Origin of the sequence: Bradyrhizobium rifense, assembly GCF_008123425.1 — a bacterium.
Lineage (GTDB): Bacteria > Pseudomonadota > Alphaproteobacteria > Rhizobiales > Xanthobacteraceae > Bradyrhizobium > Bradyrhizobium rifense.
The window spans coordinates 1-56,107 of record NZ_VSSS01000021.1 but is presented as its reverse complement, the minus strand read 5'-3'; the positions used below and the strand labels follow the sequence as shown (position 1 = coordinate 56,107).

Here is a 56,107-nt window from a genome sequence, read left to right as displayed (position 1 = left end):
GAAAGCGATCAGCGCCGACAGCGCGTCGGATCTCTTCAACACCTTGGGCGGCCAATTGCTGCATCGCATGTTCATGCTGTTCTTTTCGCTGGTCGCCCTTTTTGTCCTGCTCAGCAACGGCCGCTCGGTCGCCAGCCGTTTCCTGGAAACAAGCGAAAGAATCCTTGGCCATCCCGGCGAAGGCGTGGTCGAGAAGATCGTCGATTCCATCCGCGGCACAGTGAACGGTACCGTCGTCGTCGCGGTCGGCGAGGGACTTTTGATTGGCGTCGGTTATCTCGTTGCGGGCGTACCAAACGCCGTCATGTTCACCATATTCACCACCGCTTTTGCGATGCTTCCTTTCGGTGCCTGGGCGGCCTTTTCCGCGGCGGCGCTCACCTTGATATCGAACGGAAACGAAGCCGCGGCGGCGGGCGTCTTCTGCTGGGGAGCGGTGATCATGCTCGCCGGTGATCATTTCGTGTGGCCGGTGCTGGTAGGTGGTTCAGCTCGCTTGCCCTTTCTGTTCGCTTTCGTCGGCATCTTCGGCGGCCTGGCAGCCTTCGGACTCATCGGCCTATTCCTCGGGCCGGTCGTCATGGCGGCCCTGTTGACGGTGTGGCGTGAATGGGTCTTCCGACCCGTCGCAGCGACACAGTTCGACTAGTCGGAGCGGCGGTATCTCTGCGTGGCGACGCATACGGCCGCGGCTCACGTCAACGCGGCTAGGCAAGATTGCTCAGGGGTTCTGAAGGCAAGGGAATCCCTACCGGGCAGCCTGTTCTCGGGCCGCCGACAATCTGGCGGCCCTCGACGTTGCTCATCGCTGAAGGCCGGCTCGGCATCGGTCCGCGAAGAGGTATTCCGGGTCCTTTGTGCACTCGTTCTCGCGTGACGGAACATTCCGGTCGCACACAGGTTCGCTCAGTTCCCGGCGGCGAACTTGTAGCTCCAATCAGGCGTTTGTTCACCTAGGTTCTGCTGATGTCACCGTCCGATTACTCAGTCAGGAATGCTCACGATCGACGCCAACGAAGGCTATTGATCGTGCTGGCTCTGGGATTTGTTTTTTTCGGCGCCGCTGCGGCCGCCCTCTTCTACGTGTTGCAGCCCGAGACCCTCCGGATCGCCGTCGGACCCGCAGGCAGCGACGATCATCAGGTGGTCCAAGCGATGGCCGAGGCTTTCGAAGAGGAAAGCAGGATGGTCAAGCTCTCCCCGATCACGACGCAAGGAGCAACCGAATCCCTGGCCCTGCTGGGCGCCGGCAAAGCCGACCTGGCAATCGGTCGCGGCGACCTTGGCATGCCTGGCGACGCGCAGACACTGGCCGTCCTGCGAAAGAACTACGTCGTCCTTTGGTCGCCCTCCGGGCGACCGGGCAAAGACTCCAAGAAGAAGGCCACCGGCAGGATCGGAGAGATAGCCGATCTGGCGGGTCGCAAAGTCGGCATTATAGGACGGACCGGCGCCAACCTTGCACTCCTGCGGACGATTTTGGTGGGCTCCGGAGTCGAGCCGGACAAGGTAGCGACGGTCCAATTCGGGACCGAAGATATCGAAAAACTTGCGCAAGACGCCACCCTCGATGCCTATCTCGCCGTCGGTCCGCTCGACAGCAAGATCACTGCCGCCGCGATTGCGGCGACTTCGCGATCGCGCGGAGCTCCAAAGTTCCTTCCGGTCGAAGCATCCGAGGCGATCGTGCTGAAGAACGCCCGCTACGAAGCCGAGGAAATTCCGGGCAGTGTCTTCAACGCGAAACCGGCCTGGCCCGAGGACAAGGTCGACACCATCAGCGTAAACCATCTCATCCTGGCTAGGAAAGAACTGTCCGAAGCCAAGGCGGCGGCGTTCTACCGGCAGCTTTTCGCTGTTCGCGACACGATCACGCAACGCGTTGCCGGCGCCGCGCACATCACGAAGCCCGAGACGGAGAAGGAGGCGGAGCCCTCCGTGCATCGGGGCGCCGCTGCGGTCATCAACGGTACCGAGCGAACCTTTCTGGACAAGTACAGCGACTACTTCTGGTTCGCCTTGCTTCTTCTCTCCGGCATCGGTTCGGCCGCCGCCTGGCTGCGTCGCTATCTGAACCGGGACGACCGGGACGACACCACCAGCCATCGCAACCGTATTCTGGCCGTAGTCCGGGAGGTTCGCGATGCCGGGTCCGAACAGGACCTTCTGACCTCGCAACAGGAAGTCGACGCGATCATCGGCGAAATCCTGAAGTGCTTTGATGATGGAGCGATCGAACAAGATGACCTGGCCGCATTCGGGCTGGTCCTTGAACTGTTCGATCATGCCGTCGCCGAACGACGCGCGACGCTGCAGAGCGACTCCGCCGATCAAGCAAAATCTCCGGGTCCAACCCTTGCCTCGCGTCGGTAGGCGCACCAGAGCAGGACTACCTCGAGGAACGTCTTAGCTTCGTACGCCTTGCCTTGTCAGGTGAGGATTAAATGGCGCGCGTCTGAAATACACCGATTTTCGCGCCAGTAGCATTTCCCGCCGGATCGTATCCTGCTGCCGGCGCACCTGACCCTGTCCACTGTCTGGCGTCGGTGCAGACGGTCCGCCTGGCCGCTTTTGAGGGCCCGACCGGCCTTGTGCCGCTCCTGTTCGAATCGCCTGTCCTGCTTGGCTTCTGCGTCGCCGTCTGGATCCGCTCGCCCGAACTCGAGCAAGTGCGGGCCGCGGCACGCGCAGCCTTGGCGGAGAGTTCTCGCGGCAAGACAGCCAGGCGTGGAGGCCCCACGTCACCATTCGGTGTCGGCGGACGCCGCTCGTCAATTGCACCGGGAGTCGTGCGGCCGGCGCGGTCACGGGATTGTTCGTCTCGGAATATCTGGGCGGCCCATGGAAGGTCGAGCGCCTGCCGTTCGAGCAAGCGCGTGAACGCTCGGCGCCAATCTTTTGAACGAATCGGCAGAGCAGGAGTCTTCCAACGAGGACCATGCCGTTCCCACCGCGCGAATGCGGAGCGCCACCATGTGCGAGAAGTGCGAGGAGCTCGATCAAAAGATCGCTCACGTAAGAAGGCTCGCGAAAGCCGGATTGGACGAACTCACGTTGAGCCGCTTCGCCGCTCTCATCGAGGAGTACGAAAGGCAGAAGAAGGCGCTGCACCCGGACAATTAGGGCTCCATCGCGATGTCCAACGCTTTGCCGATAGCGGTCGCCCTGAGGCCGAGCGCTCTCAGACGCCTTTCAGACGGACTGCCACTCATTCATATGCCGTCTGAAGCGCCGCTCGACCTGCACGCCAGCGGCCGTCCGCGTCCGAGCAGGCGTCCGTGACGTCTTCCACTCGGCGACCTGCTGGCAAGAGCTTGCGGGCAAGATCCTGCACGGTCGTCTCCGGATGGCTGGCGGTCGAAACTCCGGTGTTCATCATGTCGGTCTCCTAGGCTGCAGCACGGTCCACGGGCCGCAGCCGCATCGGTTTTCCGCCGGGAGGATTAGACGGCCCCTGGTCCAGCGCGCAAAGCGCCTTCAGAATTTCGTCGATGGTGACCGGCGCTTTCAGTCCATCGGGCGCCCGCAGCGACGGACAGGAAGCTATCGCGGAAGCGTCGGAAGCCCATGAAGCCAGGATGGCACGCTTCTCCGCGAGGCTGAGATCCGGGTCGGAGACCACGTCGCGAGGATGGTCGAACACGGTCCCCGGATGAAGGATGGCGTTGAGATCGACTACATTGTTGTCGTGGGCGGTCGTCGGCCGCATGGATTGCTCCGTTCGAAGACGAGATGAAGAGAGCCGCGCGGGGATCTCCCGCGCGGCCGGCGAACACGTGGCGTCGTTTTCAAGCGGCCTTGGCTTCGATCTGGGTGACGTTGCTCGGGCCGGCGCCATTGATGGCGATCCGGCGCGGCTTCATCGCTTCGGGAATCTCTCGCTGCAGGTCGATGACGAGCAGGCCGTTCTCGAAGCGGGCGCCCTTGACCTCGTCGCCCGCGGCGTGAAGGAGGATCCTGCCCCGACGACCTAGCGCTCCGCGCAGGCAAGCGGAACACGTGGACAAGCTCCAGCTCTGCCGATTGCGAATCCCTGCTAGGTGCTAACCGCCAGGAACGAGCAGGCGGGCGGAAGAATTCGTCCCGGCAGGAGCGATCTCGATGCTGATGACGAAGGAAAGACGGCCGGCGACCCGGACGCTGCGCGGCTGGGCCATGAGCGTTCTGCAGGAGGCCGGGGCCATCCACGAATGCGAGGAGCACGGCTGGGCGAAGGACCGCGCCGATCCGCATTCGCGCGAGCTCGCCTTCGATCTCGCACGTCAGGACCCGCCGATTGGCGTTTCGGCGGCGGACGCCGTGGCGGACGTCTGCGAGGTCCTGAATTCGATCGGCGATACCTGTCCCGAGTGCCCGCCGGGCGCGAACAGCGACTGTTGAATGCGACGACGGGGGCGAATAGGTCGCTACACGCGAGGACCGTCGGGGCAATACTTGACCGCGATCCTGCGGTGCTCACGAACCCAGCGGCGGTAGGGCGTTGCGGAGCGGCGCGCTGGAGATTTCCATCAATCCGGCAAATGGCTGGCCCAGCTCCAGGATCAGGTAAATCGCTCCGGCAGCCGAGAGGGCGAATATCAACAGGGAGCTGATGACGATCGCGTTGGGCCGAGCGAACAAACCGAAGCTTGCAAAGATCATGGTGAGCCAGAAGATCAGCACCACCAGGAAGGGCATGGGGATTGAATTGCTGGCTTGCGCGAACAAGAGCAAGCGCGTTTGCGCGATGTCGGTGCTGATCTGTATCGCCCGCGCTTGCAGGGAGCGTTGAGCATCATTCTGCGGCGAAAGTTGCTGGAGTTTCGCATAGAACGCTTCGCTTGCATCGGTCGCCGTGAAAGGCGCCCCCTTGGCAGAATCCGAACTGTTCTCGCGCCACATCCGATCGACCAGGAGAACGACGCCGCGCCGCAGCAGATTGCGGTTGGCGCTCGCCTCTGGCCCGTATTGCGCCAGCAGATTGTCGAGCACGATGATATTGGCGGTCAATTGCCTGATTTGAGCGCTTTGCGTGTCGTAAGAACTCTTCGCCGAGGCGATCAGCAGACCGAGGACAAGTGCGGCTATCGTCCCGATCAGGCCGGTGCCCAGCCTGACCACATCCTTGTCTTCCGTGCTCAGTTGGTGCCCTGGGAGGAACATGGCCAGCAAAGCGCCGCCTGAGACGCATACAAATGTGATGCACGACAACGCGATCGCGTTCATCAAACACCCCCTTGCCGCAAGGCAACAGCCGCTGCAGGTTCCAGCTCTCTAGTCGACCAACCCAATAACTAGCCCCTTGGCAGGCCGCCCAAATCCTTGCATGCATTCACCCGATTAGGCCTTGGTCGTCAGTCAATGCGGCTCGGCATCGCTTGGGCGACTTTGATGCTGTTTCGCTTAGGCGGCGGAGGCAATTGCGGGTCTTTTCGCGAGCATTGTCCGCCGATCATGAATCAAGCTCTCCAGTCGGTGCGCTGCCACATTCAATGTGGCGTCATCGACCGCGCTCTCGTCGCCGGCAGCCGATTTGGCGCGTTCCGCTTTGAGAATGTTGTCGATCTCCTCTTCGATATCCGACAGCTCAGCCTCTGAATCGACCTTCCGGATCCGGCGCGACAGAGCATAGAGAGAATCCAGCGGGCCTTCTGTTGCGCGATTGCCGAGCCCCAAGAATTTCCAGGCTGCGGCAAGTATGGTGGCAGCGCCACCGAGCACCATCGGCGTCAAATAGATCCAGTTGCCGTATTCATCCATGAAGCTCTGCGTCGTGGAGTTGTAAACGGCTGCCGCTCCAGGGTGTAGCGGAAGGTAGGCGTCCTGGTCGGTGCTGGGTGCGGTGATCTGCGCGAAAAGTGGTTGCTCGCGCATAAGATTCCGGCGCGCGCTCATGATCGCCTGCGTGAGGCGGGTTACCAGATCGGCGCCGAGCTTCTTCTGCGCCACCAGGTACAGCGAGGTCCTCAGGGTCGTCAGGTCATCTTCCGGAACCGGTGGCGACCCCCGTAACGTGCCTTTCGGGACGTCGAAACTTTCAAAGGCACGGTCGGCCTGTGCAATTGCTTCCGCGGACTCGATCGGGATCAGCACCGGGACCTTCTTGTGGTCGAGCTGAAAAAATCCGCGAACGAGCGAGAGGTATCTTTCGGCCAGCGGGGTCACGACAAGCAGCGCACTGATCTGTTTTGACTGAATGGCTTGCCGGACATCCGTCAAAGCGATGTCCTTGAACACGACTTTTGCGCGGACCAGATCATATTCCTTGGTCAACATCGACAATTTTTTTATTCGCTGCTCCGCCGACCACGCCAACCGTACGTCCCTTCAGGTTGTCCATGCTATCGAGGGATGATCCCGGCGGCGCGATGATCAGCACGACCATGTGGCTGACGACGACGACGGCTTGCGCCTGCGACAAGTCACCGACGTCGCCGCGAACCACCGCGAGATCGACTTTACCTGATGAAAAGGCGTTGGCAGCTTCGAGCGTAGTTCCGCTGTCGATGACCTTGAGCCGCACTGGAGCGTTTGTTGACACGAACTCGCCTGCCATTTCTGACATTGCCTTGGCAGCCTCACCATCGATCGAACCAACCGCTATCGTTAGCGTGGCCGGACGAGTAAAGTACCGATAAGCGAAGAGGCTGGCGCCTGCTGCGAGAATGACGACACCTAGGAGCAGAACGGTGCGAAGCCAGAACGGCAATTTTGCCGACATGCCCGTCCCTCCAGACGCGTCCGTCGATAGAGATCGCTGCATGCCTGCAGCGCGCACAACCGCAGAATACTACAAGAGCCCCCTACTTCCAACTAAGCGAAGCCGACAGGCTCCAATTTTGATGAGCGCAAATATCAAGTCGGAAGCGATCTCACGTCGGAAGGCCCTTTCTCTGGCGGGTTTGGCGGCTGCGTTCGGCCTCTCGGCGGCGCCTTCGGTACTGACGGTCTCCGATGCTGAGACCCAGACCATTGGCATGGAACGGCGTCAGGACCGGCGCGAAGGGCGGCATCAGCGGCGTGACGACCGTCGTATGGGGCGCACCGAACGACGTGAAGATCGGCGGACAAGCACAGCTGCTGGCGCGGCTCCAGCGGGTACAACTACCGGCTCAGCTAAGTAATTCCGGGCGGCCCGGGCGACGTCGCTGGATGGCGGCGTTGCCGCTCCTCCGCCGTGCGCGCTGTTCTGCGGGTCAGTATCGTGGCGTGGTGATGACGCGATGACGCCCGCTATCGGTCACCTGTCCGCGCCGGGACGATAAAAAAGCCGCCACCGGAACCAAGCGGAGACGGCTTCTTTCTCGCTCGCGAGACGAGCCCTTACCGCCCCGCCCCAACGCGATTGACGCCACCATTTGCATTGCCACCGGCGTTATGACGGACCGCAGCGCGCGCCACCGGACGAGGCCTAAGCACGACGCCTGCGCGGGCAACGCAGCCGGCCGGATATTCAGTGTACTGGCAGTACACGACCGCCTTGGCTGGGGCTGGGTTGAGAGTGAGACCTGCAAGCCCCAACAGGGCGCTAGCAGCAATCCCGGCAACAGTCGCTGACTTGATCGAAAGACGCTTCCTCGGATGCATGGTGGACCTCCCTCTTCGCGCTTGCGTCACTGAAAAATGACGGGAGCCGCCTCAGGTGCGGCTGATCATAGCGTGAGCGCCAAAGGATCGCTGACGTTGACCTAGATCAACGGAGGGTGTGTGCCGATGTGTCGCTCCCGTTGTGACGCTGGCGCGCTCGGCGTGCTGATGAAGCGATGACGTGGTGTCGTCCGCCATCGGTTTGCCAGTCCGCACCCGGGTTGGCGCGCTTTAAGTCAGTCGCGCTGACGATAGCGATTAGGCCGAAACGGAATGTCGTCGATGTACGGTCGCACAACCCGCTTGGTCTTGAGCATGTCGCGCCACGCATAGGCATAAAACGCGATCAAGACAGATAGAAAGGACGTCCACAACAGGATGATCCACTTCATCTGCGCCCTCCTCTCGATGTAGGCGAGCAGATAGCGTCTATGCGTATCGGAACCCAGTTTGGAGGTGCTTGCGTTAGATCAACACTTGGGCTGATTTTGGCATGGCCTATGCGACGTCACGAGCGCGATGTTCCTAGCGCGTCAGAATAGCGGAACCTGGATATCGACCCGGTGCCCGTGCTGCTCCAGAGACGCCTCTAGCGCGCCGGGAAACTTCGGACGCTTATTTGAGCGGTGCTTCGCACGCCGATCGCATGAGAAGCTCGATGTCGGTCTTCGAAATTGCGAAGCGGGCCGGGTCGATCGGCACGGCGAGCGGCGCGGTCCTGACGCGCCGGAGGAGCCAAGCGCGGAAGTCACGCCGGTTAAGCCGCAGTGCTGCCCGCAGGAACGCCTCCGCAAACCGCTGGCGCTGGCGATCATCGAGCCTTGCCCGACCCTGCATCCCGGCCTCAACCAGATCAATGCGCTGCCGCATCTCGCGAGAACCTTCGCTCAAATCAGCAAACGAAAGCACGAAAACAAAAAAACGAAATATTCTCAATAGGCGCGGTCGCGCGGTCCCCCCGGTTAGTCATGTGCCCCAAAGGACCCGGAAAATGATGGGGGCACACAAAAAGAAAGGCCGCCTGCGTTGCCACAAGCGGCCCAAGTCTAGGGAGGAAACGCCCAAGGAGGGCAACGATAGCAGGGAGCTATCGCATACCCTTAGCTAAGACGATCGCGATCAGCGGCTCAATTGAACGTAAGGGGCGATGGAACGATACAAAGGTTTATGGTCCTGTCGGGCTTACTTGCTCTGCTGCTTGAGCGCCCACAGCCGGTCTACATCGCGCACCAGCCTTTTGGATCAGATGCAGCGCCTAGAAACTTTTTCAGAAATGGGCGTCAAACAAAAAGCCGGGCAAAATGCCCGGCCCATTGTGCTGACAACAGCGTCTAAGATGAAGTCAGTATCTCGCGGCGACAGGAGGTGTTCCCAATCCGCCGAAGCGATAGTTAAAGCGCACGGTGACCATGTCCACGTCCTGCTTGACCCCGTCGCCTAAGAGGGTGACCCCACCGGGCGTGACCACGCCTGCGAAGGAGGAGTTGTCACGCCCCATCCAGAGATGGTCATATTCAACACCGACCGACCAGTTCGGTGCGAAACCATATTCCCAGCCCACACCAAGGGCGCCGCCCCAGCGCGTGTGACCTGCCGAGGCGAGGCCGACCCCGGTGATGTTGTTGAACACGTCAAAGCGATTGTGAGTGACGGCCGCGCCGCCCTTCACGTAGAGCAGCGATGCGTTCCATGCCCAACCGAGTTGGGCCGTGAAGAGGCCAATGCCATCGGTTTTCCCTGTGGTTGAAATCAGCGGATCGATCAGGCTGACGCGCGTATTCTTGATGTCAGCCCAATCGCCCTGTGCTTCCAGTCCGAACACAAACTGATTGGTTTGCCAGCGATACCCGATCTGTCCGCCAACAAGGCCTCCGGAACGATCAGCGCAACCGCCTGCGACTGTCCCTGCGAGCGTGACGAAATCCACACAGCTGTGGGTTTGGCCCCAGCCGCCGTTGGCGCCGATGTAGAAACCGGTCCAGTCATAGATCGGAGCGACCACCGGCGGCGGCGCCTTGGTGTAGGGGCGAGCCGCCAAATCGGCCGCCGACGCAGGGGCGGATAGAGCCACGGCCATCATCCCGGCCGCGACAATCAGAAGCTTTTTCATTACGAGCAATCTCCCCAGAAAGAAGTTCAAAAGGCACGACGCCCACCTAAGGAGTCGATGCTATCCCGTTCGTCCGCAGGTTGATGTAGCCAAGCCGCAACACTCGGCTCAGATGTTTGGCGGGAATTCTTTATTTATATTAAGGACTTGCAGGGAACCAAATGCCTGCCAACGTGCATTAAATCGCGAGCAGGGCTTCCGGTCGACCGTTGGCCTGCAGCATGGGAGCCCCCGCGCGAACCGGCGTCACAAGCTTGTGGCATGACCATTGCACAATTCAGGATAACTGGGATTTTAGCGCTCGGTTAGAGAATAAGCGCTGCCGGGACGCTTATTTCGAGTCCCGGCGACGCTTCACTTCCTTTCCCTTGCGCCACCGCTACGACGCATCTTGTTTCGACAGAGGGGGTATTGGCGCATGGCATACGACACGGCAACAGTACATTTGCTCCGCGACGTTCTAGACGACGTTCTTTCCAGTCCGTCATTCACTCGTCAGCAGCAGCGATCTGCTCTGGAAGTTGCCGAGCGCGTTCTCTTGCTCGCTTCCCAAGGCGAGCGTGAACCGATCAGGATCAAGCGACACCTGCTAAATGAGTTTTTGGCAAAAGAAGACCGGGCTCCTTTAGGCTGATTCGCAGTACCATCTGCCTTTGACCCAGACGGTTGTCCGGCGACTTGGTCGGAGGCAGCTTAAACCTTCCGAATTGCTCCATTCGCCGTTACCGTCTCATTTCCTGATGGGAGGATGGAAATGAGACGACGAGAGTTCATCACCCTCCTGGGCGGTGTGGCGGTCTCAGGTGAGCTTCCCGTACGCGCTCAGCCTAGGCATATCCCGCGTGTTGGCATTGTCTGGATCGCTTCCCAAACGGTGGTAGGGCCATTCCACGACGCATTCCGCGAAGGACTACGCGAACTGGGCTATGTTGAGGGCCAGACCATCTTCATCGAAGCGCGCTTTGCACAGGGAAAACTCGAGCTTCTCCCAGGAATCGCCGAAGAGCTGGTACGAGCCAAGGTCGATGTCCTCGTTGCGCCAGCCACTGCTATTGTTCAATCCCTGAAGCAGGTAACGACGGCGATCCCCATCGTGATGGCAAATGTTGCCGATCCGGTCGGGTTCGGCTTCGTCGAGAGCCTGCAACATCCCGGTGCAAACATCACCGGCTTTTCAAATTTGATGGTCGAGCAGGTGGGCAAGAACATCGAATTGTTCAGAGAGGCACTCCCGGACCTGTCCCGGCTTGCGGTGCTGGTGGATCCGGCGGCGCCGGATGCCACGCTCGTGTTGAGGGAGGCGCGGGCTTCGGCACGGGTCTTGGGCTTTTCTCTCCATCCGGTGGAAGCTCGCCAGCCTGAGGACTTTGATAGCGCGGTCAGGCAGGCAAGCGATCAAAATTGTGATGGCCTGCTGGTATCGACGGTAGAGGGACTTTTCTTCGTCAACCGAGCCCGCATTATCGAGGCCGCTGCAAAACATCGTATGCCGGCTGTCTTCGCTGCGCCGCCGTTCGGACTTGCCGAGGCGGGCGCCTTGTTGAGCTACGGCGCGAACACTCCTGACATGCTCAGGCGCTCCGCCCGATACGTCGATCGGATCATTAGGGGTGCGAAACCGGCAGAGCTTCCGGTGCAGCAGCCTATTAAGTTCGAACTCGGCGTCAACTTGAAAACGGCCAAGGCCCTTGGCCTCACCATTCCACGGCGGCAGCTCTTCACGCGGTCCGCTCACCAAGGCATGGCGGACCAGATTTGCTCACGTTGAGTTCTTCGCACTTTGACCCTTCTCAGACATGGGGCCTTTTGACGTCCGACCCGCTTTCAGCAGTTTGAGATCGCGCGCGCGCGCCGGATCGGCTATCGTACAATCAGAAACCAACCTCATAGAGCTCGGACCCGTTGACGAGGCCGTTCCGTGGTACCTGAGATTCATTATGCAAAGAGCGGCGATGTCCATATCGCCTATCAAGTCTTTGGAAATAGCCCGGTCGATCTTATCATTATTCCCGGATTTATTTCGAACATCGAGCACTATTGGGACTGGCCAGAAGCAGCTCGCTGGCTGAATCATTTGGCAAGCCGGGCTTGAGTTATCTTGTTCGACAAACGCGGCACCGGTCTTTCCGATCGCCTCGGGCAACTGCCCAATCTCGATCAGCGAATGGATGATGCGCGAGCCGTGATGGATGCCGTTGGGGTCAAAAGAGCCGGGGGTGCTAAAGACCAATAACCTTAAACCGGTGGCGAAGGGGGTGGCGCTGCGCGACATCGCTGACGAGATCATCGTTTACGAGATTCCATAAATAGCGGATTTGATCCCGAACAGCCTCGCGAACTTCGAGCTGAACACCTGGCTTCAAGACGCATGAGCCTCCCTTGCTCTCCGCATCGGGCGTGCTGACGAGGGTAGCAGCCCCGCATGTCTCTTTTGGGTCAAAATGCGAAAGACTCAACCTGCGCAAATCGAGTCCGCCATGCCTCACTGAGCGGACCTCAACGAGTGCGCACCCGAAATACGTGCCGCTCTGAGGAACAGAGCATTCCTACTTTTGTTCAATGGTTTAGGGAGTTCGCAAAGGAGAACGCTATGACTGTTGCCAATAGGCTATTGATCTGGGGTGCACTGCTCGCCTTCGGCGCAAGCACCGCTAACGCCGGTCCATGTAACACCGGGAGCCGCGATGCGGGCTCTGGGAACGTGCCGGGCTACACAGGACAAACAGTCGGTTCCACGGCGACGGACCAGCAGCATCCACCTACATCCGCCATGAACAAAGCGGCGGAGAACACGGCCACGTCGTCAGAAGATGCGAAGCGTCAGATGCAGGCTCAGCCTACCGTTGCCGAGCAATCGCAGCAGACCAAGGCCGCACCCTCTGGGCAGCCACAGAAAATGACGGCTGGCACGCCCGAGCAGACCAAGCCGGCGCCAAATGAACAGTCAGAGAAGATGACTGCTGGTGCGGCCCAGCCCGCGCCCTCTGGTAAGAAGCCGGGCGGGTCCGAGGAAGGCTGCTAAGGCGAACGGAGGTCCCGCCATCGAAGGCCGACCTCACATCGTCGCGATGGTCGTCCCATCCGCTGGCAGGCCATTAAGCGCGACAGTGACGCAGGAGGCTACGGGTCAAAAAGCGAAGAGTTCGACGTGACCAAATCCAGTCCGCTATGCCCCGTTGAACGGAACACGATCAGCCGTGCGCCACGGGTGACATTCGAAAATGAAAGAGGCCGCCAACTGAGGCGGCCTTACTTTTAGGTTGGTGGCTTTAGATCGGACGAGTTCAGCCATTCAGCAATGCGGCCGGCGACATCGGATTCGTTGGCCTTCTTCAAAAGGGCCTCTTGCTCTGGGCTCGGCGGCAGTTGTTCTGCCTTTTCTCTCGCTAACCTGGCTTCCTTGATGAGCCGCTCTCCAAGCGCTTTATCCGGTTTGAATCTGAAGCGCTTCATGACTTCCTCCTGTCACAAAGTTCGTCCTGCTTTAAACTCTCAAGCGGCACCGTAGTTCTACGGAACTCTACACCTCATGTTCGCGCAGCGAAATACCTCGGTCGCGACGTGTTCTAGCGGACCAAATTCCTTGAGCTATCTTAAGGGTCACCCGGGACCTGAATTAGGACACTGCCAAAATCACCTTAGGACGCTGAGGGTTAAATGCGGACAATACCCCGTTAGCGAAAAGGAACGATCGGTGAACGCAGAACATCGCCCGAACGAAATTGAGGGTCACAGGCTGCCCTTGGCAGGCTGCTTCACCTTGGTCGGCTCATCTCCGGGAAGCAGACATCGCGGCTCCGCGGGCGAAGGTCAGCAACGGGCCAACAGCAGAATTCGAGGTTCAAAAGTTTGCTAAGAAATGACTGTTCGGGTTTAAACCAAAGCGTCAGCAAACATCGGCGCGCGATTTTCCAGATTGGTCCTGACCGCCTCAACCTGATTGGGACTGCCGAGCAGCGCGCGTTGTTCACTGGTCTCAGCGGTGAGCGCGGACAGCGCGTCGCAGGCGACGGCCTGATTGAGCAGCCGCTTCGCGGCACGGATCGCGTCCGGACTGCGCCCCGCGATGTCGCGGGCAGTTGCCAATGCTTCAGTGAGGGGATCGGCGATCACGCGCGTGGCGAAGCCGTAACATGTCCGGATCCAGCGCGTTCATTTTGTCCGCGCGATTGAGCCGGACGTGGGCGATGCCATCCGTCATCGACAGCCGAATGCGATCTTTCATGACATGATCTTCTTTACGCTAGGCAGAAACATATTCATCGCGCCCGCCGCACGACAGCTCATGCGGCGGGCATTTGCGCCATGGATTGAGGCACGGCCTCGGAAAATCCCGAGCGCCATGAAGGATGCGCCGGTTGCCAACCAAGTTCCTTTTTGGCCTTGGCGTTTGATCCCGCGCGCACTTGCGTCATCATCGAAACCAGATGCTTCCCTGCGACTACTCGTGCGATCCACGCGGGCAGGCCATGCGGCTCCTTCGCACCTATGATCTTGGCCAGCGTCGGAAGCCAATCGCGGACCTGGGCGGGATCATCGTCTGTAATATTATAGATGCTGCCGGGCTTGCCGCGTTCGATGGCTTTGACCGTAGCCGCAGCCGCATCATCGACATGCACGAACGACCACCAGCCGGCGCCGTTACCTATCACCGGGGTGCGCCGGTTGCGCACCTGCTCCAGCATGGAGCTATCGAGTAGCCCCGTGCCGGGTCCGTAGAACGAGCCGTAACGCAGAACGATACCTTCCGGCTGCACCGAGCCGGTGACGGTTCGTTCCAGATATTGGATCGCACGCAAGGTTAAACGCTGTTTCGCGGGCGGATCGGGATCCAGCGCATCAACTTCGGTTTTGACAGCGCCGCCGACGCGCGCGTAAGGCCAGCCACAATAACTCTGGGCAACTAAGCGTTTGACGCCAGCCTCCCGCGCGGCTGTCAGGAGGATGTCGGTCCCCTTTGTCCTCAATTCGTTGCTGCTTGCGAATACGCGGTCGAAGTGCCGCAGATCGGTTGCTCCGGAGAGATCGGTCATTTCGTGAACGACGGCATCCGGCCTGATCAACGCCAGCTTCGCCCGTATCGCAGCGGCATCGAGGCCGTCGGCAATCACGGGGTCCGCGCCCATCCTTTTGATGAATTCGGCCTTCGTGGCAGTGTGCGTGAGGCCCGTCACCGAATGGCCTGCCGCGATCAGCGCGGAAACGAGCGGACGCCCGACGGCGCCGGTGGCGCCAGCAACGAATATTTTCATGGCGGGTTCCTCCAATTTTCGCTATACCTACCTAAGAGTAGGTTAGGTCAACCTAAGATTGGTTGTGCATGAAATCAAGCCCCCGAAAGCGGCTGACGTTCGACCAGCGGCGGAACACGATTCTCGCCGCAGCGACCCGCCTATTTGCTCGCAAAGGCTACGACGGCGCCTCCATGAGCGGGATAGCGGCCGCAGCCGGTATCACAAAGCCGGTTCTTTACGATCACTTTGCGTCGAAGGACGCGCTATTCGAGACGTTGCTGCGTTCGATCCGTGATGATTTGCTGGCGAAGGGACGCGCCATCGGACAATCAACCGCCAGCGAGGAGATCAAGTTCCGCTCGGCGGTCGATACCTTTTTTGCGTTCGTCGAGGCGCAGCCGGACGCGGCGAAAATCCTCCTGATCGTCCCGCAAGGCAATCCTGTCACCGTCAAGCTGTCGCGCGACGTGCAGCAAGGAGCGACGACTGCGATCTCGCAGCTCTTGAAATCCTATCTTCCAGCCGGGGGAACCTGGCAGTACGAAGCTGCCGGCGAATTTCTCAAGGAAGGTCTGCACGCTTTGGCAAAATGGTGGCTAAGTCATCCCGGTCATAGTCGTGACTCGATCGTCGATCTTGTCATGAAGGCATGCTGGACAGGATTTCAGCCAGTCAAAGCTGGTAAAGCTTGCAGGTAATATTCAGTTACCGTAACTGCCAGTGCATCAGCTCCGATGGCTATCGGGTTAGCCGCGCTGGCTTTGTCCGCTTCGGGTCTCGGCTGTGTGAAAACGCGAAGACGCTCAATCGCGACAGAAGAACTTGTTCGTCCAAGATCGTTCAGCCGCTCAACGCGCAAACGAACTCAACTTAAAAGTCGAACCTGAAAAATATCATTCTCGCCGCGTTTCGATTTTTTGGGTTTTTACACAGCCAGGGTCAATCGCGTCGGTTTGCCCCCGATGTGATGACTTCCGGTCTGACCGGATAAGCCGACATCGTCAGATCGGACCTGCATGTCTCGAACGGGCCAACAGGCGACATGGCACACCACAGCAAAAAAATCCCGGCACTTGGCCGGGATCGATACTTCACGCCTTGTTCGTAAACCAAATCGTTGGAGCTCCCGCCACTCCCGCATTCTGCATGGCGATCTTCAATTCAGCACTCTCCGCGAAGGCTTGCGCAGCTTCAATCGTGGCAAACTCGTGAGTTACTGTGATGTCATTGGGATTTTCGACTGCTCGGTAGACAGCCTCGGCTGTTACGCCCTTCGCCTTTTGAACCGGAGCAAAATCGTCGTAAGCCTTCCGCCAGATCTTGTAGTCGGAAACCGTGTGTCTAACAAACATAGTCGTCATCAGATGTTCCTCCCTGACTGGTCGTAACAATCTTTCCACGAACGCTTGAAACAGCACTTCCAGTAGCACCAGTATAATACCGGCCACCGCTTGGAGCTATTTCATTTCCGGGTTGCACTGAGGCCATCGGACGTTTGCCCTTTGTCCGATAGAACGGCCTCATCAGTCGGATGTCCGCTGGGGCGGTCAGAAGCTGACGAAAGTCTGCGCAAATGCCCGCGTCCACTTTGGGTCCCAACAGGCGACATCGCGAGAACGGCCGCGGACTGAGGCGGCGGTCGCGTCGCTTACGATCGTTTGCGTATACGCATGCCCTCTGGGTAATTTGCCCGCGATGCACAATTTTTGTGTGCTCATCGTTCTCACAGAGTGCTCAAGAATTTGACCACCGTATTTGGATGAACGGTGGTGCCGCGATCGCCGTGAAAAACAATGGTCGGGACAGGCGGACGGTCTCCCCTGCAACGGTGATTACCCGCAAGGAGTACATCCCTTGCGCTATGGCGCGGGGAGCTGGCTTGCGCGCATGTTCGTATGGCCGGGCAACTGTGGTACCGCGTTCCCAGCATGCTCTGGCCCCGGCTCCGCTCCAGCCTCGGAGTTGGGGCCGAGTATTGGCGCGTCGAGCGACCGCGACGAGGAACTGGCTCCGGAGAGCGGCTCCGTCGGGACGAAAGCCGGTACTGCGGGTTGCGATCTCACAGTCCCGGGAACGGACGTGGTGAACAACGGCCTCGGCAGTGCCGGACGATTTCTTCGGTTTGGCCGCGCCTCTCCTGAGATTACAAGGGGAGTTCAAGCATGGAGCTCACCGACTTGGAGCGGGACTTCCTGAAAGCCCTTCTCGACGGGCCATGGCTCAGCCCCGCGACCTTCGATCACGAGATCGTCGCACGCATCGTCGAACTCGGCCTGGTCGAGAGCGGGCCGCTTCAGTCGGGAGAGATCGAGTACCGCATCACCGAGGCGGGTCGGGCGGCGCTTCGCTGAACCGACGGAGCTCGGCCCTACCCTTCCTTCAGCGTCCTCTTGACGTGGCCCACGGGCCAGCTTTCGCTTTCGGCGATCACGCGCACCTTGGCGCCGCCGCAGACCAGCACGTGCGAACCGAGGTCATCCTCGGCGTGAGCGACGGTGATTTCGGTCTCGGGTTTCCAGTTCAGCGTCAGGTCGAGATCGCCGGGGAAGATCCGCCAGCGCGAGCCATCGTCGAGCTCGACGATGTGGCTCTCGGAATGATATCTGATCTTCATGGCGCGGCCGCAGTGCCCGTGCTACTTCCGCGCCGACGGGGCCTGGGCGTTCGAGTTGTTCGGGTTCTGCTTGTTGGCTTCGTGATGTCCGATCACGCATCCCGCCGCGGCGCCGAGCTTGCCGTGTCCGGCCATGTGGCCAGCGACCCCGCCGACGATGGCGCCCTTGATGCATCCTTGGCTTCCACCGGCGAGGCCAAGGCGAGTGCGGACAGGCAAACAATGACCAAGATCGTTTTCATGATCCTTCTCCGAATTGACGACGCTTCGGGGGATCAAGTCGCCTGGAGAATGGCCGTTCCGCTCGATATCGCGGATGCTCGCGGAATACACGGTTCGCACAAGCGTAGCCCCCCTTTTGGAGGCTTGGGGCGGGGCCACGCAGGCCGCGCTTGCGCGCGAACCTGCTAGACCAATCCGGGCCGACCGGGCTCGTTCCCTTTGGTGCACCTCGGAAGGTTCTTCGTGCGCGAATATTGAAGACTCCGGCTGCGGACGGCGTATGATCGGCCGCGGGGATTTCAGGGATGGCTGCCTCGACCAACGAGCGTCCGATGTGTCCTGTGTGCAAGCACCGGATGGCGTTGGCGCGCATCTCTCCCGGTCCCCGCGGATTCGATGAGCGCACCTTCGAATGCTCGACTTGCGAGCGTACCGAAGTGGTCCGCTTCGCCGTGGATCCGATGCAGACGGACGCGGTCGGCTGGCTCGCCGGTGAACTGAAGCCGCCAAACTGAAATTCGGTGTGAGTGGGGGTGGCGTGATGGACGAGGACTTCTGCAAAGAACAGACGCAACGCATTCGCGCTTTGGCCGAACGGGCCGATCCCTTCACCAGGCGCCGTCTGTTGGTGCTGGTCGGCCGATACGCCCCCAGGGTGGCCGGTCCCTTGAAGGCCGCCGAGCGGCCGCTGCCGGTGCGCGCCACGCCGCCGGCGTCGATTCCTCTCGGGGTCGGGCGAGGCGTGACCAAGGGCGCCATCGAAGTCCGGTGCGACGCTTGCGGCGGCGTGGGATCCCTGCCCGCGCGGGAGTCCGAACCCGGCCGCAGGACTTATCCGGGCCGCTGCGTGAAGTGCGGAGGCAAGGGCCGTATGCCGGCGAAGTCCAGGTGAGGTGCGGCTGTCCGGATGGACCTTCGCGTCGACGTACGCTTTTCGTGCCTTCGACAAACCCTTGGATAAGGGTTCCCGGAACGAATCACACCTCCCGGCGCTTGAATCCTGACTCGTTGTACATGGCAACTATGAATTGAGGAGGCGAGAATGGTCCTGATAGGACTTGGCGCTCTGCTCGTTCTTGGCGGAATCTTGTACATGGTACGCGCTACTATTTGGCGGGGATCGCTTAGTCGGCCCGCTGGCGATACACTGGAGCCGACGCGGCGCGGTGTGGGATTCTTGGGGGTCGGAGCGAACTGGCCAGGCATTCTCCTTGTGGCAATCGGTGCCGTTCTATTGGTGTTGGGGCCGGCCTCTAGCCTCAGCCACCCGCCGAGCAACGGTAAAGTCGTTGTCCAGCCAAATCGACCAAAGGCCGGAATTCCGCAAGAGCAGCCCTTGGTCCGCTCAGGGTAAAAGCGTCGTTCTAGTCGCCGCTAGTCACTTCCGGTCCGCCCGGATTGACGGACGATTGGGGATCCGCCCATGGGCATCGCGTGGGGGTGATCCTTAGGGGCGGTCCAATCACGTACCGCCCAGCACCTTTGCGAGCAATTGCACTTGGCGCTCCGATTGAAGGACAGCGAGGCACATCCACCAAACGCCAAATCGGCCGCCGTCTCACCAGTGGCCACATTGCCGAAAGAAAATCCTTGAAAAACAGCGGCCAAAACACATTCTGCCAAAGTAGTGCTAGGCCGTATACTCATGAACCGGCGGCGAAGTCCGCTTCGCTCCGATACCGACCTCCTTTGCGCAACCGCGGCAAATGTCGCGATGGGCCAAAGGTTGCCCTCAATAGCCAGCATGACCGTGGTCCAGCTCACCTCTCGGAAGCGGACGCGCCGGCGCGCTAAGCGAGTGTTAGCAACGGGCCCAAAAGCAGACTCATGCGGCGCAACAAAACGAACTCCTTCCGATCGCCGATTCGGCGTCGGAAATCACCAAGATGACCGCAGCGCCGAGACCCGCAATCGATTTTGTGGCCGCGGCATTTCGCGTGTGTGGATGGACTACTCTTTTGGCTTATTTTGAACAGCACGAGCAAAATAGTCGCGGGCTATCGCGCAGAGCTGCCCGCATCCGCGCAAGCAGTTCATTCATCTCAACGGCTCCGTAACGCCTTGGGCGCGGTTTTCCTGGTAGTAACCGGCGCAAAATACTCAGACGCGATTCGCTCTCAAGCCGCTTATTTCCGCATTGCCGAATACTTCGGAACGTCGGCATGAGGTAACCAGCAGTGCAGCGATCCGCAAGTTATGCCAATGCCGAGGCGCGGCCCGGGGATGCGGGAACACACATAAATCTATGTCAATCGATTTGAAGATTACCTGCGGAGGGAGACTATCGACAGCGTGAAGTTCTGAAAAAAACCACAAAACTTATCATTGAATTTAATTTCAAGTCGATCGGTATGGGAGCCCGGGGCAGTTCAATCTGACTGCTTACCGGTGGGGGCACCGCTAGATCTCGGGAGCGGCCTCCTATGTTGCATCCAGTCACTTGCGCCGACATCGTCCCCGTCCAAGCAATCTACTCCCGTCTCGACTTCCTTGCGGTGGCGACAATCCTTCATCGCCGAGGACTGCTTTTATCGACGCGCCGCCACTTCCGAGGTGCTGATCCTGCTCTCGTCTTGATCGCATCGCCAATAACTGACGCCGCGGCCATTGCTGAGAGCCAGACCGACCGAGATTACTTCAAGCGTGTTCGCCCCCTCGCTTTCATCCTGTATTTGCACCTCGCGAAGGCGCTCAATGCGCCGCCCATAAAGCCACTGACTACACCCTACGCCGCTCGCAGTCCGCGCGTCTACTCGAACCCGTTCAATCCGCAGCACATCTACTGCCGGACGGCACCGCTGCATCGCGGACTCGCTCGGCTGCTCGAAATCGCCTTACAGGCTCGTTTGCAGCTTGGGAGTCTGGCTTCGTTTTACCAGATCTCTTTCCTGAGAAGCGCCGCCGAGTTGTGGTTACCCGGAGCAGAGGAGAGGTCCGGTAGATTTTCGCGTGCGACCGCACGAACTTGATTTTCGACGGAGGTCAAGGATGCTGCTATTCAAATTATCTGGACCGGTGACGAGCGCGCATGAAACCGCTCAGAGCCATGACGATCGTCCCCTGCTTGCTGCAATGGTCGCACTAACCGAATTGGCGGCCATCGCAAGCTCGAGCTATCTCGCCTTCGTTGTATATCATTTAGCTGTTTGGGGCGCTCTGCCGGAGACGATTTCGTATGGATGGATCTGCGTCCAACTTGCGCTAATGTACGTGATTATCTGTCTGGCCGACAAGCAATACGATTTTCTTGGTGCGGGAGGGTATCGGAAGGCACTTCACAGAGGAGCGCTTGCTTTGGCGTTTGCCTTCGTTTTCGTTCTCGCGCTCATGTTCATCAGTGGCACAGTTTCAAATTACTCGAGGGGAACGTTCCTCGCGCAATTTGCCATCTCCATGCCGTCCGCGATCATGACTCGTGCAATATTGTTACACGCGATAGAGGTCGGCCGCAAACGCGGCCACTGGACCTCAGCGGGCGCCGTGGTCCTCGTTTTTCCGGGAGTTGAAAGTCCGACCGAACTTCTTAGGCAGTTGTCATCCAACCAGGAGGACATACGCCAAGTCTATCGGCTGGACTCGACCAGAATGGGATTTCAGCTTCAGAGGATCCTGAGTGACACTCGGGCCCGCCAACGCGATGCGGTACTATTGCTATTTCATTCAGACAATATGGATGCGGTCATTCGAGCAGTGGACATGCTTTCCGAAATTCCGATTAGGATTCAACTTCTCCCCGTCGGCCTGCTGGACTTTATACGTTGCAGCCGGATTGGATATTTTGGCCACGCCAGCGTGTTCGAGATAGCGTCGGGACCCGATTTGGTGCTGGATCGCTTTCTCAAGCGAAGTTTTGACCTGCTTTTCGCGGCAGCGGCTGGCATCATACTTTTCGTGCCGATGCTGATGGTGGCCGTGCTGATAAAATTGGACTCGCGGGGTCCCATCTTATTCAAACAAATTCGTCACGGTTATAACAACAGGCCAATACGAGTTCTGAAGTTTCGCACGATGGTAGGGAGCGCGGATACCGCTCGTCAGGCAATCCGGGATGATCCCAGGATCACAGGCATAGGGCGGATATTGCGGCGCACGAACATCGACGAACTCCCTCAACTCTTCAACGTCATCCGCGGGGACATGTCGATTGTCGGCCCCCGTCCTCACGCCGTCTGGCACAATCAATCGTTTGAAGGTCGGATCGCGCGATTGTCCCGACGTCATAACGTCAGGCCAGGCATGACCGGCTGGGCTCAGGTAAATGGGCTCCGGGGTGAGACCGACACTATCGAGAAGATGCGCGCCCGCGTGGAGCACGATCTCTACTATATCCACAACTGGTCGCTTGCCTTCGACCTAAAGATTGTCCTGATGACGATCTTTTCAAAGAAGACCTATGATAATGCATACTAAGAGGATCTGTTGTCGCCGCGAATGGGGCAGCAACACTGTCCGCTCGCGAGCCTCGGTAGCTCTGATCAATGCGCACTGGTCGGCTCGGCTTGCGTCACGTCGGTCTGACTGCCGAGTTTCCGGTACCCGCGACGCTGTTTCGGATGCCGTATACAATTCGACCCACTTAGAGGAACCTTTACTTTCGCTGTGCGTCGACCGGAACGTCCATTGGATGTGCTGATCACATCGATGGTTCAATCGCGAAATTGGGGTGCCACAGGTTGTTAATGACGTAATCGCTCCGCATCGGTAGTGAGGGAGCGACGTGCTCGCGCAGTTTAGTAAGCAATCTGGTAATCGGTATGCAAGCTGGATTCGCGTTCTCAAGGTTCGCTGATCGCCTGGTAAGCATCGTCGAACTATCGTCGAGTGATCTTTCGCTGCTTGCGAATATGCCGAGCAGCATTTGTCACTACGGCTCCTGCCAACATATCCTTCAAAAGGGCGATCAGCCGGACCATTGCTCCCTACTGCTGCAGGGCTATCTTTGCTGGCAAGATATCGACAGCGGATGCAGACAGATCACATCAATTCACGTGCCCGGCGACGTGCCGGATCTGTATACCTTCCACGATCCACGCGTCGACTTCGATCTGGTTACGCTTAGCCCTGTCGTGGTCGCATCCGTTCCGCACGCATTCTTTCGGGACATTTCCATGCTTTCGCCCTCCTTGGCGCGCGCGCTATTGCTATTGCTGCTCACGGACGCTGCCAGCTTACGACGCTGGATCGCCAATCTGGGAAGCCGGGACGCATCAGCGCGCGTGGCGCACCTGCTGTGTGAGATCACGGAGCGGTTGCGCGCAGTCGGTCTAGCCAGAGATTTTCGGATCCCTTCGCCTTTCACGCAATCGGGGCTCGCGGACGCCTGCGGCATCTCCGCGATCCATGCAAATCGGGTCATCGGGGAACTGCGCCGCACCAATATTCTTCAGTGGCAAGCAAAGACAATAACGATCAACAACTGGAATGAGCTGGTGCGTCTTGCCAGATTTGCTCCTGATTACCTGGGGCTGCGCGGACAGGATCTTGACCGAACTCAGCCAACGGACACCCCGCGTTCAGAGCCACACGAGCAGTCGTTTGAGTACCGTCTTCATGTCCTCTGATCCTCGCTCCTGCAGGCTTCCTATCCCTGGCAACCTTGCTGCCATGTCACTTTGCGTTTCAACAACGTTCTTCATCCTTGCCAACATTCGCTACAATGTCCGAGCTCGCCTGACGCAAACATTTGCTGCCTAAGAGTTTACAAGTCTGCTGTCTGCAACTGACGGAAATCGACGATGGGAAATGGAGCACAAGCACCATTTTACCGGCGCGCATTGTACAGAGCATTCGAGGCGCGGTATTTTCGCCGAACAGCTCGAACGGACGATGGTGTATTCCAGGCCTATGTTTCGCCGAGCAGCGTCTTGAGTGTTCTTGACGTGCGCAGGTCGCTTGTTGATCCCGTCCATAAACAATTCATTCGCGAATGGATCGAAACCGACGCCGTGGTATGGGACATCGGCGCGAACCTAGGGCTGTTTACGTTGCCAGCAGCACTTAAGGTTCGCTCCGGAGGGGTCTATGCTTTTGAACCAGACCTAGAACTCGCGTGCAACCTGCTCCGGAGCCTCAGACTGAGCAGAAACCGACATCTCAAAGTATCTGTGATGAGCGTTGCGATCTCGAACGAGGATGCTGCAGCCGCCTTTCAGATCTCCAAGTTCAGTCGAGCGCTCAACAAGCTTGAGGCGTTCGGCAGATGGCGGCAGACGCTCGTCGTCGCTCAGGAAACGAGATCGGTTCCGACAATGAAAATCGACACGCTCGCCCGAAGCCTTGCCGCGCCGACAGTTCTAAAGATAGATGTTGAAGGCGCGGAAATGGCGGTTCTTCAGGGTGGCGAGCAGACAATTGCGACGGCTCGTCCCAACATTCTCATCGAGTGCCAAAGTGAGCTCCAAGATCCGATGGCAGCGTTCTTTGAAAAGAATCGCTATATCATGCTGGACGGTGAGGCTAAGGTGCCGGGTCCCTTGCAGCGTCCCGTCTGGAATACCATTGCGATTCCCATCGAGAAGTTCGCGGCGACGGATATATAATTACCGATTTCCCTGCAACGATCGGGCCTCGTCGCAGCGGGTCAGATCTCCGCTGTCTTGGTACCCTAAGCGGACTTCCTTCCGACGCTCAACCCAATCGCGCCACTTAACTTCGCCCGACCGGTGGACCCTGCGCTGTTTCTCGGCCCGTCCCAAACCGCTCCTGATCGAGGCGGGACATGGCACTTCCCGGCTTAGCAGCCATTTCGAGGCGGTCGACCTTGGAAGTCGCGATTCGCTGCATGATCTCCGCGCCGGCTGAGCGTCGCAATCCGAAGCAGTGTCGGATCATTTCTCGCGCCGGCTCCTCTACAAGAATGAAGGCGGCAATCGCAAGTAGCGTGACCATCGGATAATAGGCAATTATGGCTAGCTTGTTTTGACCACCAAAGTTGGACGTGAACAGGTCGTGCGCAGGCTCCTGCAGCAGGTAGAGCGCGTAGCTCGCCCCGCCGAGCAAGACGAAGAGCTTCGTTGACAAAAGGCGCCGGATACGGCTTTCGGTGCTCCAGAATATGGATGAAATGAGCAGGCCCATGAGAACCCCGAACGGTCCAGGTACAATCGCGTTTGGAAGAACAGCCAAACAAACGAGAGCGGCAAAGCTGATCGCCGGCAGGGCGGCCGCGCGGCCAAGACTCTGCAACCTTCCTCGCGTGCAAAGCACTCCAAGTGAAACGCCGAACAGAAATTCCGGAAGACGTAACAGCGCCAGCGGCACCCACCCCAGCCAAACCGGCGCCAATCGTTCAAATTGATACCCCGGCGTCTGCGCTATCATCATCGTGCCGGCGAGGAGCCAAGCCGCAGCACCAAGCCTCTTGTCTGATGCATCCGCAGCCAGCACAATCGCCAATGGAAAGCTAGTATAGAAGAACGCCTCGACCGACAGGGTCCACCCCGGCGTATTCCAATACTGGATGTTGTCGGTGTACGGAACCCAGGACTGTAGAAGCACAAACTGAGGAATAGCGCCCATCGAGCCAGGCTCGACGTACCGGTTTCCGAGGAAGTGACTTGCGATAAGCGCCAAAATATAGACGGGATATATACGTGCGAAACGAGCTAAAAAGAATGCCTTCTTGGCCGACCATGTGGCCAGCGGATTGCGGTAATTGTACGCGAGTATAAAGCCGGACAGAATGAAGAAGAAGCTCACACCAAGGTATCCGTTGCTCAGGATCTTGCCTATTGGGTACGGAACGCCGACCGCGTTGACGAAGCTGGATCCGTAGTGGAATAACAGCACGAAGTATGCAGCGATGGCCCGAAGGCCTGTGAGCGCCGACACGAGTCCCGCTTCCTTTGTCCGATCCATCACCAACTCTCGAACTGTAGCAAAGATGAGTCGACGAAACGCGCCTCTATTTCAGTGCGGTGATCAGCAGGTACAAGCCTTGCCGCTTCAACAATCTGCTCACGAGCCAGCGTGGCCATAGCGTTTTTGCTATAGTGAGCAGCAGACCGCGGTGTCGTCGGCCAACCTCACTCTGGAGCAGATCGCCGTAGTTCACCTGTATGGCGATGCGAACGTCGGAAAATTGCCCAAAGAGTTGGCGAGCTTCTTTGACGGTGTAGGCTTTGGTTCCAGGACTTTCCAGGAAGTTCGCGTAGATATGATCCAGGCCGCACCAAGGTCGCCCTCGTAGCAGGCCGTAACGCGTCCAGAGCATATAACCTGTCAGCGACCACTTATGATAGATCATGACCTTGGCGATCCCACCGGGCCGCAGTACACGGTGGATCTCTCGAATTGCCTGCGGGGTATTTGGCGTGTGATGCACCACCCCCCACGAATAGACGAGGTCGACGCAGTCAGAAGCCAGCGGCAGAGATTCGCAATCGGTCAGGACCAGGTCCGACTTCAAATCGAACAAGTCGAACCGCTCGCGCGTGTAGGCAACGGAACGCCAACTCAGATCGGTGCCGAGTAGATGCCTCGGGCGTGCGCGCGCCCACTGCTGATGGTCGCACCCCATTCCGACGCCGATCTCGAGCACAACCCGATCCGTTGCCGCGGCGAAGTCGGCGAACTCAGGTATGAAAGGCTCAAACTGATAACGCGACTTTTCCTCGGCGAGGAAGCGCGCTTTCGCATCCGATCCGACAGCCCAAAATTCGCCAGCGGAGCCTTGGTCCCAGAAGCTGCGAATGTCGCTCTTGAGCATGTCGGGCGCGCTCCTGACGGCCTGAAAGAGTTTGCTTTTGGTTATATCGCTCGGCCGGGGGCGATCGATCTCAGTGATTGGAAGAGAAAATCGGCTATCACGGGCCCCTCTTCCGGATCGCAGTGTTGGTTGAAGATACCCCGGAGAGCAAAGCCAAGCTCGGCCAACCGGGCTAGGACCTCGTGAGCGAGCGCCTGGCGCAAGTACAGTTCGACATAGCTGCATTCAACATACAGATAGTCGATGAGGGGCAGCGCTTCACGACAGCCATTTATGACCTGCAGCTCATAGCCTTGGACATCGATCTTGAGCAGGCAAGGCGATAATATGCGATCAAGCGGCAGGAAATCGGCCAGTCGGCCGACCCGAACCGTCTCCTCTCCTGCTTCTCGCGAACCGAATATTTGTGATTGCTTATGTGCTTTCAGAATCGACGACGAGGCATGATGATCGTTGGCAACGAACATTTTGATGTCGACTAGACCCTCGCCGATGCCCACCTGAAAGAGATGCACATTCGGCTGATCAGAAAATAACGTACGGAACTGTTCTGCAGAATTCTGCAGCGGCTCGAATGCATAAATGGTGGCCGCGGGGTAAAGACATCGGGCAAGTAGCGAAAATTGGCCTCTGTTGGCGCCGACATCGAGCACCGTCCTTATGTTTAAGCCTTCCAGCGCCAGCCTGTGCTCGATTGTCGGCGTGATCCCATGTCGTAGCCCGCTCCAATAGATCGGGTTTGATAGGGCTCCCAGCAGCTTGTGCATCTTTCTTAGCATGAATATCGCCCACCCCGTTGCCGTGAGAACATCACGCCGACAAGAGAACTAGGGCCTAGAGACCCACATGCGGGATACTGACCTCGAATTGCCGCTGGACCCGCACTCCGGTGGTCAACATGTTCGTGGGAAGCGCCACAAGGCCAACACGCGTCTCCTCGGGGGGCTCGCTCAGTGCGAACATGGTAAAGGCCAAGGAGTTCCTGACCGAGCAAACAAAAACGTAAGCGCGCCTGCTTCGCTTGGCCCAAGTCACTGTGCCGGTCAGGACAGTTCAGATACGGTCGGGCCCGGGGTTGCGCCAGCCCTTCTCCTCTAGCTTCGGACTCTCAGTCAGTCTGGCTGACGCGATTTTGCGCGACCGAGGTGCCGCAAGAAGAGCGGGATGTGCAGTATTGCTCCTACGCCGTACACGAGAACGTAGGTCCCGAGAAACAGGGGGAATGACAGTTTGAAGAGGTAACTCCCGATGGCAACAGTGCCAAGCGCTGTCAGCACAGCGACATACAACTTTGCCATCGGTCGGAATAAGCCCGTATTGATGAGTATCACCTCGAGTGTGAGCTGGATGAGCTCCAGGAAGAGCATCACCACCATCATCAGCACGATCGTGTGGCCAATCTCAACTTTTCCGTTGAGCAGTACTGGAAAGATCCGGGCCGATCCGACCAACAAGCAAATTGCCCCAATCAGGAAGATGATACACTGGAAGGCCAAGACCCTGCCGACCGATGACATCAAATCTCTAGTTCTGCCCTCGTGGACTGCCCGCGTCTGCATTGGCAGGAAGGCATCTCCGGCAACGCGGTATGCCGTGGCGCCAAAGCGACCGACTTTGTAAAACATATCATAGACTACCAGCGCATCACGAGGAAACGACATGGCGGGAATTACGAAGTATGGGAAGACATAGATGGTGAATGCACTCACGTTGAAAGCAGCCGCAGCCTTCATGCTAGTGAGCCGATCACGATACAGCCGAACCGCGGCCGCAGCGATAGTCCCTTTGCGCGCGCCACATTCCGCAAATAGCGGGCGACCGTAAAATGCCGCGACCACAAAGCAGGTGCCCCACACAACGTTTGTCGCGATCAGGTAATGCCGCACGTCGACTCCCGCCAAAAGCACTACCAAGAGTCCCGTCACCACCACACGGCGCGCCAATTCGAAGGCTTCGAAAGGAATGTAAAGGTCGAGCGCATTTGCAGTAATCCTCACCATATTCCACGGCAACAGCAACAGCCAGAAAAGCAAATATAGAACCAGATTGAGCGGCGCCCCATGATTTTCGATAATAGTCGCTATGATCAATGCGCTGACTACGAAAAGCACGAGCAGGACTACGGCGCTATATATAAGAAACGCCGCCAAAGCCTCTTGCAAAGCTGCACCGAGATCATCGCCGTCCAAATACGCCTTTCGCAGATTAACGTACACAAGACTTGAACAGCCCAGATCGGCCAAGGTTGAATAACTACCTATGGCAGAAATCAAAATATAAGAAACGAATACATCTGGTGTGAGGATCCGCAGAAAGATGTAAGTGGTCAGAATTCCAAACGCGAGCTGGAAAGCGGTATTCGACGCCTTCAATGTAAGATAAGTATAGATGTTCATCGTTTACGGCCGGGTTTGCCTAAGACGCTCATAGTCGAAGTTATCGACCGCGCACCATGCGTCCTGGGCATGATACCGCTTGCGTGCCGTTAGTCGATCAATAAGCAGGTTCCAGTCCGGGCAACTGATCCGTGGCGCGCGGAATCCGATAATGTTCCGGAATGGAATGGAACTGTATTGCCGATCCGCACTTCGATATAATGACCGCCGCCAAGATGCTCCGGAGCGGGCGGTGCAGTGTCTTGTAGAGTGCAGTTGATCATCGTCGGTGAGTGCCGGTAATGTTTCCCTCCCGCGCCCGGATAAGTGGCCTTCTCCAAGATCGTTCGAGCGCCCGTGTCGTTCGCACCGACCAGCCCCATCACTTGCGCTTGCGGAGGTTACGGCTGGCGTGATTTTCGAGTTTGACCAGATATCGACCACGGAGTTGCCCAGCAGCGATATTGTTGTTGTGGGTGGCGGCCCAATAGGAATTGTTGTTGCTGTGCAGCTTGCGCGATGCGGGCACGAGGTGGTTGTGCTCGAAGCCGGCGGGAAGACGGTCGAACCGACCGCGCAAAAGTTGAATGCCAGTATCAACGATGGACACTCTCACAATGGACTCTCTGAGGCCCGCATTCGCGTACTCGGCGGAAACAGTATCGTCTGGGGTGGAACGCTACTGCCTTACACGCCGATTGATTTCGCGCAACGAGATTGGGTCGAGAACAGCGGATGGCCACTGACGCTTCAAGAGCTTGTGCCCTATTATGACCGCACGGCCGAGTTCCTCGGGGTTGAGCCCGGAATCGGTGGCGATGAGGAAATCTGGAGACGGGCGCACGTTGCCGCTCCAGTGCTTAGTGACGCGATCGAAATCGTGCTCACGCGGTCGCTGCGCGAGAGAAACCTGGCGCGACTATTCCGAAACGATCTCACCGGTCGTTCGAATCTGAAGCTCTTGCTGCATGCAATCGCCACGGATCTTGTCTTTGACAATATCACAAAATGCGTCAAGGCCGTCGTGATAAAATCGATCAACGGACGGGAAGCACGACTGCCGGCCAAGCATTTCGTGATCGCTTGTGGAACTATCGAGGCCACGCGCCTCCTACTGAATTCCGCACAAAACGATCGCGAAGCGCCTTGGGGCCGCAATAGGTGGCTTGGATGTTGCTTCCAGGATCATCTGGAGATCAGCGCAGCCCGGCTACTTCGCAAGCGAACCGAAACTTTCGACAATATCTTCGACTCCATCCTGATCGCAGGTCAAAAGTATCAGCCGAAATTGCGATTGGCAGAGCGCGTACAAGAAATGGAGGGACTGCTCAACATCAGTGGTGTTATGCAATTTGACTCCTCGTTGCAGCACCATATCGACAACGTAAAGCTGTTCGTCTCGTCAGTGCTACGCGGAGCGGTCCCGCCAAACCTGAGAACGATCCCAAGTCATATCCGTGTATTGCTGAAGATCTGGGGTCCGCTGATCCGCCGCTATTTTCGAGAGCACAGGATTTTCAATCATTCCGATATGGGCATTCGACTGCTGATAAATTGCGAGCAAGTACCTCTCCGGGAAAGTGCGATCAGGCTGGATAGAGAGCGCCGTGATTTGCTGGGGATGCCTGCTGTGCGTCTTGATTGGAGAATTGATGGGCGAGAAATTAATACGATTGTTCGCTTCTGCGAGATAGTTCGGGACGCCTTCGAGAAGACGGGAATTGCGGACATGCAGCTTCATCCGAAAATCGCCACCCGCGACATCTCAATCTTGGACGAATGCGTCGACAGCTATCACCAATGCGGCGGGCTCCGGATGGCGTCAACGTTCGATGGCGGGGTCGTAGATCCGCATCTTCGGGTTCATGGTACGGCCAACCTTCACGTGGCGGGCGCCGCCACCTTTCCGACGTCGGGATACGCAAATTGCACCTACACCGCTCTAGCGTTGGCCCTTCGCTTGTGTGACCGGGTGACGAGTTATCGGAATGCATAAGGTGCGGCTACCCGGTTCGGCTGCTGAAGTTTGCCGCATAGGATTGGGCGGCGGCGGTTTGATCGGGGGCGCAAACCTACGTCAGAGCATCGCTGTGTTCGAAGCAGCTTACGAGGCGGGAATCAGATACATCGATGTCGCGCCGCTCTACGGGCTCGCCGAGGACGTCGTTGGCAATCTTGTTCAGTCTTATCGCGGCGACTTCATCTTGGCCACAAAGGTCGGAATTGCCAGGCCCAAGCTCCCCGGCCTGTTTTCACTGCTACGCAAGACCTTGCGCCCCATTGCACTGCGGCTCCCGACCGTTAAGCAATTCGCCTTGCGGCAGGCGCAGGCTCTCGTAACGACCGGGCTGTTCCATCCGGACCAAGTACGCTCTTCTCTCGAGGACAGCCTGCGAAGGTTGAAGACCGAATGGGTCGACGTCCTGCTGCTGCACGAGCCGAGGACCGGCGACATGACACCCGAGCTCCTCGGAGAGCTGGATCGGCTTATATCCTCCCAACAAGTCCGCCTGTTGGGTACCGGCACGCAGCAGCCTGCCGAACAGTCCATTCGGTATGGGGATGTGTGGCAACATCGATACGCGCCCGGTGATGCCCTGCCTGTCAATTACTCTGGATTGCGCGTGCTTCATGGTGTGCTGCGATATGGTCTGCCACTGGTGCAGACAGCAATTGCCACCCGGCCCGCGACGGCGAGTGCTCTGTCCAACCGTTATGGCTACGATTTTTTCGATCCCGATGCCCACCCGGCCATCTTGGCAACTCTAGCACTGGCGGCGGATCCGCGATCGGTCCTTCTCCTTTCATCGCGTCACCCAATACGGATCGGGCGCTGCGTCTCCCAGATCAATTGGTCGATTGCGCGAGGCGATTCGCCTGACTATGTCGACAACGTCAACGGACTTCTGACCGGCCACGGTGCCGCAGAGGCTCCCACGCGCTAGATCCTGTGCGCAGCGCTGGTTGGCGCCGGACCTGTCGCCTGTGCTCCTCGTACACCATCTATCGTGCCATCACCGGAACGCTCTCCCGGCAGCTCACGCCGCCGCTGCGCGACTACCCAATGCTATCGCCAACATTTCAGACTCAAGCGCGGAAAACAACGTTTCCCAGGTCCAGTCGCGCTGGATATACTCGCGTGCGCTCTTTCCTAAAGCAGCGCGCATCTCCGGACTGCGCAGAAGTGTGATGACAGCATCCGCAAACGCCTCGGGACCATCGGCCTCGAGGAGATGCGTTCCGGAGATTGCGTGAATACCCTCATTTGCCACGGGCGTTGACACGACCGCCTTGCCGCAGGCCATATACTCAATTAGCTTGTTCTGCATGCCGGCCGCGATCTGGACGGGATTTATGCAGACTGTCGCGCGCGCCATGTATTCTGCTGGATCCGGCACCTCGCCGGTCACCGTAATTGCGCGATCATGAGCAGCAAGACGAACGATCTCGTGCGCCGGCCGCCGACCTACGATGAGCAGACGCACGTCCGGAACTCTCGCCCTTATGCGCGACCAGCAGTTTTTGACGAACCAGTTGATAGCGTGAATATTGGTATTGGTCCCCATCACGCCGGAGAAGACCAGCGTCGACGGATCGGGGATGATGTCTGGACGAGGCCGGAATCGACTGGTATCCACGCCGTGCGGAGAAAGAATGTAATTGCTTATCTCTGGTCCCGACCTTTCACGACAGGCCAGGCGGATTTCCTCCGCGTCCCTCTCGCTGATGAGAACAGTCTTGAAAAACTCGCTCCATATGTTGGCTTCGTAGCGACGGACCAGGTTCTGCTCCACGGAGTATATGATCTTGTCTCGTAGTCTGCCGGAGTCATGCGCGATCCGGCGTGTATTCAATGACTGCGATAGCTGCATGCCCAGGATCGTCGGAGGACGGCCAAGGTCGGGCTGCGCGTCAGCGCGGCAAACGGCGCGGAGCGCCTCGGCACTGCGGATGTAGTAGGCATAGGCGACATCGTATTGCCTGAATGAGATAGCTTGCCGGATGGCATGGATATGCGAGCGATTGGTGAACCAGCCGACCTGCATCGGTTTACCGACTGCGACAGCGCCGATCACCCCGAGAATACTTCGTGCTTTGGGCTGCCGGAACACAAGTATTTGACGGCAGCGCTGATCCAGCCACGCCCTCTGCTCAGGTGTCAGCTTCTCTCCCGTGTCGAGCGTGAACAGGTCCAAAGCATGACCGCGCGCGGCCAGAAAGGAAATTAGGTGCGCGACAGTCAATTGATCTGCACGGGTCATTGGTAGCGGCAGCCGGCTGCACACCAGGGCAATTCTTAGCCGATGGTTTGCCGGCAGGACATTCATAGACGACGGTAACGTTGTGTCAGGTACCATGACTCTCCTCCTAGCGGGTGTCGCGATACGCCCTATGATCAGTGGCCCTCCAGCCTCGTGGCGCGCATTTCATGGAATGCGCATGCGAAACTCCTTCTCGCCATCAGCCAATCCCAGTCGCGATGAATGCTCAGAGACGGTAGAGATTGAGCAACTGTTTTCCGGGCGGCAGCTTGACGCCGGGCATCGCCTTTCCGAGTACGATGAGGTCCGCGCTTGCCGCCGCGCACCGAAAATCAGTGACTAAGAGCTTCGGCAGTCGCACCAAATTCGCGCGTACGAACGCCAAGTTGGCGCCGTTCAGCTGCTCTGGCGTCAGGTCCGGCTCAAAAAGCGACAGATCGTATCCCTCCTCGAGCAAGGTTGCCGCAAGCTCAACCAGCGGGCTTTCCCGCAGATCGTCCGTATCAGCCTTGAAGGTCAGCCCCATCTGCAGGATGCGTGCCCCTTTTGGCGCGCGCGCTAAAACCAGGCGAGCAATAAAGGATTTGTGGGCCGCGTTGCTCGCGATCACGCTCTGCAGGAGCGGCACGTCCACTCCGTGTTTTCGCCCAAATGCATCGAGAGCACGGACGTCCTTTGGCAGACACGACCCTCCGAACGCATTGCCCGGTCGCAAGTAGTAAGGAGAGACGTTGAGCTTCGTATCCGAGAGGAAGATGCGTGTTACATCTTGCGGGTTAACGGCAGCGGCGAGTGCTAGCCTCGCGACTTCATTAGCGAACGATACCTTGAGTGCGTGGAAGTAATTGTCCACATATTTGACCATCTCCGCCACAGCAAGCGGCACGTTGAATATCGGCGCATCAATCCCATCGTAAATACCGTACAGCTTCTGTGCTGCACCAGGAAATCGCTCGCCAACGACAATTTTCGGAGGGTGAAAATAGTCCGCAATGGCAGTCGACTCGCGCATGAATTCCGGATTGTACACCGGCTCATAACGCTGACCGGCTGACTCTCCTGCCGCCACGCGCAACTTGGGCATGACTACCGTTTCCATGGTACCAGGCAGCATTGTCGATCGGAACACGCACAGCAGCGGCCGGCATTCGGGTGATCGATGCCGAATGGCCGTCCCGATTTCCTCCGCAACCGAAGAGACGTACGAGAGTTCGACCGAGCCGTCCTTACTGCTCGGAGTTCCGACGCAAGCGACGACGATGTCCGCGTCTGCGAGCGCACTGCCGAGCGTCGTCACGGCGGTCAGACGATTTTCGGCTCGAGCCTTCGCAAAGATTTCGTGTATCCCGGGTTCTCTCACCGGAGAACAGCCTGCACTAGCGATCTCGACCTTTTGCGGGTTTACGTCAACTCCGACCACCGTGGCGCCCTTGCGCAGCATGCAGGCTGCCACTGTCACACCCACGTATCCCAGTCCGCAGACAACGATCTTCATCGCAAGCGTCCTTTGCAGTGAGCAAGCAAGATCCCTGCTACGGCGCGGGCTTCGGCAGTTCTTGCCGGCGCTCGTAGGCCCCACGTCCACAGAGTCGCTGCGACCAAACCATCGCTGTCCCGTGACGGCCGTACGAAAACGCCGTGCGCGGAGTGCGCCACGCCGAATCTCGGCCACCACTTGGCGCTTTCGACATGAGGTTCCTTTCCCACAAGCACGTCCAGGGTTGTCAGAATCCCGTCCGCTGCAAACGCGCTAGAAGACGAGGCGGACCAGACTCCAGGCACGAGGAATCGAACCCCCGCACGTGAGGCTTCAACACCGCGCCACACGTCGACAATGAGCAAAGCAGACCTGGGCCATAGTCCGATCCAGCGCGCCACGTCGGTCCCCACCGGACTAAAGCCGTTTTGATATCCTGCCGCCCACAGCGGCGCCACGCTCCCGAGTGTTGGATCCTCCAGAGGCACTGCCGCCCCTCGACGTCCGACACGAAATGACCCCCAAAACTCGATGGGCTCGGCGTCGACGACGTGCGGCCCGTTGTGACGCGACGCGGATCGGCAGTGATCCCGCGCAGGCCCTTGAGAGTATGTTGGCACGCCCGGGTCCACCAGAAACCGCTTGCGGGCGATCGAGAGTTCGACACTGAGGAAATCCGCGTGTGCATGCCCCGGATTGGACTCGGGACCGCAGGCGCCGCAATCGAAAATGACGGCATCGTCCTGGCCAGCCAGCCGAACGTAGCCTGTTTCCGGCAAGGCGACCCGCCCGTCTGCTGGCGGCGGTGCAAGTTCGATCGCGGATGGAGCTTCGCCGAACCATGAGTCATTGAACAGGCCTATGTCGCCGTCCGGATGACTCATCACGCCAAGAGCCGATTGCATCGCCGAAATGGCTGTTTCGAGCCAGGGGGTCTCGGCCGGCGAGTTAGCGGCCTTCAACGTCTGCAGGTCGACCAGACACAAGGCGTGATACATCGGCGATCGTTCCGCGTGGCCGCCGTCACTCAGGATGACCTGCTTTAGGGTCCGTCGTATCGCGAGGTCCAGGAATTCCAGGCGAGGCGCGCGCTGTCGGAGAGCCGCGCGATATATCGCGAGCGCCACATAGTTCTTCAACAGATGATTGAATTGGAGGTCGCGCTCCAGATTGCACAGGACGAATGCAGCGCAGAACTTTGCCTGTTCGAGCAACGCCGCGACGTCATCAGAGTGGCACTCGTTCGCGGCGCGCAAAAGCGCACATCCCGCGAGCAGGTTTATCAGACGATGACTTGCAGAGTACGGATGCCAGACATCCCGAAACACGCCTGGCACGTTCCACTGGTTCTGTGCGACGAGGCTGTCGACTGCCCGGCGGATGATTGCTATGTCGTCGGCAGCCCCTCGGGCGAGGATTGGCACGGTCCAACCCAGATACGACAGCGTCATCCGCCACAGGCGATTGTTGCCCTCGCCCATTTCGACGCGCCATGCGATGCGATCGATCGCACCGAAATCGATGTTTCTGCCTAGAAAGCGGAATCTACCTTCCGCAATCTCCGCAAGATGGGCGCCGTGGACGCATTTCTGCAGGTGAAGAACATGTTTTGCTGCGTCGAGCAGCGGATCGAGGAGTTCTGGATCTGGAAGCTCCCTAGCTGTTCTTTCGATCCATTTGTGAAACAGCGTGGGACATTTCCCGGCTATCGCCCACTGCCCGCGCGACCGCAGGCGACAATACAATTGCTCTGCACTGAGGTGCCGCACGGTTCTGATGGCGCGGCCAGGCTTCATAGAAAGACCACCGATCCGGTTCGAAGTGATTCAACAATGGCAATCGTTGCCAGGCTCGCTTCGACAAGCTCCGCTTCCGGAATAGGAGGGCCAGTGTTTTCCACAATCGCCGCGACGAACGCATCGAGCTCACTCTGATGACCCTTATCCTGCTTCAATCTACTCCGCTGGCGGCGGACGCTGCCGTTCGCAACGATCTCCAGAGTCCGGAAATTGTCGATGGTGGCTACCGTGCCGCCGGCGTAGCATTCAATTCTTTCCTTGCTGTAGGATGGATCGCCGAGCGCGGTATAGACGAGGGTGCAAAGGCTACCATCGCCGAACCGCACAGCGACGGAGACGTCCTCACACAGACCGCGAACAACGCGCGCGGCGTCAGCTCGGACGGCCACAATCGGCACCCCAATCAAGAATCGGGCCAAGTCGACGAAGTGACAGAGCTCGCCAAGGATGCGGCCATTCCCCTCGTCGGGTTCTCGCTGCCAGCTGTCCGCTGCGAGTTGCCCCGCATTGACGCGCATGAGAACGTTCTTTGGACCAGGCAACGGCACCAAGTGCCTACACAACGACGCCGTCATCGGTGCAAATCGCCTGTTGAATCCGACTTGAAAAAACGCGGAAGACTCATTGCGAGCTTGTACGACTGAATTCAGTTCGTCGCGCGTCAAAGCCAACGGCTTTTCCACCAGAACGGCTTTGCCTGCCGACAGCGCACGAGCGGTGAGAGCCGCATGGCTACTGTGCGGCGTGGTGATGACAACTGCATTGATCCCGGGATCATCGAACACTGCCGATTCGTCGGTCCCACAATGACGAAAACCAAATTTGCGCTGGGCGTCAGCGGCTGAGATACCGCGCCGCGTCACTAGCGTATGCAACATCACCCGCGGGTTCAGGACCAGCGCGGGGAGCAATTTCGATTGCGCGAAAGACCCCGCCCCGATCACCGCCAAAGCGCACCTATTGCTGCCGGGATTTGGACCAGACCTTATTTCGATCGCCGGACTCGGTTCGGCTCTTCCATCTCGATCGGCCGGATATTCTATCACAACCCCCAGATGCGATTCTGTTCTTTCGGTTACCAGCTCATAGGCTTTCTCCGCATCCTGGATCGCGAACCGGTGCGTCGTAAGTGCTGTCGGAGTGAGGCGCAACCTGAGGCTTGGGCTCATCAAACGAACGCATTCAGCCAGATTGTCTGCTTCGGTCCAGCGTATCCAGCCGACCGGGTACTTGATATTGCGTCTTTCGAAATCGTTGTCGTATCTTCCGGGCCCGTAGGAACGCGAGACAACGACCGAAAGCTCTTTCTTCATAAACTCGCGATACGGAAATGCCGTCCCTGTGATGCCAACCAAACTGATCCTCGCGCGGTCGCGAGCAATTTCCGCTACCGTGTCAAACGGTTCGCTTGAATGCGTAGCGGCCGCTATCACGGCACCGTCACAGCCGATACCATTGGTCTGCGATCCGATGAACGCGGATGCACTACCATCGCCGAGATTCCAGGTGAATTCGGCACCGAGGGACCGGGCCAGGGCAAGCCTTTGGGCGCTGTAATCCAGACAAACTACGCGGCACCCGTGGATCGCGAGCAGCTGAGCGGTCAATTGACCGACCAGACCCACACCGATCACTGCGATGATGTCGCCCAGCTTGGGTTCTAACACGCGAATGCCGTTAAGCGCGATGGACGCGAGTGTCCCGAAACATGCCTCGAGATGGGATAAGTCTTCTGGAACTAGAGCTGCGAGGTTGCCCGGCGCAACGTTATACTCAGCGTGATTGGCGACCCCTGCTCCCGCAATAGCGACCCGATCGCCAACCTGGAATCTGCCCTCGAGCCCAGAACCTACCTCCAGAACGACGCCGGAGGCCGAGTAACCAAGCGGCAACGGCTGGTCGAGACGGGCTCGCACGGCATCCAAGGTGGCGAGGAGACCATCACGATGGATCTTGGCGACTGCTTGCTTGACCAGGTCAGGCCGGCTCTTTGCCTTCCCGAGCACGCTCTTCCTTGCAAATTCGACAACCATTCGCTCCGTGCCAGCCGAAATCAGACTGGCCGCCGTACGGACCAGCAGATGCCCCGGTCTCACGCGCGGCACAGGGACCTCCTGGATCGACAGGGTACCAGTCCTTGCACTTTGGACGATCTGTTTCACCCTCGGCTCCCGCAGATACTTAATGCAGACGTGCGCGCGCTCAATCTTGCGACTAAGCAGCATTTCTCGCAGCTGTGCTCGTGAGCGATGGTTGGCAGCTCAGCTGGCGACACCAAATCTCAATGCAAACGAGCGTGAAAAGGGTAAAGGCCACATCGCTTTGATTCTGATCGAACGCCACGCGCAAGCGAGCGACTGCAGCCGGATCGAACAGGCCCCGCGCCGCAATGACGCGCGGCGATGTCATTTCTACAACCAAATCGCGCGCAGAACCGGCCATCCAGGCTCTGAGAGGGACACCAAAGCCTTGCTTCGCGCGCTGCAGAACGGCCCGATTCAACCGGGTTGCCATGGCCTCACGCAAAATCCGTTTCGTTTGCCAGAGCCCGATCTTTTGCGAGACTGGAACGCGCATCGCAAACGTGACCAGTCGGACGTCAAGCAGTGGGACGCGGAGTTCGACCCCTTCCTGCATGCCCATTTTGTCCGCATAATTGAGATTGAGGTCCGGCACGAACCCCTGAAGATCCAGTTGCAGCAGCCGATCGACTGGATGCAGTTCGTGGGTCTCGCGTAACAACCTGCTGAACGGGCCGCCATCATCCTCGAGTGATCTGCCCGGCGCCTTCGCTACGAGCGCGGCTCGCTCTCCCGTCGGCCAATTCGAGAAGCTCATGGCTTCCATCAACATCTCGTCCTCGCTCAGTGCCAACAGCTGTCCAAGCCGGGCAAGCCGACGCCCCGGAATGGAATGGTTTGGTACTCGGCTGATCAGGCGCGACGTCAGGCGACGTGCGTAAGGAATCTGATCAAGTACCGCCCAAATGAACGCCGCGACGTGCCTGCCGTATCCGGTGAACAGATCATCTCCTCCGGCACCCGTCAGCAAAACCTTGAGGCCGCGTCGCCTTGCTTCTGCGGCGATCATCCGGGTCTGCAAGGCAGCAAAATCGGCGGTAGGCTCATCTAGGCCCCATAGCATTTCGGGCAATTGTTCGACCAGCAGCGCTGTAGTCGGCACTTCGACCAGCGGGACCTTCAGCTTTCTTGCCATCTCACGTGCGTGGACAATATCGTCCCCGAAATTGTCAGAACGGGTGCCATCCTTCGGCACGCTTGCGCAGAATGTAACAACGCGAGCCGGGTCAGCCGCTCTGCACATCGATGCCACGACGGCACTGGAATCAACACCTCCTGACAAGCAAGCACCGACAGGCACGTCGGCTACCATCTGATCTGCGACAACCTGGTCGAAGAGAGTGAGCAAAGCCGCCGGCTCGACTCTCTCGCAGCGGGGCGACGGGAGAGGAATCCGATAGTATCGCCGAATTGTCAGCCGGGCGTTGGCGTCGATCCAAGCGCAGTGCCCTGGCCGCAGCTTTCGAATCGACCTAAGCATGGTGGAAGCAGACGATGACCAGACGAATGCGAGGTGGTTCATCACGGTTTCAAGGTCAATGTCGCGGGATACATCCGGGCATACGGTCAACGCCTTAAGTTCTGACGCAAACAGAAACCCATGAGACAGCGCGGCATAGTACAGCGGTTTGACGCCGAGATGGTCGCGGGCAATGAAGAGGCGTCGCAATGCGCGATCCCACACCGCAAACGCGAAGATGCCATTCAGCCGACTGAGGCAGGATTGGCCATCGCGTTCAAATAGACGAAGAAGCACCTCCGTATCGCTCTTGGTGCGAAATCGAATGCCCGCGCTCTCGAGTTCTTGACCCAATTCCTTGAAATTGTAGATCTCGCCATTGAATGAGATCACATAACGTCCATCCAGCGTATGCATCGGCTGGTTGGCGACAGCACTCAGATCGATAATTGATAGTCGTGCGTGGCCTACCGCGAAATCCGCTTCGCAATCCCGCCAGATGGCGCGTCCATCTGGACCACGATGATTGATCCGATCGAGCATCGCATCGAGCAGCCGGTCGCTCCACGGGCCGAGGAAGCCTGCAATACCGCACATGTGAAGATGATCCTTCCGGCGTGCGCAACACTCAGCATACGCCTGCGTTCCGTCACCTCACACCTTCCATCGGATTTGGCTAAACCTAGGTTTAAATCAGTTCCGTATCCGAAAGCACAGCGCATCTTGCGGAACTAGCGACTTTCGACAGCGTTCTAGCGCCTAGTTCCTGGAGCTGGAGGAGACGCACTTGGCCGATACCAGCAATTGCGAATGCGCTATTGAGAAAGACGCGAGCTTGGACTCCGCGCCGTCGCTCACGGCAATTATCCTGACCTACAACGAAGAGCTGCACATAAAACGTTGCATTGGCAGTCTTAGACCCGTCGCGTCCCGCATCTATGTCGTCGATTCTTTTTCGACAGACGCCACTTTGGAGATAGCTCGGCGCGAGGGCGCCGAGGCAGTCCAGCGGAAATTCAAGAATCAAGCCGATCAATTTCAATGGGCCCTCGACAATTTGCCGATCACCACCGACTGGATCATGCGTATCGACGCAGATGAGTACGTCTCGGCAGAACTCGCCACATCGATGGCCAGAATCATTCCGCGTGCGCCTGCCTCGGTCACCGGCTTCTATGTCGACCGTCTTGTCGTATTTCTCGGACGCCCAATTCGCCACGGAGGTTTCTATCCGATGAGGGTCCTGAAAATCTGGCGAACGGGATTAGGCAGGGTGGAGCAACGCTGGATCGACGAGTATTGCGTCGTCAAGCAGGGACTCGTCGACTATTGCCCGGGCGACTTGATCGACGAGAACTTGCGCGACCTAACCTGGTGGACGGACAAGCACAACAAGTATTCGAGCCGCAGGATGATTGACCTGCTCGACCGCGATCTGAAGCTGGGACTGTCGCAGCACGCGCTGAGCGGCACTGCGTCTCGACGGCAAGTGATCTATCACACGATCAAGACAAACATATATCCGACTCTCCCTCCCTATTTTCGCGCTTTCGCGTATTACCTATACCGGTACGTGTTTCGACTGGGATTTCTCGATGGACAGCAGGGGCTCGTCTTCTGCTTCCTGCAGGCGTTTTGGAATCTTTTTCTCGTGGACGCCAAGCTATACGAAGCCCGCCGGATGATCGCCGGGACGGGAGTGGATTCATTCATCAAACATTTGCAGGACACCCAGGGGCTCGACCTCAGACCTCTTCGCTTAGAAAATGAATCCCGTCGAAGCGCCTAGAGGTGTAGCGCGCCGGTTGCCCTATCCTTTTTCCGCGCGGAGAACGAATGGTCCGATATTCGGAAGAGAGGCTTGTCGTGCAATCCACACCTCTCACAACTCGTACCTGGGTCGAGGACTGACGGGAGTGAATGAAAACGCGAGGGAGAAACAACATGAACCGTCGGGACCTGCTCATCGTGGGTGCCTCGGGCGGCGTCTTGGGTGCCGCCCGTGCGCAGTCAAAAATGCCCGAAAGCATTCAATCCCCACTAAACGTTCGTAGGTTCGGTGCGGTTGGTGATGGCGTTCACGATGATACGAACGCCTTGCAAAAAGCGATCGACTACGCCTGCAACAACAAGTTGCAACTGGCGATCCCAGGTACGCCACAGTCATATTTGATTTCCGACTCTCTGCCCATTCCACACGGCAAGCACGATTGGGCAATCACTGGAGACGCCGGACGTGTGACAATCATGCAAACCGCTGATAACAAGCCAATCTTCGAATTTTCGAGCCGTGGTAACGATTATCGCGATACGACAAATCGCGCTTTCAATATGAGAAATTTGCGAGCGGCATGGACACGCAATCAGTCCATTGCGAACAGTGAGTCAACCATGTTCCTGTTCGACGACGGTGGCTACGCGGATTTTCAAATCGACAATTGCGAGAACCACAATGGCTGCCGGCTGGTCGCAACCCGCGAAGTACAAGCACCCGGTCGCCCCCTGAACGTGTGGGGATGCGTCTTGTCGCATCTCTTCAGCGGTTACGCGGCCAGTGGCGCGGCCATTCGCCTGAGGACGAACCCGGTCGAAGGGATGCCAAACATCCTGATTTCGCACCTCTATGCGCTTCGGCAAATGGCGGAAGAGGAACTCATTCATTTGGCGGGTTGCGCAAGCGTCAACATCGACAATGTCGAGATCAACTTTGGCCGCGGACCTCAGCTCGTCTGTTGGGGTGGAACGACCGAGGTCAATGTGCGAAGCTGGCGAATGGAGCAATGCACAATAGTCGACACCCCACGCAAGGTCATTTTCGATCTGAGCGGCGACGGGCCTCGAGAGGGCACTTACCGATTCCAAGGTGTTGAGATGCGATTCACGACGATCGACAGCTCGCAGCCGCACTCCGTGTTTCACGCCAGTGCTGGCGCGCAACTGATTATCGATGGCTATCAAGAAGTTGCAACCACGCGCAAGTCTGGTGCGCTCACGGTGGCCACCACACAGGACGCGCGAATCCAGTTTCGCAGTATGGCCGATATCAATTCTCCGCACATCTTTCTGCTGGACAGCCCGCATCTGGCGGACGTCTCCTTCGCGACCACCGAAGTGCTGCGCTTTTTCAAGGACGGGCTGACTCCGGGTATGAATCACGCGCCGAACGACGCACCGAGCGTCGTCAAGGGTCAGGTCATAGGGGCTGCGGGCTGGATATGGGCGATCGAGGCCAGCTTGGACGCGGATGTGACGGCTGGACAGATCGAGCTGATGGTCTTCAAGAACGGATTGCCGATCGATTCCGGAATGATGAAGCTCGCCGTCACAAAAGGCGCTGGTGGCGCGAGGGTTGCGACCGTCATCAAGAATACCAACCATTCAGATTACCATGTACGTCCCGGGGATCGCGTCCACTTCGAGATCTCGACGGACCAACCATTTTCTGGTCCGAAGAATGCAATTTTCAATCTGATGGTTGCGAACATCTAGGGCCCTCGCCACTCCCATCAGATGGACGTTCGGATCGGCCAGTCGATAGCCAGCATCGGGATTTCGCTAGGCGAACCGCGCAAATGGAGGGAACCTTGGCACAACAAGAGCGTTTAGCACGCGGTTTGGCTCTAGCGGTTCGGCCCTAGATGTTACAACCAAACAAATCGGCAGCCCTGCCCGGCGATGTGGAACAGCAGCCTGCTGTTGCAACGTCCGAGGTCCTCACGTCCAGCACTGCATTCCTTCGCCGGAACCTAAGACTACTTGTGGCTTTTCTTGCCCTCGCGGTCGGTTCATCCGCAGTCTATCTCTTGTTCGCCACCCCGCGCTTCACCGCGGAAGCCGTCTTGTACATTGAAAAACCGCAAATCCGCCCTGTTCAGATCGACCCGGCGAACAGCGACAATTCTGTCGATTCTAAAACGGTCGACAGCCAAGTCGAGATTCTGAAGTCAGATGCGATTGCGATGTCAGTGGTCAACAATCTTCAGCTGGTGGGAAACGCAGCTTTTATTGGCACGAGGACTACAGGATTAACCGTGGAACAGGACGCCCTGCGCGTCCTGCGACGAAATCTGTCAGTGTCGCGTGTCGGCCTTTCGGCTGTTATCAAGATAAACTACACCGACTCCGATCCCCGGCAGGCCGCCCGGATTGCGAATGCCGTCGCCAACTCGTACATCGAGAATCGCATTAATGCTACAAATCAGGCCACAGAGGCTGCGACCAGTTGGTTGGAAGCTCGTCTACGCGACCTTCAGCAGAAAGCGGCCGATGCTGAAAGGCAAGTTCAGGAATTTCAAGCAAAGAATGAAATTGAAGAGCAGGCAAAGCTGAGCGAGCTTCGGGCGAACGCAAGGACATATCGAAAGCTCTACGAGAGCTTTTTACAACGGTACGCCGAAGCCGGTCAGCAGCAATCGTTGAAATTCGCGGAGGGTCAAGTCGTCAGCCCAGCTTTACCACCGGCTTTCAAGAGCAAGCCGAATGCCATTCTTCTCCTTTCGGTTGCTGCGCTCGGCGGCTTTTGCATCGGTCTTGGAATTGCGGCCTGGGCAGAGCTGTCAGATCGAACATTCCGGTCGCCCGAGCAAGTCGCGGAACTCCTAAAGACTGACTGTCTCGGCGCACTCGAATGGATTCCACGGCCGTATTTGCAACCTGCGGCCTTGCGCGCGCGGTTCAAGAACAAGATGCCGAAGTACTGGAAAAAGTCAGTCGATTCCGAACTCATGCACTCGAACGGTCACTTCTCGCATGTGTTGACAAACCCGACATCGCATTTCGCCGAAACAATCCGCGCAATCAGGCTCTCGTGCGATCTTCAGCTGCCGGACCAGCCATCGAGAATTGTCGGATTCACATCCGCACTCGACGGGGAAGGAAAGTCGACTGTCGCTGCGAATTTTGCGCAGCTCGTCTCGCGTGCGGGACGCAGAGTCCTGCTCATTGATGCGGATTTTCGAAAGAGGACGCTTTCACGCTCGATGGCGCCCCATAGCTTGAAGGGCTGGTGCGACTTGGCTCTTGGGCGCGCCGGGGCCGAGGAAGTTTTCCGGATCAGTCGCGCGACTAACATGCATTTCCTCCCTCTTCTCGAAAAGCCAGAGTCGTTCGAAACGGCCGAATTTCTGGCATCTGACGGCGTCCGCACCTTATTTGATGGACTACGACTGGAATTCGATTACGTTGTCGTGGATTTGCCTTCACTCGCGCCACGTATCGATATCCGGGCTTCAAGCACGTCCATCGATGCCTATGTCCTGGTCGTCGATTGGGGCAAAACCTCGAGCGAGACGGTGCAATGCGCTTTGGCGTCAGCCCAAGGAGTGCAGCACAAAGTACTTGGTGCAATTCTGAACAAGACTGACCTTCGCTTAATGCACCGCTATACTCCGCATCGCTACACCGAGTGCTATTTTTTGGGTGCTCCCTCGTCATTTTGACCTTCGCCGCGCGTTGTCGGCGATCCAGAACCAGTAAGTTTGGTCAAGCCCTCCAGTCGCAGCCGCACCTCAATAACGTCGCCGGGCATCAATTTAGTGTCTTCGTCGGCAGGCAAGCTGCCGGAGGCGTCGTTGTCGTTCCTGTAAACTTTGATATCCGGCTCACCACCAGCTCCGCGGACGAGCTGAGAGTGCACCATACCCGCGTAAAGCAATTTGTCGCCGACCGCCTGGAGTCGAGCCCGAACAGTGACGAGTCGAACGTCAGCCTCCTGCAGGCTTGTCAGCAGCTTGTCGCGCCTCTGGTCCTGCACCCGCTCCAATCGCCTTGCGAATTCGCTGCGCTCACGCTGCACCAAGTCTATCGACGCGGTCGTCTGAAGTACTCGGGTAGCTGAAAATAGCGACAGCCGGCGCAAGTCAGATAGCCGTGACAAGGGCACCAGCCCCTTGCTAAAACTGGCCTGGAGGTCTTTTAGCTCGGCAGCATCTGTATCCGCATTCTTCTGCTCCGTCTCTCGCTGATGCTGAAGCGTCACGATCCGCCCATCCTCTTGCTGAACGGCGTTCTCCAGATATTCTCTCTCCTTTTGATGATCAGAATTGTCGACGCTGAGCCGTTGAGCTTCGACGTCCACTATATTCGAGACTACCCCTGATGGGAGCGGCAGATCGCCTAGGTGAGGCTGCCCGAGTTCGCTCTTACCCTCGAGTTCAGATCGGAAACGCTCAGTCTGAGCGCGCAACTTGGCAAATTCCGTCCACAGTTCGTAATAGTCACCGCGGAAATCTGACGAGTCCAGAAAAGGATCTCGTCCTCTAAACCGCATTGTGTCATAGCCACCCGCTAGCGCGATGGCCTGGCGCACGGTCATTCCTGGCCGATACTGCTGTGCCCCTGGATGGGCCACGTCGCCGTTGAGATATATCGGCCGATATTCGGCCACGGTCAAAGCCACCTCATCGGGAGACACGGTGATCACCTCGTCTCGCGACACAAGACGTCCCTGCTGGTCTATCTCCCGGGGACGAAAAGCCTTGGTTGAGAGTATCGATTTCACTTGGCTACGCAATTCCGCTACGCTTAAACCCGCCGCCTTGATATCTCCGATCAATGGAAATGAAGCTTGGCCGTTCAGATCGATCATGACCCGATGCCGCAGATCCCGAATCCCGACTGCTTCGATCTCAAGCACATCGCCAGGTGCTAAAAGGTATTCGCAGCGCGCAGGGGCTGAGGCGAGCAGCACCGCTATCAGAATTAGGATTCGCCCGAGATGTGCAGCCGACACGTGCAGGAGCTTGGAGAAACTTATTTTGCTCATCCTGCCCTCCACGGAAGCTAGCGACCTGGTCTGAAACAAACGGCCCTCTCGCCCCCGAGTTCCCGTCAGGGTTCCCGAGGATTTATCTAGCATCGGGCCAGACCGACCGCTATTCGCATTCGACCAAATAGATCGTCCAGCACTCTAGGATTCAAAGCACGGCCTCCGGCCTGAGGAACGGCCCTTGGCTAGCTCCGTTGTATTGCGTACGTGGCCACATCAGACCAAGTTCGGCCTCGCGGTGATCTACTGCCGCTCAGTATATGCTGGAAGGTATATGCACTCTTCAGCGCGATTAAACGCGACGGGCGCCGGCCCTCTCGGCGCAACACTTTTGCGCATCATACTGTGCGCCCTCACGCTACTCTCCATCTTCTTGTCCATCAGTCTATCGGTCTCGGGACGTCTTTTGTTTCCCTATGTTGCAGCATTCGCAACATCTCTCGCCCTGATCTATCTCGAATCTCGGCAAATCTCGACAGGCGTGGTCTTCGCCGGGTGTCTTTTATTGACAGCAACCGTGACGTTTTTCGCCTTCTCGATTCCGCACGCTGTCGCCCCATCACGTCGCCTACTCTCACTAGCCCAGCTGTACATAGCTCTCATCACGAATTACGGCCTTTTTCTTGGTTTGTCCTCGTTGAAATCGCGCACGGTTTCGCGCCTGTTCCTGTCTATCGCGATCGTCATTCTGTTAATCGCGACACTGGAGGTCTATTTCGGGCTGAGACCGTTTGTCGACGCGGTCCGGTCGGTGATTCATCAGGACTATTACGATGACACAACGCGAGACCTGCAACTCTACGGCGCTGTGCGACCAACCGTCTTTGCTTCGGAACCTTCGCTTGTCGGCATTTTCTGGGGCTTGTCGCTATGCGGTTGGCTCCTCGCCGGCGCGGACAGGTTTGGATTCAGACGCTTTGTTGTCGCCTCAATGCTGACGGCGTCCGCGGTCTTTGTAATTCGCTCGCCCACGATATTCTATGCCGTCATCGTCTGTGTAATCGGGCTCATCGTCTACCGCTTGAGACGAAATGCCAATCCGGGCGTGCGGCTGATCAAATCGGCACTTCTGTTTGCCTGCTTCCTCGCGGTCGTTGCCTCGACCTCTTTACTCATGAATGTCGCCGACGACTTCGGAGGAGTGATCGAAGACATCGTCAAGGGAGACAGCTTCTACTCGCGCCAGATCGGTCCGTTTCGTCTTGCGTCCAGCATGGCAGATACCAGTCCTTTTCTGGGTTTCGGATTGGGAGGAGATGCAGAAATGACGCCTTACGCGATGGACGCGTTCTCACCCGTTATCGAGAACATGATAGCCGGTGCCGACGCGGCTGATGTCGATAGCATTCCGGGGATGGTCGTCAATTTCAGCGAGGGAAAGACAAGTCATCTACTCACGAACTCGTTTTGGCAATTTTGGATTTCGTTTGGCATTCTCGGCGGCGCCGTCATGGCGGCTTTCCTTGCATTTGCGCTGGCAAAATTGGGCGTTGGCGAAATTGGCTTTGTGCTGCTCGGGGCCACGCTTATGGCGCAGACCATGGGAGGCGTCGTGATCGCTACGGCGTGGACGCCGCTGTTTGTCATCGCCGCCCTTACGATTGGCTGGACGAAAGCTCGCGGTGTACGCACCCAGTTGAGTCCCAGCACTTCTCCACGCCCTGCAACCGGACGAGCGCTAGCAACAAATCGGCAATTTGGGATGTGATGATTGGGAGCGCACATGCAGAAAGACGCCGCTACGGAGACGACGGACCGCATTGGGCATGCTGGCCTTTGTCGGCCGCTTCGACTCGCTTTCCTTTGGGCATACTGGACCGGTTATATCGACGCGACCGTGCAATACCTTCGGTCCGAGCATCACGTGGTCGTCTTTCGTGCACGTCAGCAGGGACATCTCGGCAGTCTGAATGATCAATACAGATTTGCCGAGGAGAGCTTCGGGCCGGTTGATGCTGAACTGACCTACGGCGCTGAAATTGACGTCGACGCTCTCGATCGCGCCCTGCGTGAATTCGAGCCGGATGGCATCATTGTTCTGTCGTGGCGGAGGGGCGCCTATCGCCATTTGATGAAGCGGTGGGCCGGCAGGGCCGTGCGCATCGCGTGTCTCGACAGCCAATGGCGCGGCCATATCAGAACTCTGGGGAGCAGTAGCGATTTTTCCCTTCTCCTCAAGCAGTGGGGAGGACGAGCCTTGCGGCAACATTTCTTCCATTCGCTGTTTGAGGGCGCCCTCCTGTGCGGCCCCAAGTATGTCGACGGTCAAGGAGGTCCTGCGGCGCGGCGAACCAGACAGATGAACTTCGCCCTCAAAATGGGCTTTCGTCCGGACGACATTTGTGAGGGCTTTGCTGTGTGTGATTGGCACCAGTTGGCGCCCCGATGGCATCTTTCTAGCGGTCACGAACGAAGGAAATTCCTATTTGTGGGACGTTATGCACCTGTGAAGGGCGTTTCCATCCTGGTCGAGGCGTATCGATTGTACGCCCGCGATACCCCAGAAGCCTGGCCTCTGGTTGTCGCCGGTGATGGGCCGCTCAAACATCTTTTCTTTGGAGTTCCTGGAATCCAGGACATTGGATTCGTCCAGGCGAACCAACTGCAAGGGGTGCTGGCGCAAGCAGCGTGCCTCGTTCTGCCAAGCATTTTGGAACCGTGGGGTGTCGTGATCCAGGAGGCGACTGCGGCTGGCCTCGGAGTAATCTGCAGCGATGAGTGCGGGGCCGGAGACGTCTTCGTGCAGCACGATGTCAACGGATTCATCGTTCCGACCGGTAAGGTCGATGCGCTCGCGGGCGCCATGAGGACGTTTTCCCAATCCAAGGAGTTCCTCGAGCGCGTTCCGAACGCGAGCATTGAGATGTCGAAACGATTGCTACCTTCGAGCTTTGTTCAAACCGTTATTCCATTTGTCCAAGCAAAACGGCAATTGGTCTCATGAGGTCGCATAATCGCTAACGAGCTCGCAACGCGACTCATCTTGCACTTGGACGAGACTCCCATATTCCGCACGACTATCCCGGACCCGTCATTTTGCGATCAGGTACTGACCGGGGGACAAATTGCGTTGCCCTGAACGAAGCAGCACGTCAACCGCCTCGGCAGGCTTGGACATCGTCGATCGCCTTCGCGAGACCCTCGGTCTGAAACGGCTTCTGCAGCGCAGGATGATTTTCTCAAATGCGACTTGAGGTCGCTCGCCGCCGACAGCTGGTGCAGGATCTCGCCGATCGTCAAGGGCAAGCCAGGCGTTTCCGCGACATAGCCGCCAACCGCCACAAAGGCCGAACGGGCCGCCTCGAACCAGAACGGATCGCCGCGGCTTTCGGCCGGAAACAGCATCACCGCGATGCGCTGCAGATCGTCATAGAGATCGCCGGGATCGCCGCGGACATAGCCCAGCGGATTATAACGCGGGGTGCGACCGTTCTCCTCGAGCGGATCGAACAGATGGACCTGTTGCCCATGGGCTGAGCGAAATCCCGCCGAGCGATCCCAGTTCTCCTTCTTCACATCCAGCACGACAACTGAATCCGGCCAATTGAGCAGGTTCGGGATGACATAGCCGACGCCCTTGCCGGCGCGAGTTGGGGCGTAGACCAGGACATGTTCCGATCCGCCAAAGCAGAGCAGTTTGCCGTCTTTGCGGCCGAGCAGCACACCCTCCTTGGATCGCAGGCCGGCGGCCTTGATCTCGCGCTCGGAAGCGAAGCGGGCGCTGCCGTGAAGCGGCAGAGGACGCTGCCGGAGGATAGCGCCGAGCAGGCCAAAGACCACGATCACCCCCGCTAGGGTTGAAAGCGTCAGCCACCGGTCAAAGCGAGGGTCAGTGCCGTATCGGGGCCATGCGGTGGCGATCTCTGACCAGTGTAGGCCACCATCGTGATGCCGGAGCCCGAGCAGCAGAACGTTTGAGGCGACCAGCAGAAACACCCCAATGGCGCCGATAGCAAGCGCACTACCGAGCGCGAACCTAGTGGGCGTGGTCGCGTTTGCGAACGGGTCATAGTAGATTTCCGAGATGCGGTAGCGGCCGTCGCGCTTCTGCATTTGGACCACGACGTCGACCAGAAGCAGCAGGAGCGAACGGATATCGTCGCGATGAAGATCACGCCCTTCCGCGCTTTCCTTCACCAACAAGGTCAGTTGCTCGAAGGCGAGCCGGGCGCTGTCGGCATGGACTGTTGTGATGGACCCCGGATGTCCAGAGTTCACATTCCGCAAATAGAAGAACGCCGTCCCATCCCGCAGCTCCTGCAGCAGGATACGATCCGGCCGCATCCGCAGGCAGGACTCAAGAAGCTCGCGCGGTCCAATTTTGGCGACGCCCTGCCCGTCCTTGGCATAGAGCAGCCGCACGCAATTCTGATGGGGGATGACAAGCTCGGCGGTATCCTCGATCGTAATGAGCCGCTCGTGCGGCGGGATGGCCGCGATCAGTGCCTTGGACAGGGTGGTCTTGCCGGAGCCGGTTGCGCCAGAAATGAGAATGTTGCGACGAGCTCGCACGGCCAGATCGAGGAACTCGCGCCATGTGCCGGCTTCCTTTAGGGCAAGCAAGCGATGCTCGTCAGGGCTGAGCTCATGAGGGATCAGGCATCGATGATGGCCAAGATCGCGCACGATGTTCGTCGGGCCACGGAACACACCGAGTCGCCACTCGCCACGATCTCTGCGACGATCCGCGCCTTGTCCTCGTCGCTCCACTTCCGCCGACGACCGGCTCCGGTGAAGACCTCAAGCCGCCGCACCGGCTCCGCGATAGCACTATGCACTGTGTCCATTCTAAGCCTAACGGTCCGAACAAACCGCAGACTCGCAGATCACCCCGTCATCCGGTAGGTGGCCGCTGAACAGCGCTTACGCAGATTCGGTAAGTTGCGAAACGAATTGCCGCCGTTAGTTCAACGGGCCGAGTTCGGCGCCGATTAACACTCCTGGCAAGATCTGCTTGCATAGGAACTATCCATTTTCCGAGCAGTCTTGCATTTTGCTGGCTCGCCGCCGAGTTGGCAGAGCGGCTCCGGCGTACCCCCGTCCCCAAGCCTGGCCGGAGCCGCTCTCTGCTCCCGAGGATGTATTGATCGCCATGAAATTCTGCGGACGATGTGACAGCTGCCGCTGGGTTTGCGAGAACCACCCGGAGCGCCCTTGGCTCGGTGGGCGGGCTTGCGATTGCGGCGGCGCCGGCGCGCCATGTCCGGTCTGCAATCGCATCGACGCCGACGACCTCGACGATGTTCCCCGGATGCCCGGCGGCTTCGTTGCCGGTGTCGTTCGGAAAAAGCCCGATTAGTCGGATTGCCGCAGACCCGGAGAGTTCAGCCAATCACCTAGGTGCGCACCGGTCTCGACAATCCTTGCTCGCTTGAGCAGCGCTTCACGTTCGGCCCCCGCTGGTAACTGATCGGCCATCGCTTTAAGCTTGGCGGCCTGTTCGGCCATTCGCTCTTCCAGCGAACGCGTCTGCTTCACTCTGCGGCGCATGCCGCCCTCCTTGGAGCCGTTTCAAAAACGACCTGCCAACCGTGTCCGGCGCGCTTGGTTCCTAAGTTTGAACTCAGTCTTGATCTTGGCGCTTCCGGCTGGCAGCCAGTGTCCGTTGAGCTTTGGTTGCCATGATCATCCAGTCTTCCGCGAGCTCAAGCCACGCCGCCTTGTCGACCTCGCGCGTCGCCTTCCGTGCCTCATTGAGGCAAGTCTCGGCTTGTTGCAAATATCTCGCAAAATCAGCTTCGCTCATCACGGTTGGAATGCAGTGACGCGCACATGGTGCCAAAAAAAAGCGAGGCCATGATGCGATCGAGGAGCGCGCACAAGCCTCCGCCGCCGACCTGCTACCAGTCAACAACGACCGCATCCATATTGAGAAGAGCAATTACCGTTCATTTTCCAGATCAAGGGAAGCGGCGCTGAGTTCGGCGCCGGCACCCACACGCGATCGAGCAGGGTTGGCTCGGCTCGAACTGCATGTGAGCTTAACCCTACCTCTCAAGCTTAATTTGGGAGTTCGGTTGCGATGACCCGTGATCTGGCTACGGTGTATTTCACGGACACTGGCCCCAATTGCAATTCCCCGTCCGGGCCTACCCGAAGGATACGGCCGGGCGAGCGATCATATTCCGCTCGGCGGCTCGGTTTATCTGGTTGGAGTTTTTAAAAGTGTGGCCCTACGGCTTCGCGGCGTTGTGCATTGTTAGTTTGATTGTCGGCGCTATCGCCCTCATCATTTTCACTTTCGATTTTCCCGATGAACCACGGCCGTAGCACTGTTTTGACCGAGAGTGCTCAGACTTCGGAAAGGGCTGGCTCGAGACGCACGAGAGCGGCACTTATGTGCAGCTATCGCCGTCAGGCGCCGACTTATTAGTAAGCATAAAATCTTGCCAAGCATCAGTGAAAGAGGCCGCCAACTGAGGCGGCCTTTATTCTCTGTCTTGAGCAAAATCGAACAGGCGGATTGTGGATGCGGTTCTAGTGTGAGGGATGGCCCGGAAAGCAGACGCCCTAACCGCAGAAGAGTTCGCTTCGCTGCTTGTGGTTGGCAATGTGCCACCAAACGGCCGCGCGCCCATAATCCCCGCCGCACACATTGCTTTGGGCTACATGGTCTTTCTATCGGGTAGGCTGCGAATCACAAACGGCCGCGTTCGGATATACGCGGAGCAACCGCGGCTGGCTGAGACTTAGTGCCTGCTGATCGGCTCAAATCTATCGAGCCTGGTCGCGCCTTCCCAAAGCTCAATCGCGTGCCCGTCTACAAGCAATTTGGCTCGCTCCCGAGCCTCCGCCTCGTCCTGCACCTCAGGTCGATTCGAAGCGTTATGTGCCCACCGCTATCGAAGATATATGGTAAGCGCGATTTTCTTCGCACGCCGGCGGTTTTGATGGATTGCCCTGGTATCGCGCGATACCGGGCCGTTCAGGCAGTGGCGGCTTTGTGGAAGTTGAAGGGCAGCAGGTCTGTAATATCGGCGTCGCCGGCGCGCTGAGGCAATTCGGTGAGGACGTGGCGCAACCACGCTAACGGCTCGACACGTGAGGCGCGGCAGGACAGCATCAGGCTATAGACGACGGCACTGGCCTTGGCTCCGTCCACAGTATCGCTGAACAACCAACTCTTCCTGCCAGTTGCAAAAACCCTGATGTCGCGCTCCAGAAGATTGTTGTCAATCGGCATGCTGCCGTCCCCGGTGTAGCGCGTCAGATATTCCCATTGGTTCTGGGTGTAGGATACGGCATCGCCGAGCTTGCTGTCAGGCAAGACCTTCGGGGCCATGTCATCGAGCCATACTTTGAGAGCATTGAGGATGGGGACACTATGTTGCTGGCGGAAGCGGCGAATGCAGTCGGCCTGTGTTTCACCCATCTCCGGTGTTCCGTCCCGCGCCTGCCTTTCAACCCGGTAGAGCTGTTCAAAGAACCGCAGCGCTTGCTCGGGCGGACCGCCGCCCTTCTTCCTGGCTTTGAGGGCATCGACAAAGCGCCGCCGGGAGTGGGCCATGCATCCAATGTGGGTGGCCCCTTCCAGCGTGCGCCATGCGGTATAGCCGTCACTCATCACAATGCCACGGTAATCGCCGAGGAAGGCTTGCGGGTGGATTTGGCCGCGGCCTGGCTGATAATCCAGAAGAACGATCGGCTCGTGGCTGCCCTTGCCGCTACGATAAGCCCACATGTACGATGTGCTGGTGGCCTTTTTGTCCTTCTCCTTGAGGACCTGAACCGTCGTCTCGTCGCCATGGATGAGAGGTTGTGATCTGAGCCGCAGCTTCAGGGCGTCGTAGATGCGACGCAGATGCTTCTCGCTCGAGCCAATCACCCAGTGGCCCAAAGCGCCGCGGCTGACAGGAACACCTGCACGTTCGAAGGCCTGCGCCAGGCGGTAGAGCGGCGTGCCATCGACATATTTGTGAACCAGCGCGAACGCCAGCGTCGAGGGCGTGGCAACGCTGCCCGGCAACGGTTGCGTCGGCATCGGCGCGGTCACAACACGGGCGTGGATCCCGGTGCGATCGCAATGGCGGCACGCATATTTGAAGCGCACATTCTGTAAAACCTTCGCCTTCACCTCGATATGAAGTTGCTCGGTGACAGCCTCGCCCATGCGATGCATCTGGCCACGGCAGCAAGGACACGCCTTCTGATCGTCGGACAGGTCATACTCGACGCGCTCACGAGGTAGGTTCCCCGGCAGCGGCCTCCGGCCGCGCTTCTTTCCCGTTGTGTTTTCGACGGGCGGCAAGCCCGTGTCCGGAAGTTCGGCGATATTGTTCGTTTCACTGCCGGCGTCATCCTCATCGGAGGCATGCTCGGCTTCATTGAAGAGACGATCAACATGCTTTTCGCTGCGCGGCGCAAAACGATGCAGGCGTGCCAGCGCCAGTTCTTCCTCGAGCTTGGCGACGCGGTCGGCGAGTTGATGGTTCTCCGCCTGCAGCGCAGCAATGCGTGCCAACAGCACTTCAACACTCGGATCGCCGGTTCGATTCATCGGATTCTTGAATCTGAACGTACCGACGCGTCAACCGCTCAACTCGAGAGCTCAGCCGGCAACCTGATATTGCCGCACCGGATGGCGGACCATCGCATCGATATCGATGCCGTCAAGGATCCAGTGCAATTGCTCCGTCGTCAGCGTGACGATCGCCTCCTGGCGGCGCGGCCATCGGAACCTGTCCTCGGTCAGCCGCTTCAGGACCAGTACAAAGCCGGACCGATCGAAGAACAGAAGCTTCATCCGGTCGCAACGGCGATTGCAGAACGCAAAAACCGCCGGAGTGAATGGATCGAGCGCCATCGTCTCCTGGACCAGGACCGCAAGGCTGTTGATGCCAGCCCGGAAGTCGATCGGCTCACGGTGCAGATAGACCTGCAGGTCACCGCCCAGTCTAAACATCGCCCAGCGCTCCGATAATCGCCGTTAATGCATCCACATCGCCGCATTCCAGCGCGAGCTTCACGCCGTTCGGCAGCGACACGCTCACTTTGGCCGGAGAACAAAAAGCTGGAGTCCCTTTGGGTTTCGAACCACGCACTTCATCGCAAGCCGGCAAATCAACCGTCGCCACGCTGTCTTTTCGCGACAGGTCCCGCTCGGCCTTCCCCTCAAGCTGAACCGGGATGAACGCCGGGCGTGAGGACGGCGGCAGCGACCTGGTCGCGCTGTGCTTCTTGATCCACTTCCGAAGGAGGTTCGCGTTGACCCCATGTTCGAGTGCAAGCCTCGATACCGAAACCCCAGGCTCGAGGCAGGCCGTGACAAGACGCTCTTTCGATGCCGCCTCGTAGCGCCGGCGACCGTTCCGGCCGACAAGCCTGACCCGCAGTTTCTGATCATCGTCGCTCATCACAAGGTGTCCACCTATTTTGGTGGACACCTCATGCATCAGGGCACTCAAAAGCAAAAGGTGCGGAGAAATTAGCGCTTAC

The 56,107-nt window shown here is 58.4% G+C and carries 52 protein-coding genes and 3 pseudogenes (1 of these 55 cut by a window edge); 20 read left to right on the top strand and 35 right to left on the bottom strand.

Annotation, left to right across the window (positions count from 1 at the left end):
- The 3 genes from FXB40_RS12580 to FXB40_RS12570 all read left to right on the top strand — a co-directional run.
- On the top strand, nt 1-649 hold the 3' portion of the coding sequence (locus FXB40_RS12580; RefSeq protein ID WP_246207568.1) for an AI-2E family transporter. The gene continues 494 nt to the left of window position 1, outside the view; only the last 649 of its 1,143 coding nucleotides appear in the window; its start codon lies off the left edge, out of view; it ends in the stop codon at nt 647-649.
- A gap of 317 nt (nt 650-966) precedes the next feature.
- Nucleotides 967-2,373 (top strand): TAXI family TRAP transporter solute-binding subunit, encoded by a 1,407-nt coding sequence (locus FXB40_RS12575; protein WP_148772510.1) that lies wholly within the window; start codon nt 967-969, stop codon nt 2,371-2,373.
- Nucleotides 2,374-2,898: 525 nt separating this feature from the next.
- Complete coding sequence (locus FXB40_RS12570) at nt 2,899-3,123, top strand: hypothetical protein (RefSeq protein ID WP_148772509.1); 225 nt, start codon at nt 2,899-2,901, stop codon at nt 3,121-3,123.
- Nucleotides 3,124-3,208: 85 nt separating this feature from the next.
- On the opposite strand, the gene FXB40_RS47870 is transcribed toward FXB40_RS12570, so the two are convergent.
- The 3 genes and pseudogenes from FXB40_RS47870 to FXB40_RS48705 form a co-directional block, all read right to left on the bottom strand.
- Nucleotides 3,209-3,379 carry a hypothetical protein gene (locus tag FXB40_RS47870; RefSeq protein ID WP_187436842.1) on the bottom strand — a complete coding sequence of 57 codons (171 nt, stop codon included), beginning with the start codon at nt 3,377-3,379 and terminating at the stop codon, nt 3,209-3,211.
- Between the two features lie 9 nt (nt 3,380-3,388).
- Nucleotides 3,389-3,709 carry a hypothetical protein gene (locus tag FXB40_RS12565; protein WP_148772508.1) on the bottom strand — a complete coding sequence of 107 codons (321 nt, stop codon included), beginning with the start codon at nt 3,707-3,709 and terminating at the stop codon, nt 3,389-3,391.
- Nucleotides 3,710-3,788: 79 nt separating this feature from the next.
- Nucleotides 3,789-3,932: pseudogene (locus FXB40_RS48705) on the bottom strand (heat-shock protein); the annotation flags it as partial.
- 169 nt (nt 3,933-4,101) lie between these two features.
- Between FXB40_RS48705 and FXB40_RS12555 the strand changes: the two are divergent.
- On the top strand, nt 4,102-4,380 hold the full coding sequence (locus tag FXB40_RS12555; RefSeq protein ID WP_148772507.1) for a hypothetical protein: 279 nt from the start codon (nt 4,102-4,104) through the stop codon (nt 4,378-4,380).
- Nucleotides 4,381-4,455: 75 nt separating this feature from the next.
- On the opposite strand, the gene FXB40_RS12550 is transcribed toward FXB40_RS12555, so the two are convergent.
- The 7 genes from FXB40_RS12550 to FXB40_RS12525 form a co-directional block, all read right to left on the bottom strand.
- A complete protein-coding gene (locus FXB40_RS12550) occupies nt 4,456-5,205 on the bottom strand; it encodes a bestrophin-like domain (RefSeq protein WP_148772506.1) in 750 nt (249 codons plus the stop codon).
- Between the two features lie 177 nt (nt 5,206-5,382).
- On the bottom strand, nt 5,383-6,255 hold the full coding sequence (locus tag FXB40_RS12545) for a TAXI family TRAP transporter solute-binding subunit (protein WP_347339761.1): 873 nt from the start codon (nt 6,253-6,255) through the stop codon (nt 5,383-5,385).
- Nucleotides 6,236-6,700 (bottom strand): TAXI family TRAP transporter solute-binding subunit, encoded by a 465-nt coding sequence (locus FXB40_RS50130; RefSeq protein WP_347339760.1) that lies wholly within the window; start codon nt 6,698-6,700, stop codon nt 6,236-6,238. The genes FXB40_RS12545 and FXB40_RS50130 overlap by 20 nt, the downstream gene beginning before the upstream one ends.
- A 602-nt stretch (nt 6,701-7,302) precedes the next feature.
- A complete protein-coding gene (locus FXB40_RS49115) occupies nt 7,303-7,566 on the bottom strand; it encodes a hypothetical protein (protein WP_148772505.1) in 264 nt (87 codons plus the stop codon).
- Between the two features lie 236 nt (nt 7,567-7,802).
- The gene (locus FXB40_RS47860; RefSeq protein WP_187436840.1) at nt 7,803-7,958 is read right to left on the bottom strand and encodes a hypothetical protein; all 156 of its coding nucleotides are present in this window, start codon (nt 7,956-7,958) and stop codon (nt 7,803-7,805) included.
- A 223-nt stretch (nt 7,959-8,181) separates the two neighbouring features.
- Nucleotides 8,182-8,436, bottom strand: coding sequence for a hypothetical protein (locus tag FXB40_RS12530; protein ID WP_148772504.1), 255 nt, complete (start codon nt 8,434-8,436; stop codon nt 8,182-8,184).
- Nucleotides 8,437-8,908: 472 nt separating this feature from the next.
- The gene (locus tag FXB40_RS12525) at nt 8,909-9,676 is read right to left on the bottom strand and encodes an outer membrane protein (protein ID WP_148772503.1); all 768 of its coding nucleotides are present in this window, start codon (nt 9,674-9,676) and stop codon (nt 8,909-8,911) included.
- 754 nt (nt 9,677-10,430) lie between these two features.
- On the opposite strand from FXB40_RS12525, the gene FXB40_RS12520 reads away from it, so the two are divergent.
- Complete coding sequence (locus FXB40_RS12520) at nt 10,431-11,444, top strand: ABC transporter substrate-binding protein (protein WP_187436839.1); 1,014 nt, start codon at nt 10,431-10,433, stop codon at nt 11,442-11,444.
- On the opposite strand, the gene FXB40_RS12515 is transcribed toward FXB40_RS12520, so the two are convergent.
- On the bottom strand, nt 11,436-11,963 hold the full coding sequence (locus FXB40_RS12515) for a hypothetical protein (RefSeq protein WP_148772501.1): 528 nt from the start codon (nt 11,961-11,963) through the stop codon (nt 11,436-11,438). The genes FXB40_RS12520 and FXB40_RS12515 overlap by 9 nt on opposite strands.
- A 303-nt stretch (nt 11,964-12,266) precedes the next feature.
- On the opposite strand from FXB40_RS12515, the gene FXB40_RS47855 reads away from it, so the two are divergent.
- The gene (locus FXB40_RS47855; protein WP_187436838.1) at nt 12,267-12,698 is read left to right on the top strand and encodes a hypothetical protein; all 432 of its coding nucleotides are present in this window, start codon (nt 12,267-12,269) and stop codon (nt 12,696-12,698) included.
- A gap of 233 nt (nt 12,699-12,931) precedes the next feature.
- Here FXB40_RS47855 and FXB40_RS12505 read toward each other — a convergent pair whose 3' ends face one another.
- The 3 genes and pseudogenes from FXB40_RS12505 to FXB40_RS12495 form a co-directional block, all read right to left on the bottom strand.
- A complete protein-coding gene (locus FXB40_RS12505; protein ID WP_148772500.1) occupies nt 12,932-13,129 on the bottom strand; it encodes a hypothetical protein in 198 nt (65 codons plus the stop codon).
- 420 nt (nt 13,130-13,549) lie between these two features.
- A pseudogene (locus tag FXB40_RS12500) lies at nt 13,550-13,807 on the bottom strand (enoyl-CoA hydratase); the annotation flags it as partial.
- A 152-nt stretch (nt 13,808-13,959) separates the two neighbouring features.
- The gene (locus tag FXB40_RS12495; RefSeq protein ID WP_148772498.1) at nt 13,960-14,928 is read right to left on the bottom strand and encodes an NAD-dependent epimerase/dehydratase family protein; all 969 of its coding nucleotides are present in this window, start codon (nt 14,926-14,928) and stop codon (nt 13,960-13,962) included.
- A gap of 68 nt (nt 14,929-14,996) precedes the next feature.
- On the opposite strand from FXB40_RS12495, the gene FXB40_RS49870 reads away from it, so the two are divergent.
- On the top strand, nt 14,997-15,608 hold the full coding sequence (locus FXB40_RS49870) for a TetR/AcrR family transcriptional regulator (RefSeq protein ID WP_210352159.1): 612 nt from the start codon (nt 14,997-14,999) through the stop codon (nt 15,606-15,608).
- A gap of 393 nt (nt 15,609-16,001) precedes the next feature.
- Here FXB40_RS49870 and FXB40_RS12485 read toward each other — a convergent pair whose 3' ends face one another.
- Nucleotides 16,002-16,271 (bottom strand): cyclase, encoded by a 270-nt coding sequence (locus FXB40_RS12485; protein ID WP_148772497.1) that lies wholly within the window; start codon nt 16,269-16,271, stop codon nt 16,002-16,004.
- 801 nt (nt 16,272-17,072) lie between these two features.
- Between FXB40_RS12485 and FXB40_RS12480 the strand changes: the two genes are divergently transcribed.
- A complete protein-coding gene (locus FXB40_RS12480; RefSeq protein ID WP_148772496.1) occupies nt 17,073-17,261 on the top strand; it encodes a hypothetical protein in 189 nt (62 codons plus the stop codon).
- Between the two features lie 17 nt (nt 17,262-17,278).
- Here the strand turns inward: FXB40_RS12480 and FXB40_RS47850 are convergent, their stop codons facing one another.
- Complete coding sequence (locus tag FXB40_RS47850) at nt 17,279-17,524, bottom strand: hypothetical protein (protein WP_187436837.1); 246 nt, start codon at nt 17,522-17,524, stop codon at nt 17,279-17,281.
- A 21-nt stretch (nt 17,525-17,545) separates the two neighbouring features.
- On the bottom strand, nt 17,546-17,743 hold the full coding sequence (locus tag FXB40_RS12470; protein ID WP_430647155.1) for a hypothetical protein: 198 nt from the start codon (nt 17,741-17,743) through the stop codon (nt 17,546-17,548).
- A 308-nt stretch (nt 17,744-18,051) separates the two neighbouring features.
- On the opposite strand from FXB40_RS12470, the gene FXB40_RS12465 reads away from it, so the two are divergent.
- The 5 genes from FXB40_RS12465 (at nt 18,052) to FXB40_RS12435 (ending at nt 24,285) form a co-directional block, all read left to right on the top strand.
- Nucleotides 18,052-18,261: a response regulator gene (locus FXB40_RS12465; RefSeq protein WP_148772495.1), complete on the top strand. Its 210-nt coding sequence runs from the start codon at nt 18,052-18,054 to the stop codon at nt 18,259-18,261.
- 26 nt (nt 18,262-18,287) lie between these two features.
- Nucleotides 18,288-18,638 carry a hypothetical protein gene (locus FXB40_RS50125; RefSeq protein ID WP_347339759.1) on the top strand — a complete coding sequence of 117 codons (351 nt, stop codon included), beginning with the start codon at nt 18,288-18,290 and terminating at the stop codon, nt 18,636-18,638.
- 2,096 nt (nt 18,639-20,734) lie between these two features.
- A complete protein-coding gene (locus tag FXB40_RS12445) occupies nt 20,735-22,156 on the top strand; it encodes an exopolysaccharide biosynthesis polyprenyl glycosylphosphotransferase (RefSeq protein WP_148772493.1) in 1,422 nt (473 codons plus the stop codon).
- A gap of 344 nt (nt 22,157-22,500) precedes the next feature.
- Nucleotides 22,501-23,307, top strand: coding sequence for a Crp/Fnr family transcriptional regulator (locus FXB40_RS12440; protein ID WP_148772492.1), 807 nt, complete (start codon nt 22,501-22,503; stop codon nt 23,305-23,307).
- 303 nt (nt 23,308-23,610) lie between these two features.
- Complete coding sequence (locus FXB40_RS12435) at nt 23,611-24,285, top strand: FkbM family methyltransferase (RefSeq protein WP_187436836.1); 675 nt, start codon at nt 23,611-23,613, stop codon at nt 24,283-24,285.
- A gap of 106 nt (nt 24,286-24,391) precedes the next feature.
- Here the strand turns inward: FXB40_RS12435 and FXB40_RS12430 are convergent, their stop codons facing one another.
- The 4 genes from FXB40_RS12430 to FXB40_RS12415 form a co-directional block, all read right to left on the bottom strand.
- Nucleotides 24,392-25,603, bottom strand: coding sequence for an acyltransferase family protein (locus tag FXB40_RS12430; protein ID WP_148772490.1), 1,212 nt, complete (start codon nt 25,601-25,603; stop codon nt 24,392-24,394).
- Between the two features lie 46 nt (nt 25,604-25,649).
- Nucleotides 25,650-26,453, bottom strand: coding sequence for a class I SAM-dependent methyltransferase (locus FXB40_RS12425; protein ID WP_187436835.1), 804 nt, complete (start codon nt 26,451-26,453; stop codon nt 25,650-25,652).
- 41 nt (nt 26,454-26,494) lie between these two features.
- Nucleotides 26,495-27,220 (bottom strand): FkbM family methyltransferase, encoded by a 726-nt coding sequence (locus tag FXB40_RS12420; RefSeq protein ID WP_187436834.1) that lies wholly within the window; start codon nt 27,218-27,220, stop codon nt 26,495-26,497.
- 345 nt (nt 27,221-27,565) lie between these two features.
- Nucleotides 27,566-28,849 carry a hypothetical protein gene (locus FXB40_RS12415; protein ID WP_148772487.1) on the bottom strand — a complete coding sequence of 428 codons (1,284 nt, stop codon included), beginning with the start codon at nt 28,847-28,849 and terminating at the stop codon, nt 27,566-27,568.
- Nucleotides 28,850-29,240: 391 nt separating this feature from the next.
- On the opposite strand from FXB40_RS12415, the gene FXB40_RS12410 reads away from it, so the two are divergent.
- Entirely contained in the window at nt 29,241-30,824 is a 1,584-nt protein-coding gene (locus tag FXB40_RS12410) for a GMC oxidoreductase (RefSeq protein ID WP_187436833.1), read from the top strand.
- A complete protein-coding gene (locus FXB40_RS12405; RefSeq protein ID WP_148772485.1) occupies nt 30,817-31,773 on the top strand; it encodes an aldo/keto reductase in 957 nt (318 codons plus the stop codon). The genes FXB40_RS12410 and FXB40_RS12405 overlap by 8 nt, the downstream gene beginning before the upstream one ends.
- 93 nt (nt 31,774-31,866) lie before the next feature.
- Here the strand turns inward: FXB40_RS12405 and FXB40_RS12400 are convergent, their stop codons facing one another.
- The 5 genes from FXB40_RS12400 to asnB all read right to left on the bottom strand — a co-directional run bounded on the left by FXB40_RS12400 (nt 31,867) and on the right by asnB (nt 40,503).
- Complete coding sequence (locus FXB40_RS12400) at nt 31,867-33,186, bottom strand: glycosyltransferase family 4 protein (protein ID WP_148772484.1); 1,320 nt, start codon at nt 33,184-33,186, stop codon at nt 31,867-31,869.
- A 130-nt stretch (nt 33,187-33,316) separates the two neighbouring features.
- Nucleotides 33,317-34,585 (bottom strand): nucleotide sugar dehydrogenase, encoded by a 1,269-nt coding sequence (locus FXB40_RS12395; protein WP_148772483.1) that lies wholly within the window; start codon nt 34,583-34,585, stop codon nt 33,317-33,319.
- Nucleotides 34,582-36,363 (bottom strand): heparinase II/III family protein, encoded by a 1,782-nt coding sequence (locus FXB40_RS12390; RefSeq protein WP_148772482.1) that lies wholly within the window; start codon nt 36,361-36,363, stop codon nt 34,582-34,584. Before FXB40_RS12390 ends, FXB40_RS12395 begins: the two co-directional genes overlap by 4 nt.
- The gene (locus tag FXB40_RS12385) at nt 36,360-38,528 is read right to left on the bottom strand and encodes a Gfo/Idh/MocA family oxidoreductase (RefSeq protein ID WP_148772481.1); all 2,169 of its coding nucleotides are present in this window, start codon (nt 38,526-38,528) and stop codon (nt 36,360-36,362) included. The genes FXB40_RS12390 and FXB40_RS12385 overlap by 4 nt, the downstream gene beginning before the upstream one ends.
- A 52-nt stretch (nt 38,529-38,580) precedes the next feature.
- Nucleotides 38,581-40,503 carry an asparagine synthase (glutamine-hydrolyzing) gene (gene asnB, locus FXB40_RS12380; RefSeq protein ID WP_148772480.1) on the bottom strand — a complete coding sequence of 641 codons (1,923 nt, stop codon included), beginning with the start codon at nt 40,501-40,503 and terminating at the stop codon, nt 38,581-38,583.
- Between the two features lie 190 nt (nt 40,504-40,693).
- Here asnB and FXB40_RS12375 point away from each other — a divergent pair, with 190 nt between their 5' ends.
- From FXB40_RS12375 to FXB40_RS12365, 3 genes are all read left to right on the top strand, one after another.
- On the top strand, nt 40,694-41,695 hold the full coding sequence (locus FXB40_RS12375; RefSeq protein ID WP_210352158.1) for a glycosyltransferase family 2 protein: 1,002 nt from the start codon (nt 40,694-40,696) through the stop codon (nt 41,693-41,695).
- A 155-nt stretch (nt 41,696-41,850) separates the two neighbouring features.
- A complete protein-coding gene (locus FXB40_RS12370) occupies nt 41,851-43,395 on the top strand; it encodes a glycosyl hydrolase family 28-related protein (RefSeq protein ID WP_187436832.1) in 1,545 nt (514 codons plus the stop codon).
- Nucleotides 43,396-43,544: 149 nt separating this feature from the next.
- Nucleotides 43,545-45,344 (top strand): Wzz/FepE/Etk N-terminal domain-containing protein, encoded by a 1,800-nt coding sequence (locus FXB40_RS12365; protein WP_148772478.1) that lies wholly within the window; start codon nt 43,545-43,547, stop codon nt 45,342-45,344.
- Here the strand turns inward: FXB40_RS12365 and FXB40_RS12360 are convergent.
- Entirely contained in the window at nt 45,314-46,669 is a 1,356-nt protein-coding gene (locus tag FXB40_RS12360; RefSeq protein ID WP_187436831.1) for a polysaccharide biosynthesis/export family protein, read from the bottom strand. The two genes, FXB40_RS12365 and FXB40_RS12360, sit on opposite strands and share 31 nt — an antisense overlap.
- 409 nt (nt 46,670-47,078) lie before the next feature.
- Here FXB40_RS12360 and FXB40_RS12355 point away from each other — a divergent pair, with 409 nt between their 5' ends.
- Together FXB40_RS12355 and FXB40_RS12350 are read left to right on the top strand one after the other, a co-directional pair.
- A complete protein-coding gene (locus tag FXB40_RS12355) occupies nt 47,079-48,380 on the top strand; it encodes a hypothetical protein (RefSeq protein ID WP_148772476.1) in 1,302 nt (433 codons plus the stop codon).
- A gap of 15 nt (nt 48,381-48,395) precedes the next feature.
- Entirely contained in the window at nt 48,396-49,616 is a 1,221-nt protein-coding gene (locus tag FXB40_RS12350; RefSeq protein WP_148772475.1) for a glycosyltransferase, read from the top strand.
- A 98-nt stretch (nt 49,617-49,714) separates the two neighbouring features.
- Here FXB40_RS12350 and FXB40_RS49105 read toward each other — a convergent pair whose 3' ends face one another.
- From FXB40_RS49105 to tnpA, 8 genes and pseudogenes are all read right to left on the bottom strand, one after another.
- Nucleotides 49,715-50,452: a type IV secretory system conjugative DNA transfer family protein gene (locus FXB40_RS49105; protein WP_283812901.1), complete on the bottom strand. Its 738-nt coding sequence runs from the start codon at nt 50,450-50,452 to the stop codon at nt 49,715-49,717.
- Between the two features lie 196 nt (nt 50,453-50,648).
- A pseudogene (gene virB11, locus FXB40_RS49100) lies at nt 50,649-51,259 on the bottom strand (P-type DNA transfer ATPase VirB11); the annotation flags it as partial.
- A gap of 8 nt (nt 51,260-51,267) precedes the next feature.
- A complete protein-coding gene (locus FXB40_RS12340; protein ID WP_246207566.1) occupies nt 51,268-51,459 on the bottom strand; it encodes a transposase in 192 nt (63 codons plus the stop codon).
- 508 nt (nt 51,460-51,967) lie between these two features.
- The gene (locus FXB40_RS12330; RefSeq protein WP_148772473.1) at nt 51,968-52,162 is read right to left on the bottom strand and encodes a hypothetical protein; all 195 of its coding nucleotides are present in this window, start codon (nt 52,160-52,162) and stop codon (nt 51,968-51,970) included.
- Nucleotides 52,163-52,235: 73 nt separating this feature from the next.
- Entirely contained in the window at nt 52,236-52,418 is a 183-nt protein-coding gene (locus tag FXB40_RS12325; protein WP_148772472.1) for a hypothetical protein, read from the bottom strand.
- Nucleotides 52,419-53,597: 1,179 nt separating this feature from the next.
- Nucleotides 53,598-55,169 (bottom strand): IS66 family transposase, encoded by a 1,572-nt coding sequence (gene tnpC / locus FXB40_RS12310; protein ID WP_148772470.1) that lies wholly within the window; start codon nt 55,167-55,169, stop codon nt 53,598-53,600.
- 51 nt (nt 55,170-55,220) lie between these two features.
- Nucleotides 55,221-55,574, bottom strand: a complete 354-nt coding sequence (gene tnpB, locus FXB40_RS12305) for an IS66 family insertion sequence element accessory protein TnpB (RefSeq protein ID WP_027515864.1) — start codon at nt 55,572-55,574, stop codon at nt 55,221-55,223.
- On the bottom strand, nt 55,567-56,025 hold the full coding sequence (gene tnpA / locus FXB40_RS12300) for an IS66-like element accessory protein TnpA (protein ID WP_027515863.1): 459 nt from the start codon (nt 56,023-56,025) through the stop codon (nt 55,567-55,569). The genes tnpB and tnpA overlap by 8 nt, the downstream gene beginning before the upstream one ends.
- Nucleotides 56,026-56,107 lie beyond the last annotated feature (82 nt).

What these genes read in the sequence shown, in the direction of transcription:
- FXB40_RS12415 (WP_148772487.1), bottom strand. Translation starts at nt 28,849, where the DNA reads ATGAACATCTATACTTATCTTACATTGAAGGCGTCGAATACCGCTTTC.
- FXB40_RS50130 (WP_347339760.1), bottom strand. Translation starts at nt 6,700, where the DNA reads ATGTCGGCAAAATTGCCGTTCTGGCTTCGCACCGTTCTGCTCCTAGGT.
- FXB40_RS12575 (WP_148772510.1), top strand. Translation starts at nt 967, where the DNA reads ATGTCACCGTCCGATTACTCAGTCAGGAATGCTCACGATCGACGCCAA.
- FXB40_RS47855 (WP_187436838.1), top strand. Translation starts at nt 12,267, where the DNA reads ATGACTGTTGCCAATAGGCTATTGATCTGGGGTGCACTGCTCGCCTTC.
- FXB40_RS12360 (WP_187436831.1), bottom strand. Translation starts at nt 46,669, where the DNA reads ATGAGCAAAATAAGTTTCTCCAAGCTCCTGCACGTGTCGGCTGCACAT.
- tnpB (WP_027515864.1), bottom strand. Translation starts at nt 55,574, where the DNA reads ATGTTTAGACTGGGCGGTGACCTGCAGGTCTATCTGCACCGTGAGCCG.
- FXB40_RS12425 (WP_187436835.1), bottom strand. Translation starts at nt 26,453, where the DNA reads ATGCTCAAGAGCGACATTCGCAGCTTCTGGGACCAAGGCTCCGCTGGC.
- FXB40_RS12400 (WP_148772484.1), bottom strand. Translation starts at nt 33,186, where the DNA reads ATGGTACCTGACACAACGTTACCGTCGTCTATGAATGTCCTGCCGGCA.
- FXB40_RS12325 (WP_148772472.1), bottom strand. Translation starts at nt 52,418, where the DNA reads ATGAGCGAAGCTGATTTTGCGAGATATTTGCAACAAGCCGAGACTTGC.
- FXB40_RS12390 (WP_148772482.1), bottom strand. Translation starts at nt 36,363, where the DNA reads ATGAAGCCTGGCCGCGCCATCAGAACCGTGCGGCACCTCAGTGCAGAG.
- FXB40_RS12565 (WP_148772508.1), bottom strand. Translation starts at nt 3,709, where the DNA reads ATGCGGCCGACGACCGCCCACGACAACAATGTAGTCGATCTCAACGCC.
- FXB40_RS49115 (WP_148772505.1), bottom strand. Translation starts at nt 7,566, where the DNA reads ATGCATCCGAGGAAGCGTCTTTCGATCAAGTCAGCGACTGTTGCCGGG.
- FXB40_RS49870 (WP_210352159.1), top strand. Translation starts at nt 14,997, where the DNA reads ATGAAATCAAGCCCCCGAAAGCGGCTGACGTTCGACCAGCGGCGGAAC.
- FXB40_RS12430 (WP_148772490.1), bottom strand. Translation starts at nt 25,603, where the DNA reads ATGGATCGGACAAAGGAAGCGGGACTCGTGTCGGCGCTCACAGGCCTT.
- FXB40_RS12480 (WP_148772496.1), top strand. Translation starts at nt 17,073, where the DNA reads ATGGAGCTCACCGACTTGGAGCGGGACTTCCTGAAAGCCCTTCTCGAC.
- FXB40_RS12445 (WP_148772493.1), top strand. Translation starts at nt 20,735, where the DNA reads ATGCTGCTATTCAAATTATCTGGACCGGTGACGAGCGCGCATGAAACC.
- FXB40_RS12555 (WP_148772507.1), top strand. Translation starts at nt 4,102, where the DNA reads ATGCTGATGACGAAGGAAAGACGGCCGGCGACCCGGACGCTGCGCGGC.
- FXB40_RS47870 (WP_187436842.1), bottom strand. Translation starts at nt 3,379, where the DNA reads ATGATGAACACCGGAGTTTCGACCGCCAGCCATCCGGAGACGACCGTG.
- FXB40_RS12545 (WP_347339761.1), bottom strand. Translation starts at nt 6,255, where the DNA reads ATGTTGACCAAGGAATATGATCTGGTCCGCGCAAAAGTCGTGTTCAAG.
- FXB40_RS12520 (WP_187436839.1), top strand. Translation starts at nt 10,431, where the DNA reads ATGAGACGACGAGAGTTCATCACCCTCCTGGGCGGTGTGGCGGTCTCA.
- FXB40_RS47850 (WP_187436837.1), bottom strand. Translation starts at nt 17,524, where the DNA reads ATGAAGATCAGATATCATTCCGAGAGCCACATCGTCGAGCTCGACGAT.
- FXB40_RS12440 (WP_148772492.1), top strand. Translation starts at nt 22,501, where the DNA reads ATGCAAGCTGGATTCGCGTTCTCAAGGTTCGCTGATCGCCTGGTAAGC.
- FXB40_RS12530 (WP_148772504.1), bottom strand. Translation starts at nt 8,436, where the DNA reads ATGCGGCAGCGCATTGATCTGGTTGAGGCCGGGATGCAGGGTCGGGCA.
- FXB40_RS12495 (WP_148772498.1), bottom strand. Translation starts at nt 14,928, where the DNA reads ATGAAAATATTCGTTGCTGGCGCCACCGGCGCCGTCGGGCGTCCGCTC.
- FXB40_RS12465 (WP_148772495.1), top strand. Translation starts at nt 18,052, where the DNA reads ATGGCTGCCTCGACCAACGAGCGTCCGATGTGTCCTGTGTGCAAGCAC.
- FXB40_RS12350 (WP_148772475.1), top strand. Translation starts at nt 48,396, where the DNA reads ATGCAGAAAGACGCCGCTACGGAGACGACGGACCGCATTGGGCATGCT.
- FXB40_RS12550 (WP_148772506.1), bottom strand. Translation starts at nt 5,205, where the DNA reads ATGAACGCGATCGCGTTGTCGTGCATCACATTTGTATGCGTCTCAGGC.
- FXB40_RS12525 (WP_148772503.1), bottom strand. Translation starts at nt 9,676, where the DNA reads ATGAAAAAGCTTCTGATTGTCGCGGCCGGGATGATGGCCGTGGCTCTA.
- FXB40_RS12420 (WP_187436834.1), bottom strand. Translation starts at nt 27,220, where the DNA reads ATGCACAAGCTGCTGGGAGCCCTATCAAACCCGATCTATTGGAGCGGG.
- FXB40_RS12330 (WP_148772473.1), bottom strand. Translation starts at nt 52,162, where the DNA reads ATGCGCCGCAGAGTGAAGCAGACGCGTTCGCTGGAAGAGCGAATGGCC.
- FXB40_RS50125 (WP_347339759.1), top strand. Translation starts at nt 18,288, where the DNA reads ATGGACGAGGACTTCTGCAAAGAACAGACGCAACGCATTCGCGCTTTG.
- FXB40_RS12370 (WP_187436832.1), top strand. Translation starts at nt 41,851, where the DNA reads ATGAACCGTCGGGACCTGCTCATCGTGGGTGCCTCGGGCGGCGTCTTG.
- FXB40_RS47860 (WP_187436840.1), bottom strand. Translation starts at nt 7,958, where the DNA reads ATGAAGTGGATCATCCTGTTGTGGACGTCCTTTCTATCTGTCTTGATC.
- tnpC (WP_148772470.1), bottom strand. Translation starts at nt 55,169, where the DNA reads ATGAATCGAACCGGCGATCCGAGTGTTGAAGTGCTGTTGGCACGCATT.
- FXB40_RS12340 (WP_246207566.1), bottom strand. Translation starts at nt 51,459, where the DNA reads ATGGACACAGTGCATAGTGCTATCGCGGAGCCGGTGCGGCGGCTTGAG.
- FXB40_RS12505 (WP_148772500.1), bottom strand. Translation starts at nt 13,129, where the DNA reads ATGAAGCGCTTCAGATTCAAACCGGATAAAGCGCTTGGAGAGCGGCTC.
- FXB40_RS12405 (WP_148772485.1), top strand. Translation starts at nt 30,817, where the DNA reads ATGCATAAGGTGCGGCTACCCGGTTCGGCTGCTGAAGTTTGCCGCATA.
- tnpA (WP_027515863.1), bottom strand. Translation starts at nt 56,025, where the DNA reads ATGAGCGACGATGATCAGAAACTGCGGGTCAGGCTTGTCGGCCGGAAC.
- asnB (WP_148772480.1), bottom strand. Translation starts at nt 40,503, where the DNA reads ATGTGCGGTATTGCAGGCTTCCTCGGCCCGTGGAGCGACCGGCTGCTC.
- FXB40_RS12485 (WP_148772497.1), bottom strand. Translation starts at nt 16,271, where the DNA reads ATGACGACTATGTTTGTTAGACACACGGTTTCCGACTACAAGATCTGG.
- FXB40_RS12515 (WP_148772501.1), bottom strand. Translation starts at nt 11,963, where the DNA reads ATGATCTCGTCAGCGATGTCGCGCAGCGCCACCCCCTTCGCCACCGGT.
- FXB40_RS12365 (WP_148772478.1), top strand. Translation starts at nt 43,545, where the DNA reads ATGTTACAACCAAACAAATCGGCAGCCCTGCCCGGCGATGTGGAACAG.
- FXB40_RS12395 (WP_148772483.1), bottom strand. Translation starts at nt 34,585, where the DNA reads ATGAAGATCGTTGTCTGCGGACTGGGATACGTGGGTGTGACAGTGGCA.